The 55758-nt window shown below is 70.6% G+C and carries 48 protein-coding genes, 4 tRNA genes and 2 pseudogenes (1 of these 54 running past the window's edge); 20 read left to right on the top strand and 34 right to left on the bottom strand.

The window, feature by feature from the left end:
• The 4 genes and pseudogenes from ABIA35_RS29120 to ABIA35_RS29105 form a co-directional block, all read right to left on the bottom strand.
• On the bottom strand, positions 1–415 hold the 5' end (the start) of the coding sequence (locus ABIA35_RS29120) for an Ig-like domain-containing protein (RefSeq protein ID WP_370359968.1). The gene continues 470 nt to the left of window position 1, outside the view; only the first 415 of its 885 coding nucleotides appear in the window; it begins with the start codon at positions 413–415; its stop codon lies off the left edge, out of view.
• A gap of 173 nt (positions 416–588) precedes the next feature.
• Positions 589–1683 carry a cytochrome c oxidase assembly protein gene (locus ABIA35_RS29115; protein ID WP_370342265.1) on the bottom strand — a complete coding sequence of 365 codons (1095 nt, stop codon included), beginning with the start codon at positions 1681–1683 and terminating at the stop codon, positions 589–591.
• A gap of 156 nt (positions 1684–1839) precedes the next feature.
• Positions 1840–2481: an extracellular solute-binding protein gene (locus tag ABIA35_RS29110; protein ID WP_370360001.1), complete on the bottom strand. Its 642-nt coding sequence runs from the start codon at positions 2479–2481 to the stop codon at positions 1840–1842.
• Positions 2482–2572: 91 nt separating this feature from the next.
• Positions 2573–2845: pseudogene (locus ABIA35_RS29105) on the bottom strand (carbohydrate ABC transporter permease); the annotation flags it as partial.
• A 13-nt stretch (positions 2846–2858) separates the two neighbouring features.
• On the opposite strand from ABIA35_RS29105, the gene ABIA35_RS29100 reads away from it, so the two are divergent.
• Positions 2859–3041: a hypothetical protein gene (locus tag ABIA35_RS29100; RefSeq protein ID WP_370342388.1), complete on the top strand. Its 183-nt coding sequence runs from the start codon at positions 2859–2861 to the stop codon at positions 3039–3041.
• Positions 3042–3642: 601 nt separating this feature from the next.
• A complete protein-coding gene (locus ABIA35_RS29095; protein WP_370342266.1) occupies positions 3643–4713 on the top strand; it encodes a DUF475 domain-containing protein in 1071 nt (356 codons plus the stop codon).
• Positions 4714–4790: 77 nt separating this feature from the next.
• Here ABIA35_RS29095 and ABIA35_RS29090 read toward each other — a convergent pair whose 3' ends face one another.
• Entirely contained in the window at positions 4791–5264 is a 474-nt protein-coding gene (locus ABIA35_RS29090) for a nuclear transport factor 2 family protein (RefSeq protein WP_370342267.1), read from the bottom strand.
• Positions 5265–5410: 146 nt separating this feature from the next.
• Here ABIA35_RS29090 and ABIA35_RS29085 point away from each other — a divergent pair, with 146 nt between their 5' ends.
• The gene (locus ABIA35_RS29085; protein WP_370342268.1) at positions 5411–5899 is read left to right on the top strand and encodes an ATP-binding protein; all 489 of its coding nucleotides are present in this window, start codon (positions 5411–5413) and stop codon (positions 5897–5899) included.
• Between the two features lie 82 nt (positions 5900–5981).
• On the opposite strand, the gene ABIA35_RS29080 is transcribed toward ABIA35_RS29085, so the two are convergent.
• The 3 genes from ABIA35_RS29080 to hrpA all read right to left on the bottom strand — a co-directional run bounded on the left by ABIA35_RS29080 (position 5982) and on the right by hrpA (position 13862).
• Positions 5982–8804: an ATP-binding cassette domain-containing protein gene (locus ABIA35_RS29080; protein ID WP_370359967.1), complete on the bottom strand. Its 2823-nt coding sequence runs from the start codon at positions 8802–8804 to the stop codon at positions 5982–5984.
• Between the two features lie 186 nt (positions 8805–8990).
• A complete protein-coding gene (locus ABIA35_RS29075) occupies positions 8991–9836 on the bottom strand; it encodes an SAM-dependent methyltransferase (RefSeq protein WP_370359966.1) in 846 nt (281 codons plus the stop codon).
• An 87-nt stretch (positions 9837–9923) separates the two neighbouring features.
• Positions 9924–13862, bottom strand: a complete 3939-nt coding sequence (hrpA, locus tag ABIA35_RS29070) for an ATP-dependent RNA helicase HrpA (protein ID WP_370342271.1) — start codon at positions 13860–13862, stop codon at positions 9924–9926.
• 83 nt (positions 13863–13945) lie between these two features.
• Here hrpA and ABIA35_RS29065 point away from each other — a divergent pair, with 83 nt between their 5' ends.
• Entirely contained in the window at positions 13946–14551 is a 606-nt protein-coding gene (locus ABIA35_RS29065; protein WP_370342272.1) for a hypothetical protein, read from the top strand.
• A gap of 61 nt (positions 14552–14612) precedes the next feature.
• On the opposite strand, the gene ABIA35_RS29060 is transcribed toward ABIA35_RS29065, so the two are convergent.
• On the bottom strand, positions 14613–16250 hold the full coding sequence (locus tag ABIA35_RS29060) for an ABC-F family ATP-binding cassette domain-containing protein (RefSeq protein WP_370359965.1): 1638 nt from the start codon (positions 16248–16250) through the stop codon (positions 14613–14615).
• Positions 16251–16341: 91 nt separating this feature from the next.
• Here ABIA35_RS29060 and ABIA35_RS29055 point away from each other — a divergent pair, with 91 nt between their 5' ends.
• Positions 16342–16980 (top strand): alpha-ketoglutarate-dependent dioxygenase AlkB, encoded by a 639-nt coding sequence (locus tag ABIA35_RS29055; RefSeq protein WP_370359964.1) that lies wholly within the window; start codon positions 16342–16344, stop codon positions 16978–16980.
• An 89-nt stretch (positions 16981–17069) separates the two neighbouring features.
• On the opposite strand, the gene ABIA35_RS29050 is transcribed toward ABIA35_RS29055, so the two are convergent.
• Positions 17070–17141, bottom strand: a tRNA-Val gene (locus tag ABIA35_RS29050).
• 420 nt (positions 17142–17561) lie between these two features.
• Here ABIA35_RS29050 and ABIA35_RS29045 point away from each other — a divergent pair.
• Positions 17562–17975: an SsgA family sporulation/cell division regulator gene (locus ABIA35_RS29045; RefSeq protein WP_012786429.1), complete on the top strand. Its 414-nt coding sequence runs from the start codon at positions 17562–17564 to the stop codon at positions 17973–17975.
• 136 nt (positions 17976–18111) lie between these two features.
• Here the strand turns inward: ABIA35_RS29045 and ABIA35_RS29040 are convergent, their stop codons facing one another.
• The 3 genes from ABIA35_RS29040 to ABIA35_RS29030 form a co-directional block, all read right to left on the bottom strand.
• Positions 18112–18945 carry an aminotransferase class IV gene (locus tag ABIA35_RS29040; RefSeq protein WP_370342276.1) on the bottom strand — a complete coding sequence of 278 codons (834 nt, stop codon included), beginning with the start codon at positions 18943–18945 and terminating at the stop codon, positions 18112–18114.
• Positions 18946–18961: 16 nt separating this feature from the next.
• The gene (locus tag ABIA35_RS29035) at positions 18962–19999 is read right to left on the bottom strand and encodes a chorismate-binding protein (protein WP_370359963.1); all 1038 of its coding nucleotides are present in this window, start codon (positions 19997–19999) and stop codon (positions 18962–18964) included.
• Positions 20000–20175: 176 nt separating this feature from the next.
• On the bottom strand, positions 20176–21099 hold the full coding sequence (locus ABIA35_RS29030) for a trypsin-like serine protease (protein WP_370342278.1): 924 nt from the start codon (positions 21097–21099) through the stop codon (positions 20176–20178).
• Positions 21100–21419: 320 nt separating this feature from the next.
• Here ABIA35_RS29030 and ABIA35_RS29025 point away from each other — a divergent pair.
• The 5 genes from ABIA35_RS29025 (at position 21420) to ABIA35_RS29005 (ending at position 24477) form a co-directional block, all read left to right on the top strand.
• Positions 21420–21492: transfer RNA gene (locus tag ABIA35_RS29025), tRNA-Gly, on the top strand.
• A gap of 55 nt (positions 21493–21547) precedes the next feature.
• Positions 21548–21618: transfer RNA gene (locus tag ABIA35_RS29020), tRNA-Cys, on the top strand.
• A 62-nt stretch (positions 21619–21680) separates the two neighbouring features.
• A tRNA-Val gene (locus ABIA35_RS29015) sits at positions 21681–21752 on the top strand.
• Between the two features lie 226 nt (positions 21753–21978).
• On the top strand, positions 21979–23304 hold the full coding sequence (locus ABIA35_RS29010; RefSeq protein WP_370359962.1) for an MDR family MFS transporter: 1326 nt from the start codon (positions 21979–21981) through the stop codon (positions 23302–23304).
• A gap of 45 nt (positions 23305–23349) precedes the next feature.
• Positions 23350–24477 (top strand): hypothetical protein, encoded by a 1128-nt coding sequence (locus ABIA35_RS29005; protein WP_370359961.1) that lies wholly within the window; start codon positions 23350–23352, stop codon positions 24475–24477.
• 81 nt (positions 24478–24558) lie between these two features.
• On the opposite strand, the gene ABIA35_RS29000 is transcribed toward ABIA35_RS29005, so the two are convergent.
• Entirely contained in the window at positions 24559–25167 is a 609-nt protein-coding gene (locus tag ABIA35_RS29000) for a hypothetical protein (RefSeq protein ID WP_370359960.1), read from the bottom strand.
• Positions 25168–25426: 259 nt separating this feature from the next.
• On the opposite strand from ABIA35_RS29000, the pseudogene ABIA35_RS28995 reads away from it, so the two are divergent.
• Positions 25427–25745, top strand: a pseudogene (locus tag ABIA35_RS28995) (hypothetical protein).
• A gap of 9 nt (positions 25746–25754) precedes the next feature.
• Here the strand turns inward: ABIA35_RS28995 and ABIA35_RS28990 are convergent.
• The 3 genes from ABIA35_RS28990 to ABIA35_RS28980 form a co-directional block, all read right to left on the bottom strand.
• A complete protein-coding gene (locus ABIA35_RS28990; protein WP_370359959.1) occupies positions 25755–26915 on the bottom strand; it encodes an acyl-CoA dehydrogenase family protein in 1161 nt (386 codons plus the stop codon).
• 110 nt (positions 26916–27025) lie between these two features.
• Positions 27026–28039, bottom strand: coding sequence for a slipin family protein (locus ABIA35_RS28985; protein WP_370342283.1), 1014 nt, complete (start codon positions 28037–28039; stop codon positions 27026–27028).
• A gap of 136 nt (positions 28040–28175) precedes the next feature.
• Positions 28176–29483 (bottom strand): hypothetical protein, encoded by a 1308-nt coding sequence (locus ABIA35_RS28980; RefSeq protein WP_370359958.1) that lies wholly within the window; start codon positions 29481–29483, stop codon positions 28176–28178.
• 189 nt (positions 29484–29672) lie between these two features.
• Between ABIA35_RS28980 and thrS the strand changes: the two genes are divergently transcribed.
• Together thrS and ABIA35_RS28970 are read left to right on the top strand one after the other, a co-directional pair.
• The gene (gene thrS, locus ABIA35_RS28975; protein WP_370342285.1) at positions 29673–31673 is read left to right on the top strand and encodes a threonine--tRNA ligase; all 2001 of its coding nucleotides are present in this window, start codon (positions 29673–29675) and stop codon (positions 31671–31673) included.
• A gap of 102 nt (positions 31674–31775) precedes the next feature.
• Positions 31776–32447: an endonuclease V gene (locus ABIA35_RS28970; protein WP_370359957.1), complete on the top strand. Its 672-nt coding sequence runs from the start codon at positions 31776–31778 to the stop codon at positions 32445–32447.
• Between the two features lie 3 nt (positions 32448–32450).
• Here the strand turns inward: ABIA35_RS28970 and ABIA35_RS28965 are convergent, their stop codons facing one another.
• The gene (locus ABIA35_RS28965; RefSeq protein ID WP_370342287.1) at positions 32451–32906 is read right to left on the bottom strand and encodes a MarR family winged helix-turn-helix transcriptional regulator; all 456 of its coding nucleotides are present in this window, start codon (positions 32904–32906) and stop codon (positions 32451–32453) included.
• A gap of 61 nt (positions 32907–32967) precedes the next feature.
• Here ABIA35_RS28965 and ABIA35_RS28960 point away from each other — a divergent pair, with 61 nt between their 5' ends.
• A complete protein-coding gene (locus ABIA35_RS28960) occupies positions 32968–33879 on the top strand; it encodes an LLM class flavin-dependent oxidoreductase (RefSeq protein WP_370359956.1) in 912 nt (303 codons plus the stop codon).
• Between the two features lie 438 nt (positions 33880–34317).
• Positions 34318–35421, top strand: a complete 1104-nt coding sequence (locus tag ABIA35_RS28955) for a MalY/PatB family protein (protein ID WP_370359955.1) — start codon at positions 34318–34320, stop codon at positions 35419–35421.
• Here the strand turns inward: ABIA35_RS28955 and ABIA35_RS28950 are convergent.
• The 5 genes from ABIA35_RS28950 to ABIA35_RS28930 all read right to left on the bottom strand — a co-directional run bounded on the left by ABIA35_RS28950 (position 35396) and on the right by ABIA35_RS28930 (position 39509).
• Positions 35396–35929: an O-acetyl-ADP-ribose deacetylase gene (locus tag ABIA35_RS28950; RefSeq protein ID WP_370359954.1), complete on the bottom strand. Its 534-nt coding sequence runs from the start codon at positions 35927–35929 to the stop codon at positions 35396–35398. The two genes, ABIA35_RS28955 and ABIA35_RS28950, sit on opposite strands and share 26 nt — an antisense overlap.
• A 5-nt stretch (positions 35930–35934) precedes the next feature.
• Positions 35935–36492 carry a DUF4262 domain-containing protein gene (locus ABIA35_RS28945; RefSeq protein WP_370359953.1) on the bottom strand — a complete coding sequence of 186 codons (558 nt, stop codon included), beginning with the start codon at positions 36490–36492 and terminating at the stop codon, positions 35935–35937.
• 20 nt (positions 36493–36512) lie between these two features.
• The gene (locus tag ABIA35_RS28940; protein WP_370342293.1) at positions 36513–37187 is read right to left on the bottom strand and encodes a TetR family transcriptional regulator; all 675 of its coding nucleotides are present in this window, start codon (positions 37185–37187) and stop codon (positions 36513–36515) included.
• Positions 37162–38736 (bottom strand): MFS transporter, encoded by a 1575-nt coding sequence (locus ABIA35_RS28935; protein ID WP_370342294.1) that lies wholly within the window; start codon positions 38734–38736, stop codon positions 37162–37164. Before ABIA35_RS28935 ends, ABIA35_RS28940 begins: the two co-directional genes overlap by 26 nt.
• Before the next feature lie 80 nt (positions 38737–38816).
• Positions 38817–39509, bottom strand: a complete 693-nt coding sequence (locus tag ABIA35_RS28930) for a nitroreductase family protein (RefSeq protein WP_370342295.1) — start codon at positions 39507–39509, stop codon at positions 38817–38819.
• Between the two features lie 95 nt (positions 39510–39604).
• Here ABIA35_RS28930 and ABIA35_RS28925 point away from each other — a divergent pair, with 95 nt between their 5' ends.
• The gene (locus ABIA35_RS28925) at positions 39605–40030 is read left to right on the top strand and encodes an acyl-CoA thioesterase (RefSeq protein WP_370359952.1); all 426 of its coding nucleotides are present in this window, start codon (positions 39605–39607) and stop codon (positions 40028–40030) included.
• Here ABIA35_RS28925 and ABIA35_RS28920 read toward each other — a convergent pair.
• The 6 genes from ABIA35_RS28920 to tkt form a co-directional block, all read right to left on the bottom strand.
• Positions 40009–41073: an ABC transporter substrate-binding protein gene (locus tag ABIA35_RS28920; RefSeq protein WP_370359951.1), complete on the bottom strand. Its 1065-nt coding sequence runs from the start codon at positions 41071–41073 to the stop codon at positions 40009–40011. The two genes, ABIA35_RS28925 and ABIA35_RS28920, sit on opposite strands and share 22 nt — an antisense overlap.
• A gap of 136 nt (positions 41074–41209) precedes the next feature.
• On the bottom strand, positions 41210–41998 hold the full coding sequence (pgl, locus tag ABIA35_RS28915; protein ID WP_370342299.1) for a 6-phosphogluconolactonase: 789 nt from the start codon (positions 41996–41998) through the stop codon (positions 41210–41212).
• A complete protein-coding gene (locus ABIA35_RS28910; RefSeq protein WP_370342300.1) occupies positions 41995–43062 on the bottom strand; it encodes a glucose-6-phosphate dehydrogenase assembly protein OpcA in 1068 nt (355 codons plus the stop codon). The genes pgl and ABIA35_RS28910 overlap by 4 nt, the downstream gene beginning before the upstream one ends.
• Positions 43059–44603: a glucose-6-phosphate dehydrogenase gene (gene zwf / locus ABIA35_RS28905; RefSeq protein WP_370342384.1), complete on the bottom strand. Its 1545-nt coding sequence runs from the start codon at positions 44601–44603 to the stop codon at positions 43059–43061. The genes ABIA35_RS28910 and zwf overlap by 4 nt, the downstream gene beginning before the upstream one ends.
• 74 nt (positions 44604–44677) lie before the next feature.
• A complete protein-coding gene (gene tal, locus ABIA35_RS28900; protein WP_370342301.1) occupies positions 44678–45778 on the bottom strand; it encodes a transaldolase in 1101 nt (366 codons plus the stop codon).
• A 27-nt stretch (positions 45779–45805) separates the two neighbouring features.
• A complete protein-coding gene (gene tkt / locus ABIA35_RS28895) occupies positions 45806–47932 on the bottom strand; it encodes a transketolase (protein ID WP_370359950.1) in 2127 nt (708 codons plus the stop codon).
• A 352-nt stretch (positions 47933–48284) separates the two neighbouring features.
• Here tkt and ABIA35_RS28890 point away from each other — a divergent pair, with 352 nt between their 5' ends.
• The 3 genes from ABIA35_RS28890 (at position 48285) to ABIA35_RS28880 (ending at position 50827) form a co-directional block, all read left to right on the top strand.
• Positions 48285–49271 (top strand): heme o synthase, encoded by a 987-nt coding sequence (locus ABIA35_RS28890; RefSeq protein WP_370359949.1) that lies wholly within the window; start codon positions 48285–48287, stop codon positions 49269–49271.
• Positions 49272–49400: 129 nt separating this feature from the next.
• The gene (gene manA / locus ABIA35_RS28885) at positions 49401–50603 is read left to right on the top strand and encodes a mannose-6-phosphate isomerase, class I (RefSeq protein WP_370359948.1); all 1203 of its coding nucleotides are present in this window, start codon (positions 49401–49403) and stop codon (positions 50601–50603) included.
• Positions 50604–50659: 56 nt separating this feature from the next.
• Positions 50660–50827 carry a hypothetical protein gene (locus tag ABIA35_RS28880; RefSeq protein ID WP_370359947.1) on the top strand — a complete coding sequence of 56 codons (168 nt, stop codon included), beginning with the start codon at positions 50660–50662 and terminating at the stop codon, positions 50825–50827.
• A gap of 76 nt (positions 50828–50903) precedes the next feature.
• On the opposite strand, the gene ABIA35_RS28875 is transcribed toward ABIA35_RS28880, so the two are convergent.
• The 5 genes from ABIA35_RS28875 to ABIA35_RS28855 form a co-directional block, all read right to left on the bottom strand.
• The gene (locus tag ABIA35_RS28875; protein WP_370359946.1) at positions 50904–51995 is read right to left on the bottom strand and encodes a heme A synthase; all 1092 of its coding nucleotides are present in this window, start codon (positions 51993–51995) and stop codon (positions 50904–50906) included.
• 7 nt (positions 51996–52002) lie between these two features.
• A complete protein-coding gene (locus ABIA35_RS28870) occupies positions 52003–52827 on the bottom strand; it encodes an ABC transporter permease (RefSeq protein ID WP_370342307.1) in 825 nt (274 codons plus the stop codon).
• Positions 52824–53750, bottom strand: coding sequence for an ABC transporter ATP-binding protein (locus ABIA35_RS28865; protein ID WP_370359945.1), 927 nt, complete (start codon positions 53748–53750; stop codon positions 52824–52826). Before ABIA35_RS28865 ends, ABIA35_RS28870 begins: the two co-directional genes overlap by 4 nt.
• Before the next feature lie 127 nt (positions 53751–53877).
• Positions 53878–54516 carry a hypothetical protein gene (locus ABIA35_RS28860; protein WP_370359944.1) on the bottom strand — a complete coding sequence of 213 codons (639 nt, stop codon included), beginning with the start codon at positions 54514–54516 and terminating at the stop codon, positions 53878–53880.
• Positions 54517–54646: 130 nt separating this feature from the next.
• Complete coding sequence (locus ABIA35_RS28855) at positions 54647–55678, bottom strand: LacI family DNA-binding transcriptional regulator (protein ID WP_370359943.1); 1032 nt, start codon at positions 55676–55678, stop codon at positions 54647–54649.
• Positions 55679–55758: the final 80 nt, after the last annotated feature.

The raw sequence follows: 55758 nt of genomic DNA, 5'->3' as shown, positions 1-55758 counted from the left end.
CGGTGCCGCCGCGGCCCGTGCTGCCATGGCTCATGCCGCCGTGACCTGTGCCGCCGTGGCCCGTGCCGCCGTGACCTGTGCTGCCATGACCTGTGCCGCCGTGGTTCGTGCCGGTGCGCCCGGTGTGTCCGGCGGTGTGCGTGCCGTCCTTGCCCGCTCCGCCGCGGCCTGCTCCGCCATGGCCCGCTCCGGCACGGCTGGTCCGGTGCGACGTCGAACGGCCCGCACCACCGCGCCCGCTCGTGGATCCCGAGTGTCCGTCCCGATGGCTGACGGAGTGCCCGCCGCCCGGACCCGCCGGCTGTCCGGCCGCGAACGCCGCCGCCGGCGTCAAGACCAGTGCGGCCGTCGCGGCCGCGACCACCGCCCCCGAGCAGCGGCGGGTACGGGGCGTGGTCGAAGTCGTGCGAAACATGGTTGTCCTCCGGTGTGATCGGTGACCGTCCGGTCCGGCGACGGGGTGTCGGCGCGGTTCCCGGCGGCGAGAACAACTCTCCCGGATATCCAGAAAACGGACATCCCTCATCATGCTGAGATGAGTCTGCTGTTATCGTACGAGGCCGAACGAGTGACAGCGGGTCCGCCTGATCACTCTTCGTCGAGGAAACCCATCCGTCGCCCGAGCACCGGATCGCTCTCCCACCAGGGGCGGGTCCGCTTCGCCTCCTCGCCGGTGGCGGCCGCGCCGACGGTCGCGGGAGAAGTATGAGAAATAGACGCCGGCGGGGACGCGTCTACGTCATCACCTACGTCGCCCGTCTCGTCACGGACCGCCGGGATGGCGGACGAGGCCGTCCCGTAGACGATCGCCCCCTCGGCCTCCAGCGCGTCCAACTCCGCGTCCACCTCGGCGGCCTTGTCCCGGTCCTCGTCGAACATCCGCCGCCACAGCGCCCCGAGGAACGGCACCCCGGCCAGGTCCCCGATGAGCCACAACGCCCCGCCGCCCCACACCTGGTCCTGCTTGGGCGACAGCCCCCCCGGCCGGTTCAGGGCCGTGTACCAGTCCCCGGCGACCAGGTGGTGCCCGAGCATCAGCGTCAGGCCCAGCGCCCCGTCGGCGATCGCCTCCGCGAACGTGATCCACACCGACACCAGGTGCGGGTACTCCTTCGGCACCGGGTCCAGCCGCAGCCGCGTCCAGTAGTAGAAGAACCCCAGCGCGGCCAGCGCGAAGCTCAGCACCCACGCCGAGCCGCGCGAACGCAGCGTGGCCTCGTAGATCGGCGAGAAGTAGACGGTGAACGGCGTCACCAGGAACACGATCGACACCACGGCCGGGAACGTCGCCAGCGCCGCGATCCGCGTCGCCAGCACCCGCCGGACCAGCGCCGCCAGCCATCGCGGGCCGCCCTCGACGGCCAGGGTCACCGGCATCCCGAGCGCCAGGAACAGCGGCACCACCATGAGCAGGGTGATGATCTGCACGGCGCGCGGCCAGAACATCACCTGCTGGTACACCGCCAGGAACGACATCGTCGTCCAGCCGAACAGCGCCAGGCCCAGCAGGTAGAGCACCGTCCGGTGCAGCGGCCAGCGCCCGCCGCGGCGCCGGGCCGCCAGCGTGCCGACGATGTACAGCGCCGCGAGGGCCAGCAGCAGCGCCCCGACGTAAGGATTCAGCCGCCACGCCGAGCCCACCTGCGACCCGGTCAGCGGACCGGGCATCGGAACGGCCGTCAAAGCTGGCGTCACCATGGGTCCTGGCCCCTGCTCATTTCGTCGTGCGTGGTGGTTCCGCCCTGAAAAGGACGGGAAGCGCAGCCATTTTATGACTGCGCTTCCCGATCACCGCGGGCAGGTCCGCCCGCACGGTCGGCCGCTCACCGCGGCCCGGTCTCAGCCGCCGACCGCCGAGTTGTAATCGCTGATCAGCTTGGAGATCTTCGTCGAGGCGTCGGACAGGGCGGAGTCCGCCGAGGTGCCCGTGGTCGCCACGGTCAGCATCGCCTGCTCCAGGTCGGCGCGCGCCTGCGGCATCACGCCGAGCAGGCAGCCCGCGGTCGCGGGGGCCGGCTGGGTGGCCTTCAGCTCGTCGATCGCGGTCTGGAACTGCGGGTGCGCCTGGCGGTACGCGACATCCGACGGGTCCTGCAGCGCCGAGACGCTGACCGGGAAGTAGCCGGTCGCCTGGTGCCAGGCGGCCTGCTGCTGCGCCGAGGAGGCGAACTTGGCGAACTCCCACGCCGCGCGGACCTCGGCGTCGGAGTGCCCGACCCGGTCGATCCACAGCGAGGCGCCGCCGATCACCGGGCCGCCGGTGTCGGAGGCCGAGACCTTCGGGAACGGCGCGGTGGCCACGGTGAACGGCGAGGAGGCCTTCGAGCCGGCGTCCACGTAGCCGCCGAGCACGCCGGTGGACTCCAGGTTCATCGCCACCTTGCCGGCCTTGAACGCCGCCTGGGCGTCCGCGGTCGGGCGGCCGGTGTTCAGCGCGTCGCCGCTCTTGACCAGCCCGGCCCACCAGTTGGTGTAGGTCAGCGGGGCGCCGGAGGTGATGTTCAGCTTGGTCGCCGGGGCCGCCCTCCGGCGCGAGGATCCGTATAGCGGTGAACGCCTGTAGGGAGTTGATGGTCGAGACCACAGTGAGGAAGAACAGTTGGGGCGACAGGAGCGGCACCAGCACGGAGCGGCGCAGTCTCCAGCCGGTCGCCCCGTCCAGCCGCGCGGCCTCGACGATGTCGCCGGGGATCGCCGCCACGCCGGCGGACAGGACGAGCACGTTGTAGCCCAGCGTCATCCACACCTGCACGACCACGACGGACAGCAGCACCCACTTCGGATCGGTCAGCCAGCCCACCGGCTTGGTGCCGACGTGTGCCAGCATCCCGTTCGCGATACCCACCGCCGGGTTGTAGATGACGGCGAAGATGACCGAGGCGCTGGCCGCTGAGAACGCGAAGGGCAGAGCGAACGCACTGCGGAAGACGCGTATACCGCGGATCCGCGACTCCATGAGGAGCACCAGTGCCAGCGCGCCGAGCACGCCGGGGACCACGGTCATCACGGTGAACAAGCCGGTGGTCCCGAGCACCTTGTAGAACCCGGAGTCGGAGTGAACATCGCGAACACGCCGAGCGACGGCAGCAGGAACAACCAGGCCAATCCATGGTCCCGCGACAGCAGGGCGGACCGTTTGCGGGTTCTCCGCGCAGTCCCACCCCCCGCGGCCACGAGTGTCGCGTCAGCGTCCTGCGACGCCCCGTCCAACGCAGTCAAAACCCCACCCCTTTGAACAATCCCTTGAACCGCGAACCCGTTGACAGACCACGGAGTCCCGTTCCGCTGATCAGCGTGGCGGCGTCGGTCGAACGACCGGTGGCGCCGAGGGGTACCCCAGGCGACAAGTTCCCCGGAGAACGCCCGCGAACCCCAACCCCGACGAGGATTCCGGTGTGGGGTCTTGTGGAAAGGCGATGTTTAGGGATCTCCGAAACCTGACCCGGGCTCGGTGCGCCGCGGCTGGTGGTGTCCGGCGCGGGCGAGCGCCCTTTGAGGTAACCCCTGCCGTGTATCCGGAGTCTGAGTAGGGCATCCTAAGTACAGGCGGTGGGTGCGCGTCATGCGGGCCCGATCACGACGGCGCGGTCGGCTTCCGGTGTCCCGGGGACGGCTGCGTGCTTGGCAGAAAGGGCCGTTGACATGCACGGACGGGACTTCGGCGTCGCCTACGGCGCCACCCTTCTGGGTTTAGTGCTCGCCCTGTGGCTCGGGGGCGTGGAGTCGGCGACCGTCGTGGCGATGCTGGCCGTGCTGGAAGTGGCGCTGTCCTTCGACAACGCCGTCGTGAACGCGACGGTGCTGCGCCGGTTCGACGTGCGCTGGCAGCGCATCTTCCTGACGGTCGGCGTCCTCATCGCGGTCTTCGGGATGCGGCTGGTCATCCCGATGGTGGTGCTGATGGCGGCCACCCGCCAGAACCCGGTGCACGTGTTGAGCAGTTCCATCCATGATCCGAACGGCTACGCGCACGAGATCCTCGGGGTGCAGCCGCTGATCGCCGCGTTCGGCGGGGTCTTCCTGCTGATGATCTTCATGGACTTCTTCCTCAGCGGCAACGACCAGGTCTGGCTGCCGTTCTTCGAGCGGCGGCTGGCCGCGCTCGGCGAGCGGTTCAAGCCGCTGGCGCTGGAGGCGTTCCAGGTCGTCGGCGTCGTGCTCTTCCTGCTGATCGCCGCCCGGACCTTCGCGACGGACCATCCGTTGGGCGTCCCGGTCGCCGGGGTCATCGGGCTGGTCACCTACTTCACCATCAAGCGGCTCTCCGAGGCCGCGGCGGGCCGCAGCGAGGCGCTGGCCGAGGAGGCCGACGAGCGGCCACCGCAGGGACGCCAGGCCCTGATGCTCTTCATCTACCTGGAAGTCCTGGACGCCAGCTTCTCCTTCGACAGCGTGATGGGCGGCTTCTCCGTCACCGTCGACATCGCGCTGTTCACCATCGGCCTGGGGATCGGCGCGGCCTACGTCCGCAGCCTGACGGTGTTCCTGGTCCGCAAGAAGACCCTGGACCGCTACGTCTACCTCGAACACGGCGCCTACTACTCGATCGGCGTGCTGGCCGTGCTGCTGCTGGTGGAGATCGGCCCGGACGTGCCGGACTGGCTGGCCTCGCTGGCCGGCACCTCGATGATCGTGGCCGCCTTCGTCCATTCGGCGGTGAAGGCGAAGGGGGAAGACCGGGCGGGCGCCGACCGCCGCGCGCTGAAGTCCTGACGGACCGGGCGCCCGGCGCGCCGGCCGACGCCGTCACCGACGGCGACCGGCCGGCCGCGGAACCGGACCCGGATCCGTCAGGAGGCGCGGTGCCCTCCGCCCGCCTTTCCCACCGTGTGCACCGCGACGGCGACCCGCCACGTCTGGAGCATGACGAGCTCTGAGATGCGCCAGCCCTTGTCCATCCGCCGGAAGTTGACGGAGTAGTAGCCCCCGCCGGGGTTCCACATGTCGCCCTTCTGTCCGGGTACGCGCACGGACATCGGGTTGAAGAAGTGCGCCTCGGCGCAGGCGGTGTCGCCGTGGATCTCGAAGCGCCGGTTCACGATGAGGTGCGCCCGGACCGGGACCAGCGTGAGGGACTTCTCCAACCACTGCTGTGCGTCCTCCACGGATCCGCGCGGACCGCCGCTGGACTGGTAGTCGAAAACCGCGTCCGGTGTCGACAGCCGTGTGAGTTCCGTCACCTGGTCGGTGTCGATCGCCACCGCGTAGGCCGTGAGCAGGTCGTCGAGGGCGAACCGGTCGGCTATGGCGTGCTCACTGTTCAAAGGAGCCTCCAAATGAACGTGCATTCGCAGGAGTGAATCTGCCGTGCAGGGGGCATGACTGCCAACGCACGGGCAGCATGGCAACTGTACCGACGGCGGGGGAGCCGTTCCGAGACGGAACGTAGCGCGCCACTACGTGTGAGGTGATGGAAGTGCTCGGGGTCGGGCGGGAGCCGAGATGCGGCTACCGGATCACCTTCGCGGTGCCCACGAAGTCCGAGGGCGCCGCGGCTGCGCGCCGGGTGGCGCGCGAGGTCTTCGTCGACTGGGGCCTGGACCTGGACGAGACGATGGTCGACTCGGCCATCGTGATCATCAGCGAGCTGGTCACCAACACGGCCAAGCACGCGGCGCTGTTGTGCCGCCAGGCCGAGGTGACGTTGGCGCTGGAGTACGGCTGCCTGACCGTGGCCGTCCACGACCGCCATCCGCACCGCCCCAAGGCTCTGCTGAGTCCGCACCCCGACGACAGCGGAGGGTGGGGCCTGCAACTGGTGCGCGACCTGACCGCGGAGGTCGGCGGGCGCACCGAGGTCCCGGCCGATCCGGACGGCGGCGGGAAGACGGTGCGGGTGGAGTTGCCCTTGCGGGCGAACAGGTACTGGGAGTTCGAGGACGCTGTCGGGGCGGCCTGAGCCGCTCGAAGAAACGTATGGTGCGCATCCCGGACGAGCGGGACGCGCACCATTGCCGTTTCGGCACCACATCGCCGCAGCGCTACTTCCGCTTGGGCTGCCCCACCGGACGGATCGCCAGCCACGCCCCCGCGACGCACACCATGGTGAGCGCGCCGAGCGCCGCGATGTCGCCGGACCAGGTGCCGGACTTGTGGGCCTGTGTCGCGTCGCACTTGGCGCCGGGCAGCGGACCGCGCTGCGAGGTGTCGTTGCAGCCGGTCCCGAGCAGTACGTCCGCGTCCGCCGTGGAGGCGGCGGCCGAGTAGCCCCACTTCGCCGACGCCAGATAGCTCGCCTGCTCCAGACCCGGGGTCTTGTTGACCGGGAACGCCGAACCCGTGAACAGGAACTCGGCGAACAGGATGACCGGCAGGATGGTCAGCGCCTTGTCGCCGTTCGACACGAACGCGGAGATCAGCAGGCCCAGGGCCATCGCCGCCAGGCCGGCCAGGGCCACGTCGACGAAGAGTTCGAACTGGCCGGAGGACATCACCGAGCCGTGGCCCGGGCCGCCTTGGCGCACGATGCCCAGGAACACCAGGACCGCCGCCTGCGCGATCGTCAGCATGCCCAGCAGGATCACCTTCGACAGCACATATGCCGATGGTGAAAGCCCGATCGCTCTCTCCCGGGCGAGGATCGGTCTCTCCTTCACGATCTCGCGGATCGAGTTGGAGGCGCCGAGGTACGTCGCGCCGAGCACCAGCGCCAGCAGCACCGAGCCGGCCTTGCGGGCGGCGACCGGGTCCTGCGCGGACAAGTCGTTGGAGCCCAGTACCGCGAGCATCAGCAGGCCGAGGATCGGCGCCTGCATGAACAGCATCGCGGTGTTGCGCTTGTCGGCCCACACCACGGAGCTGAACCGCTTGAACAGGGTGGCGAGCTGGTGGCCCCAGTGCGGGTTCGCCGCCGGGGTCGCGGCCTGCTGTGCGGTGGCCGCACCGTTGACCTTGTTCAGCTGCGCGCCCAGCGGGCCCTGCACGTATTGCTGGTCCGCTGGGGAGCCGGCGAAGGCGTGCTGGGCGAAGCCGGGTGCGGCGCGGTCCAGGTCCTGGAAGACCTCCGCGTAGGTGCTCCTGCTGAAGAACTGCAGTGTCTCCGGCGGCGGTCCGAAGAACGCGGTCTGCCCGCCCGGCGCCAGGAACAGGATGCGGTCGCAGCGGTCCAGACTCTGGATGCTGTGCGTCACGGTGATGACCGTGCGGCCGCCGTCGGCGAGCTTGCGCAGCAGGTCCATCACCGACTTCTCATACCCCGGGTCCAGGCCGGAGGTCGGCTCGTCCAGGATCAGCAGGCTGGGCCGGGTCAGCAGCTCGATGGCGACCGAGGTGCGCTTGCGCTGGCCGCCGGAGAGCTTCTCCACCGCCAGGTCCGCGCGCTCGCTCAGGCCGAGCTCGGCCATGACCTCGTCGACGCGGGCGTTGCGCTCGTGGGCCGCGACGTCCGGCGGGAAGCGCAGTTGCGCGGCGTAGCGCAGAGCGTCGCGGACCTTCAGCTGCGGGTGCAGGATGTCGTCCTGCGGGACGTAGCCGACGCGGTTGCGGAGCTCTGCGTAGTTCGCATAGAGGTCGCGTCCGTTATAGAAGACTGCGCCGCGGTCCGCGGGACGGTTCCCTGTCAGGGCCTTCATCAGTGTGGACTTGCCGGCGCCGGTCGGACCGAGCACCGCGAGGAAGTCGCCGCCCTCCAGGGCGAAGCTCACGTTGTCCAGCAGGACCTTCGGTCCGGCCAGCACGCCGAGGTTCGCGGCGGAGAAGGTGATCCCGCCGGTGTCGACGAACTCCTGGAGCACACCGTTGTGGAAGCGCAGCAGGTGCCGGGCGATCGCGATGATCGCGCCCTCGCGCACCTCGGCCCGGTTGACGCGCATGCCGTTCAGGTAGGTGCCGTTGTGGCTGCCCTTGTCGACGATCTCGAAGCGGCCGCCGCGGAACTGCAGCTCGGCGTGGAAGCGCGAGGCCTGCAGGTCGTGCAGGACGATGTCGTTGGCGGCGTCGCGGCCTATTCGCAGGGTGTTGGACGTCTGGTAGACGCCGGTGTACTCACCGAGGCGCGGCTGCTGCGGCTGCTGTCCCGGGCTCTGCTGGGGCACATACGGCGCGGCCTGCGCGACGGCGCCCGGCTGCTGGGCCCACGGCTGGTGCGGGACGTGGGGGTTGATGATGGTGGCGCCGCGCATGGGCGGGCCGCCGTTGGGGGCGGTGCCCACGGGGGCGGGGGCGCCCATCGGAGAGCCAGAGCCCTGAGGCGCCTGCTGTCCGGAGTGTCCCTGGTGCGAGGGCGGTGCCTGCTGGCCCTGCTGAACCTGCTGGCCCCGCGGACCGGGGAACGGCTGCCCCGGGAAACCCTGCTGCGGCGGGGGACCGGCGTGCTGGTATCCATGCTGTCCGGCCGGACCGGGCTGACCCGGCTGTCCTGCCTGCTGGGGCTGCACTGGCTGCACGGGCTGCACGGGCTGTCCTGCCTGTCCCGGCGGTCCTGCCGGCCCGGGCTGCCCTGCCTGCCCCGCCTGTCCGGGCGGCGGCAGATTGGGCCGCAGCGCCCCGGGCACCAGGCGCACCTCCTGCCCGTCCACGGGGTGTCCGAGCCGCACCACCACCGGGCCCGGCAGCGCCATCGGCTGGGTCAGGCGGGTGTTCTGCACGAACGTGCCCTGGCTCGAGGCGTCCTCCAGGACCCACGCACCGCCCTGGAGGTACAGCGTCGCGTGGACCCGGGACGCCCGCGGCTCGGCGACGATCACGTCGGCCTGGTTGGGGTCGCGGCCGATGACGACCCGGCGGGTTCCGTCGAAGACCCGCTCGTTCCCGTCGGGAAGGATCTGCAGGGTCAGCGGTGCGGCCTGTTCCGGTTGCTGGGACACGCAGCCATCATTTCGGCTCGGCACCCCGGGCTGCAACGCGGATCCGGAACCGTGGAAGGGCCGTGACATGCGCGATGTCGCGGGTCTCCACCCCGTACCCGGTTTGTCCCGGGGTCCCAGGGCGGGGCGTTCCGGGACAGTCGGGACAGCAAGTTCACGTAAAGCCCCGAACCCTGTTAGGGGTTATCACCGCTTCCGGCCGACACCGCCGTACATCCAGTACTCGTCGACATCGGCGGGCAGCTCCTCGGTCGGCTGCCACAACGGCACCCGCACCAGGCCGGGGTCGATCAGGTCGAAGCCCTCGAAGAAGGTGGTGATCCGCGCGTGGTCGCGGGCCGCACCCTCGGCGGCCCTCTGGTAGATCTGCAGTTTGTCCTGGTCCCTGGGCAGCAGGTCGGAGCCCGCGTGCGAGATGACCAGGTGGCTGCCCGGTACCAGGTTCTCGGTCAGGGCGGCGATCACGCCGGCCGGGTCGTCGGCGTCCGGGAAGAAGTGCAGCACCGCGACCAGCAGCAGCGCGACCGGCTTCTCGAAGTCGATGAGCGCGGTGACGTCGGGATGCGTCAGGATCGCCTTCGGGTCCCGCAGGTCGCCTTCGAAGACGCGGGTCCGGTCCTCGTCCGCCAGCAGGGCCCGGCCGTGCACGGTGACCAGCGGGTCGTTGTCGACGTAGACCACCGAGGCGTCCGGATGCACGGACTGCGCCACCTCGTGGGTGTTCCCGGCGGCCGGCAGCCCGGCGCCGATGTCCAGGAACTGCTTCACCCCCTGCTGCGCCGCGTACCGCACGGCACGTCCCAGGAACGCCCGGTTCGCCCGCGCGATCATCGGCACCGCCGGCATCGCCTCGGCCACCTTCTCCGCGACCTCGCGATCGGCCGGGAAGTTCTGCTTGCCGCCGATCCAGTAGTCGTAGATCCGCGCCGTGTGCGGCTTGGAGGTGTCTATCCGGCTTGCGGGGTCGGCCCCGCCGTCGCTGGACGGGGCGGCGACGGGGTCGGACCATGGGGTCCCGGCGGCAGGGCTCATAGGGCTGGATCCTACCGTCGCCGCACGAGTCCTGATACGCCGAATGGATGATGCCGTTGAGCCCCGCCGGTGCAGGCCGGCCCCTTGTCAGCCCTCGATCGCGTCGATCGTCCGATAGATCCGTTTGGCCGACACCGTCTCCGGGGTCCCGAGCTGTTGGGCGAACAGGCTGACCCGCAGCTCCTCGATCATCCAGCGGACGCGCCGCACGTCCGCGTCCGCGCGCCGGCCGGCCGGCAGCCGGTCCAGCAGCAGCTGGTACTCGTCGCGGACGTCGTGGATCTGGAACATCAGCAGCTGGTCCTGGTTCGGGTTGTCCGGGAGCTTGTCCAGCCGCCGGTCCACGGCCCGCAGGTAGCGGACCAGCTGCGGCAGCTGGTCGAAGCCGGTCTCGGCGACGAAGCCCTTGTGGATCAGCCCGCTGAGCTGGTCGCGGATGTCGGCCAGGGCGGTCAGCAGGGAGCGGCTGGTGGTGGCCTTGAGCTTGCGCTCCACCTCGTGCCAGACCGACAGGACCCGCTCGACGGTCTGCACCACCTGCATCGAGGTGTCGGCCAGGTCGGCGCGCACCGCGTCGAACAGCTTCTGGTAGCCCGCCTCGTCCCAGGCCGGACCGCCGTTCCGGGCGATCAGGTGGTCCGCCGCGCACGCGACACAGTCCTCCAGCAGCGCCAGGGCGTTGCCGTAGGGGTTGTGGCTCAGCGCCAGCTTCGCCGGATTGCTCAGCCGGCCGTTGATGTACTTGATCGGCGAGTTGACGTTCAGCAGCAGCATCCGGCGGGTGCCGGCGGCCATGGCCCGGCGCTGGTCCTCCGCCGTGTCGTAGAGCCGTACCGCCACGCTGTCGCCGGCGTCGGCCAGCGCCGGGTAGGCCTTCATGGTCAGCCCGCGCCGCTTCTGCTCGAAGGTCCGGGTCAGCGTGCCGACGCTCCAGGTCTTCAGGCCCTCGCGGGCCAGGCCGTCGGCGGCGTCGTTGATGACGTCGCGGGTCTTGACCTTCAGCTTGAGCTTCAGCGCCTCCAGGTCCTTGCCCTCGGCGAGCTTGCGGCCCTTGTCGTCGACGACGCGGAAGGTCATCTTCAGATGGTCCGGGACCCGGTCCAGGTCGAAGTCCGCGGGCTCGACCCGGTGCCCGGAGACCGCGCGCAGCTCGCGGGCGATGGCGTCCACCAGCGGGTCGGAGTTCGGCACCAGGCTCTGGCGCAGCGCCCTGGCGAAGTTCGGCGCCGGCACGAAGTTCACCCGCAGCGCCTTGGGCATCGACTTGATCAGCGCGGTGAGCAGTTCCTCGCGCAGACCCGGGATCAGCCAGTCGAAGCCGTCGGGGGAGACCTGGTTGAGGACCGCCAGTGGGAGGTGCACCGTGACGCCGTCGGCGTCCGCGCCCGGCTCGAACTGGTAGGTCAGCCGGAACTTCATCCGGTTCTGCCGCCAGGAGTCCGGGTAGTCCAGCTCCACCACGGCGCCGGCGCCGTCGTTGATGAGCATCGACTTCTCGAAGCTCAGCAGGTCCGGCTGCTCCCGGCTGGTCTTCTTCCACCAGGAGTCGAAGTGCCGCGCGGACACCACGTCGGCCGGTACCCGGTCGTCGTAGAAGTCGAACAGCGTCTCGTCGTCGACCAGGATGTCGCGGCGGCGCGCGCGGTTCTCCAGTTCCTCGACCTCGGCGAGCAGCTTGCGGTTCTCGGAGAAGAACTTGTGATGGGTCTGCCAGTCGCCCTCGACGAGTGCGTGGCGGATGAACAGCTCGCGCGACACCTCGGGGTCGACGCGGCCGTAGTTCACCTTGCGCGAGGCGACAATCGGGATTCCGTAAAGCGTTACCTTCTCGAACGCCATGACGGCGCCCGCGGACTTCTCCCAGTGGGGTTCGCTATACGTGTGCTTCACCAAGTGCTGCGCCAGAGGCTCAGCCCATTCCGGCTTGATGGTGGCGACCACGCGCCCCCACAAGCGGGTCGTCTCCACGAGCTCGGCCGCCATGACCCACTGCGGCGACTTCTTGAAGAGGACCGACCCGGGGGAGATGGCGAACTTCGCATTGCGTGCGCCGATGTACTCGAAGGACTCCGTGTCCTTCAGGCCGATGTGCGACAGCAGTCCGCTGAGCAGACTGATGTGGATCTGGTCGGGACCGGCCTCGGTGCTGTTCGGGGTGAGCTCCAGCTGTTTGGCGATCTGCTTGAGCTGGCTGTGCACGTCCTGCCACTCGCGGATGCGCAGGTAATGCAGGAACTCCGCTTTACAGAGCTTGCGGAACTGGTTCGAGGAGAGCTCCTTCTGTTTCTCCTTGATGTAGTCCCACAGCTTCAGCCACGCCAGGAAGTCCGAGCCCTGCTCCTTGAAGCGGGCGTGCTTCTCCGCGGCCGCCTGCTGCTTGTCCGCGGGGCGCTCGCGCGGGTCCTGGATGGACAGCGCGGCGGCGATGATCATGATCTCCTTCAGCGCGCCGTTGCGGTCCGCCTCCAGGACCATGCGGCCGAGCTTCGGGTCCACCGGGAGCTGCGCGAGCTTGCGGCCGACCGGCGTCAGGCGCTTGCGAAGGTCCTGCTCCTCGGGGTCCAGGGCGCCGAGTTCGTGGAGCAGGTTCACGCCGTCGCGGATGTTGCGGGCGTCCGGCGGGTCCAGGAAGGGGAACGCCGCGACGTCGCCCAGGCCCAGCGCGCTCATCTGCAGGATGACGGACGCCAGGGAGGTGCGCAGGATCTCCGGCTCGGTGAACTCCGGGCGGGACAGGAAGTCGTCCTCGGAGTACAGCCGGATGCAGATGCCGTCGCTGGTCCGGCCGCAGCGGCCCTTGCGCTGGTTCGCCGAGGCCTGCGACACCGGCTCGATCGGCAGGCGCTGCACCTTGGTGCGGTTGCTGTAGCGGGAGATGCGCGCGGTACCCGGGTCGATCACATAGCGGATGCCCGGGACGGTGAGACTGGTCTCGGCGACGTTGGTGGCCAGGACCACGCGGCGGCCGGCGTGGGGCTCGAAGACCTTGTGCTGCTCGGCGGTGGTCAGGCGCGCGTAGAGGGGGACGATCTCCGTGGTGCGGAGGTTGCGCTTCTTAAGAGCGTCCGCCGTATCGCGGATCTCGCGCTCCCCGGAGAGGAACACGAGTATGTCGCCGTGGCCCTCCCGGCCGAGTTCGTCGACGGCGTCGCTGATGGCCTGGATCTGGTCGCGGTCCGCGGCCTCCGCATCGCCGTCGGCGCCGGGTTCGTCCAGGAGGAGCGGCCTATAACGGACCTCTACCGGATAGGTACGCCCGGAGACCTCGACGATCGGCGCGTCCTTGCCGTCCTTGTCGGCGAAGTGCCGCGCGAACCGCTCCGGGTCGATGGTCGCCGAGGTGATGATCAGCTTCAGGTCGGGGCGGCGCGGCAGCAGGTTCTTGAGATAGCCGAGCAGGAAGTCGATGTTCAGCGACCGCTCGTGCGCCTCGTCGATGATGATCGTGTCGTAGCGGCTCAGCGTGCGGTCCTGCTGGATCTCGGCCAGCAGGATGCCGTCGGTCATCAGCTTGACCAGCGTGTTGTCGCTGGAGTGGTCGGTGAAGCGGACCTTGTAGCCGACGGACTCGCCCAGCGACTGCCCCAGCTCCTCGGCGATGCGCTCGGCCACGGTGCGGGCGGCCAGCCGGCGCGGCTGCGTGTGCCCGATCAGCCCGGCGACGCCCCGGCCCAGCTCCAGGCAGATCTTCGGGATCTGGGTGGTCTTGCCCGAGCCGGTCTCGCCGGCGATCACCACGACCTGGTGGTCCCGGATCGCCGCGGCGATGTCGTCCTTGCGCGCGCTGACCGGCAGGTTCTCCGGATAGGTGATCTCCGGGATGCTGGCCCGCCGGGCCTGCGCCCGGCCCGAGGCGGCCTGGATCTCGGCTTCGATCTCCGCCGCGACGGCCTGCAGCGCCTGCGGATTGCGGATACGGCGGGCACCGTCGATGCGGCGTGACAGGCGACGCCGGTCATGCGGCGTAAGCTCCGCGAGGCGAGCGGTGAGCTCGGCGAGCGGAGCCGTCTTGAGCTGAGAGTCCATGGCAGTTCAAGGATAGGGTGGCGGCAGGCTTTACTTCTTCTGGTTATCGCCGGGGCCACGCCGCCGGCGGATGGGAGCACATGATGGGTTCCGACCAGACGACCAGGGCCTCCCTGCACGGCATAGCCGAGCTGCTGCTCGCCGGGCCCCAGTACCGTCAGCACGGCACGATCAGGCTCCGGGTCCTGCCTGGTGCGATCGCCACGATAACGGCACCTGATCTGCGCATGGACCACCAGAAGGTGCGGACCCACGACACCTCGGTGGAGCTGCGCGGCGCCACCTACGCCGAAATCGGCTCCCGTCTGGGTGTGGTCGCCGGCGCCCCGGAGGGGCTGTACGCCGAAGGCTCCGGCGAGCGGCCTTCGGACCGCCCGGTCCTGGACCCCGACACCGCCCGGATCCTCCTCGACGCGCTCGACCGTGGCGACCAGGCCCTGCGCCGTTTCGCGCCGGACCAGACCCCGGTGCTGTGGCCGGAGCACTTCGACGTCGCCATCACCATGGATGAGGTCAACTACGGCGTTTCTCTCGGCGACACATTCCTCGACGAGCCCTACATGTACGTCGGGCCGTCCAAGCCGCGCACCGGACCGTTCTGGAACGCACCCTTCGGGGCGGCACGGCCGCTGGCGGCGACGATCGAGGAAGTAGCGGCGTTCTTCGCCGAGGGACAGCGATCGCTGTAGCCCCGTGGAGGGCTCCTTAGGGAGCCCCCAGATCTTGGAGAGCCTCAGATCTTAGAAAGCCTCAGATCTCGGTGACCTTCCCGCCGTCCACACTCAGCCGCCGCGTCGTCTGCACCGCCTCCAGCATCCGCCGGTCGTGCGTGACCAGCAGCAGCGTCCCCGGGTAGTTCGCCAGCGCCGACTCCAGCTGCTCGATCGCGGCCAGGTCCAGGTGGTTCGTCGGCTCGTCCAGGACGAGCAGGTTCACGCCCCTGGCCTGCAGCAGCGCGAGCGCCGCCCGGGTCCGCTCGCCGGGGGACAGGGTCGCCGCCGAGCGCAGCACGTGTTCGGCCTTCAGGCCGAACTTCGCCAGCAGCGTGCGGACGTCGGCCGGCTCCATCTCGGGCACCTGCGCCTCGAAGGCCCGCAGCAGTGCCTGCTCGCCCAGGAACAGCCCGCGCGCCTGGTCGACCTCGCCGACCACCACGCCCGAGCCCAGGGAGGCGGTGCCCTCGTCCAGCGGGAGCCGGCCGAGCAGCGCCGCCAGCAGCGTCGTCTTGCCCGAGCCGTTGGCCCCGGTGATCGCCACCTTCTCGGCCCAGTCGATCTGCAGGCTCACCGGGCCCAGCGTGAACTCGCCGCGGCTGACCACGGCCTCCCGCAGCGTCGCCACCACCGAACCGGAGCGGGGCGCGGCGGCGATCGTCATCCGCAGCTCCCACTCCTTGCGCGGCTCCTCCACGACCTCCAGGCGCTCGATGCGCCGCTCGGTCTGGCGGGCCTTCGCCGCCTGCTTCTCGGTTCCCTCCGCCCGCGCCTTGGCGAGCATCTTGTCGTTGTCCGGCCGCTTGTTCAGAGCGTTCTTGACGCCCTTCTCCAGCCAGTTGCGCTGCATGTGTGCGCGCGCTTCCAGACCCGCCTTCGTGTCGGCGTAGTCCTCGTACTCGTCGCGCGCGTGCTGGCGCTCGACCTCCCGCTCGCGCAGGAAGTCCTCGTAGCCGCCGCCGATCTGCCGGGTCAGCTGCTGCGCGAGATCGAGCTCGACGACGCGGTTCACGGTGCGCGCCAGGAACTCGCGGTCGTGGCTGATCAGGACCACCGGCGCGCGCAGCTCGGAGACGAAGCGCTCCAGCCGCTCCAGACCGTCCAGGTCCAGGTCGTTGGTCGGCTCGTCGAGCAGGAAGACGTCGTAGCGGCTCAGCAGCAGCGAGGCCAGCCCCGCGCGCGCGGCCTGCCCGCCGGACAGCGAGGTCATGGTCTGGTCCAGGTCCACGGCCAGCCCGAGGTCCGCGGCCACCGCCTCGGCGCGCTCGTCGAGGTCCGCGCCGCCCAGGTTCAGCCAGCGCTCCAGGCCCTCGGAGTACGCGTCGTCGGCGCCGGGGGTGCCGTCGACGAGGCCGGCCGTCGCGGCGTCCAGGGCCTCCTGCGCGGCGCTCACGCCGGTGCGGCGGCCCAGGAACTGCCGGACCGTCTCCTGCGGCCGGCGCTCGGGCTCCTGCGGCAGGTGGCCGATCGTGGCGCCGGGAGGACTGATCCGGACGCTGCCGTCCTCGGGCTTGTCCAGCCCGGCGAGCAGGCGCAGCAGCGTGGACTTGCCGGCGCCGTTCACCCCGACCAGGCCGACCACGTCCCCGGGGGAGACCACGAGGTCCAGGCCGGAGAACAGGGCGCGGTCGCCGTGGCCGGCGGTGAGTTCCTTGGCGACGAGCGTGGCGCTCATACGGCGTGACTCCTGTGGTGCTCTTGACGTTGAGGTGGTGTGGGTCTCGACGATAGCGGCCCGGTCAGCGGCTTCGCTTAGAATTGCACACATGTTCGACGACGCCTGGTTCCAAGGCTCCCTCCTCGACGTCGACACGCCCCAGACCGTGGGCGCGCTCGGCCCGACGGTGGAGCGCGCGACACTGACCGACGGCGCCTGGGTGGATCTGCGCCGCGGCTGGGTCTCCGGCGCCGACGAACTGTTCGGGCGCCTCATGGACGTCGTCCCCTGGCGTGCCGAACGCAGGATGATGTACGAGCGTGTGGTCGACGTCCCCCGCCTGCTGTGCTTCTACGGCGACGGCGAACCCCTGCCGGACCCGCTGCTCACCGAGGCGCGCGAGACCCTCGACGGCCACTACGGCCCCGAGCTCGGCGAACCCTTCACCTCCGCCGGCCTGTGCCTGTACCGCGACGGCCGCGACAGCGTGGCCTGGCACGGCGACACCATCGGCCGCGGCTCGTCGGAGGACACGATGGTCGCGATCCTGTCCCTCGGGACGCCCCGCACGCTGGCCCTGCGACCCCGCGCCGGCGGCGCCCCGACCCTGCGCTACGAAATCGGCCACGGCGACCTGCTCGTGATGGGCGGCAGCTGCCAGCGGACCTGGGAGCACGCGGTGCCGAAATCGGCGCGGCCGTTGGGCCCGCGGATCAGTGTTCAGTTCCGCCCGCGCGGAGTCCGGTGACACGGGGCGCGATGACGCGCAGGGCCCGATGATCCTGCGGAAAGACGAGAAAACCGCCATCTCCGTTGAGATGGCGGTCCACTTTCGAGTGGGCGATACTGGGATCGAACCAGTGACCCCTGCCGTGTGAAGGCAGTGCTCTCCCGCTGAGCTAATCGCCCTTGCCTGGCCGTCGCGCGCCCCTCTGGGCCCGTTCCGACGTCCGTAACCTTACCGCATCCGAACGGTGCCGCGCGCACCCCTTTCCTCGCCGGGTGTGGCATTCCGGGTAAGGGTCGGCGACCCGCCGGAAAGCGTGGAATTCGTCACACTGTGTCACTGGTGGTATACGGTGTGTTCTGTCCCGATTCGGGGGATTGCGCCTCACGTCGCCGGGGCGCCTGTCGTGCACGTCAAGGTCTTGTCCTCGACCTGATGGCCTACGCACATCGCCGTATACCGGGCACACGGGTTTACCGACCACCGGACCGTGGCATTCCTCCTTCGCGCCCCTCGACGCGGACCACTTGGAACGCGGGGGTGTGAACCGCTGAGTTCGGGACCGCCCGCCTCGGCGCACTCCTAGCGAAAGGCCGACCGCCATGAGCTCATCGGTCACCTGTGAGCTGCAGCTGCGTCTCGTCATCTCCGGCGACTCCTCGCTGCCGGTCCCCGCGGGCCTGCGCTACGACACCGCCGACCCTTACGCCGTGCACGCCACGTTCCACACCGGCGGGCAGGACACCGTGGACTGGGTCTTCGCCCGGGAGTTGCTGGCCGAGGGGCTCCGCCGCCCCACCGGCACCGGCGACGTGCGGGTGTGGCCCTCGCGCAGCCGCGGGCAAGCGATCGTGTGTCTCGCGCTCAGCTCGCCCGAAGGAGAGGCGCTCCTGGAGGCCCCCGCGCGGGCCCTGGAGTCCTTCCTCAAGCGCACCAACACCGCCGTCCCGCCCGGGCTGGAGCACCGCTTCTACGACCTGGACGCCGAGCTCGTGCACCTGTTCGCCGACAACTGAGGCGCACGCCCCCCAAGCAAGAACCGACCCGCCCCCGTCGATGCGATCACCATCGGCGGGGGCGTTGCGTTTCCTTCGGCCGGGTCTCGTGGGGTTCCTGGGGAACCGGGAAGCGGGGACAGGAAAGCAGGAATTGCTACAGCGGGTCGTGGTCCTCGGCGGCGTTCTCGGCGAACACGGCCATGGCGGCCTTGGTGAGCGGGCCCGGCGCGGGCACCTCGCGGCCGTCCACGCGGTGCACGCCCTGCACGTCGCGCAGGGTCGAGGTCAGGAAGATCTCGTCGGCGTCCAGCAGCGCCTCGATCGGCAGGTCGGTCTCCTCGGCGGGCACCCAGCTCAGCACCAGGGCGCGGGTGATGCCGGCCAGGCAGCCGGTGTCCAGGGTCGGGGTCATGATGCGGCCGTCGCGGACCACGAAGATGTTGCTTCCGGTGCCCTCGCACAGCCGGCCGGTCGTGTCGGCGAAGATCGCCTCGGTGGCGCCGGCGCGCTGTGCGTGGGCCAGCGCTTTGGCGTTCTCGGCGTAGGAGGTCGTCTTGATGCCCGCCAGGGCTCCGCGCTCGTTGCGGGGCCAGGGCACGGTCGCGATCGCCGTGGTGTCGGCGCGCGCCCGGCTCGCGCCGATGGCGACCACCAGGGTGGGCCCCTGGTCGCCGCGTTCGGAGCCGAGCGGCGCCAGCCCCGCCGAGTAGGTGATCCGGATCCGGGCCAGCGGCGGCACGTCGTTGGCGAGCAGCGTCTCGGTCACCGCGTGCCGGACCGCGTCGACGTCCACCGGGGGCAGCCCGAGACCGTCCGCCGAACGGGCCAGCCGTGCCAGGTGTCTGGTCAGTGCGAACGGCCGGCCGCCGACCGCCTTGACCGCCTCGAACACCCCGTCGCCGACGGTGAAGCCGTGGTCGAAGACCGAGATGTGCGGGGTGGTGGCGTCGACCAGGCCGGAGCCGACCCAGACTTTGTCAGTGCTCATGGCTCCCAAGTCTCCTTCACTGCCCGGACGGCTGCGGACCTGACGCGACCGCCAGCAGCCGCGCGGCCTTGAGCTCGGTCTCGTCCCATTCTCCCTGCGGGTCCGACCCCCACGTGATGCCGGCCCCGGTCCCGAAGCACAGCCGGTCGCCGTGCCACCAGAACGTCCGGATGCCCACGGCCAGCTCCCCTATGCCACGGTCGGCGTCCACCCAACCGACGGCACCGCAGTACGGGCCGCGCGGGGCGTTCTCCAACTCGTCGATGATGCGCAGGGCACTGCTCTTGGGGGCCCCGGTGATGGACCCGGCCGGGAAGGTCGCCGCCATCAGCTCCGGCCAGCCGGCGTCGGCGGCGAGCTCGGCGGTCACGGTCGAGACCAGGTGCACGAGCCCGGGGTGCGACTCGACGCGCAGCAGCGCGGGCACCTCCACGGAGCCGATCTCGGCGACCCGGGCCAGGTCGTTGCGGACCAGGTCGACGATCATGATGTTCTCGGCGGTGTCCTTCGGCAGGAACTCCGCGGCGGTCCGGGCGGTTCCCTTGATGGGCTCCGAGGTGACGGTGCGGCCCTCACGACGGAGGAAGAGCTCGGGGGAGGCGGTCACCACGCGGGTCCCGGGGACGTCCACCAAGCCGGCGTACGGAGCGGGATTCCCGCTGCGCAGCCGCGCCGCCAGGGCGAGGGGTTCGGCCCGCGGATCGATCGGCGCGGACAGGACCCGGCACAGGTTCACCTGGTAGACCTCGCCGGCGGCGATCTCGTCGCGGATGGCCTTGACGGCGCCGACATAGGCGCCCTGGTCCATGGAGGAGACCCACGCGCCGCGGTCGGGGCCGGTCCAGGGCACCGCCGGCGGCGGGAGCGGAGCCTCCCGGACGTCGTCGAAGCGCGCCAGCGTCCAGTCGCCCTCGTAGGTGCCCACGACGGCCCAGAAGCCGCCGGAGTCCAGGGCGGTCAGGTCCGAGGTGACGTCGCGCAGCCCGGTCGCGAGCCGGCCGGCGAAGTGGGCCACAGGCTCGGGGCCGGATATGGGGGTCGGGCGGGAGGGCACATCTCATTGTCTCCCCGATGGTCTTCCGGCCGGTGACCGGGCCGCTTCCGGCCTGGTCGTCCTGCCGATCCTCCTGGCTGAACTCCCGCCCGATCTTCCCGCCCGATCTTCCCGCCCGATCTTCCTGCCTGATCGTCCTGCCCGATCTTCCCGCTCGTCCCGGCCTCGGCCGACCGTCACGGGCCGAAGTCGCCCGCCCCGCCCGCGCTCGCCACGAAGGAGTGGATGTCCGGCGCCGACAAACGCGTGAACACGCCGGGCGTGCCCGGCACCGCGCAGCCGTTGCCCCAACTGGTGACGCCGATCAGCTCCCAGGTGCCGCCGGGCAGCGGGCTCAGCAGCGGACCGCCGCTGTCGCCGGTGCAGGCGTCGTGCCGGCCGTCGCCGCCGGCGCAGAGCATCTCCTGCGGGTAGAGCGCGGGATTGCGGACGCCGTCGAACACGCTCTGGCAGGGACTGTCGCCGACCAGCGGGAGGTCCACCTGGCGCAGCTCGTCCGGGTAGACGCCGCCGCCGACGTCGGCCGGTCCCTGCGGCTGGGTGCTGCCCCAGCCGATGGCCCGCGCCGGGATCCCGGGCTGCTCGTAGGCCTGGTTGCCGGAGGTCGGCATGGTCGGCGGGACGACGCCGGCGATCGGCGAGTCCAGCTGCACCATCGCGGCGTCGTCGACCTCGGTGGCCGAATCCCAGGACGCGTCGACGCGGATGGCCTGCGGCACCCGGATCGCGCCGTCACTGCCGCTGAGCACAGTCCGCCCCACGATGATGCGTTCCTTGGCCTCCCCGTCTCCGGCCGTCTGCCCGACCGACCACTGATCCACGCAGTGCGCCGCGGTCAGCACCTCGTCCGGCGCGATGAGCGTCCCGCCGCAGATGGTGAGGTAACCGTTGCCGACCCACTGCTGCAAAGCCGCCATGAACGGATACGCACCTTCCGGTGCCGCCGCGCCCCCGACGATCCGAGGAATCGGCCGCAGCGTGGCCGCCACGGGCGACGCCGGCGCTCCCAGAGCCGTGGCCGCAGCCACCCCGGCCACCGTCAGCACCCCGCCGGCGCCCCACGCCGCCATCCGTGCGACCCGCCGCCTCAGCCGAGCCATCCCCGTACCTCTTCCCGTCCACACCCGAAACCCGAACCGACCGCCGACCCGCCGACCGGCCCGCACCATCGTCGCCGCGCCGACCAGCACCACGGTGGTCCACCACCGCCGAACCACCCGAACGAATGGCGACTCAGTGTATCGGCATGATCGCGCAGTGAGACCATGGACACCGTTCTGCCCCGCTTCACAGTGATTTCAACCCCACCCTGTGACCCCTGAGGGGAATGGTTTTTGGATCCCCGCCCCTATCCGCTACAGTTCTTGGTGTCGCCAGGGGGCGCAGCAAGGGAAACCGAGCTAACGCCCCGGAAGCACATGCGGATGTGGCTCAGTTGGTAGAGCATCACCTTGCCAAGGTGAGGGTCGCGAGTTCGAGTCTCGTCATCCGCTCGGTTGGAAGGCTGGTCGGGTACCGTGTTCCACGCCTGATCGAGCCCACTCCCACGGTGGTGTGGCCGAGAGGCGAGGCAACGGCCTGCAAAGCCGTCTACACGGGTTCAAATCCCGTCACCACCTCGCACGACGGCAGGTAGCAGGACCGCAAGGCCAGCAGTGAGCAGGACAATGTAATACAGCACGGGCGATTAGCTCAGCGGGAGAGCGCTTCCCTGACACGGAAGAGGTCACTGGTTCAATCCCAGTATCGCCCACTTGTGCAAAGGGCTCGGATCTACGGATCCGGGCCCTTTGTCGTTGGCTGGCTGGATTCTGTTGGCTGGCCGGATTCTGGGGAGTCGTCCTCCGCCGAAAAGTCGGTGCGCTTGTCAGACCGCGTCGGTAACGTCTCGCGGGGCGTGGCGGTGATTACCGGGCGCATGGCGGGTTGCGGGTCGGCGGTGTGGACTGGGGTGGGCTGTGCGGGCGAGGGTGCTGCGTGTGCTGGATGTCGGGGGGCTGCCGCGCGTTTTCTGGTGGGTGTGGGTCAGTACCTTGGTGGCGCGGACGGGGGCGTTTGTCGCGCCGTTTCTGTCGTACTACCTGACGCGGTCGTTGGGGCACTCGGCGGCGTTCGCGGGGTTTGTCGCGGCGTTGAACGCGGTGGGGGCCGCGGTTTCGGCGGTGGTGGGGGGTGTGCTGGCTGACCGGGTGGGGCGGCGGGGCACGTTGCTGGGGGCGCTGGTGGCGTCGGCGGTGACGTTGGTGGCGCTCGGGTCGGTGCATGCGGTGTGGCTGATCGCGGTGCTGGCGTTCCTGGCCGGGTTGGCCAACAACGCGACGCGGCCGGCTACCGGGGCGATCATCGCGGACATCGTGCCGTCGGCGGATCGGGGGCGGGCCTACGCGCTCAACTACTGGGCGATCAACCTGGGGTTCGCCGTGGCGATGCTGTCGGCCGGTGCTGTGGCCTCGCACGGATATTCGCTGCTGTTCATGGGCGATGCGCTGGCGAACGTGGGGTGCGCGGTCGTCGTCTTCTTCACGGTGCCGGAGACGCGGCCGGTCGTCGGGCCCGGTGCTGGGGACCATTCGGGGAGTACCGGAGATGTGGCGTCCGAGCGGGTCGGCAGGCTGGCCGATGTGCTGCGGGACCGGGTCTTCCTGGGGTTCCTGGGAGCGGTGCTGGTCGGGGCTGTCATCTACTCGCAGGCGCAGACGGTGCAGCCGATCATGATGGGCCAGGACGGCCTGGGACCCGGTGCCTATGGTGCCGTCGCGGCGCTCAACGGCATCCTCATCGGGGTCCTGCAGCTTCCGATGACGTCCTGGATGCGCCGCTACACGCACGGCTCGGTGCTGGCCGCCTCGTCGTTCCTGATGGGAGCCGGGTTCGCGGTGCCGCTGCTGATCTCGGCGGTGGGGCATCCCATGGGGGTCTACGCGGCCTCGGTGGTGGTGTGGACGATCGCGGAGATCGGGAACACGCCGCCGCAGATGGCGCTGGGTGCCGACCTGGCGCCGGCGCACATGCGCGGGCGGTATCAGGGCATGTCGACGCTGGCCTGGAGCGTCGCCGGGATTGTCGGGCCGCTGGTGGGCGGGTGGGCGTTGAGCGCGGTCGGGGCCTCGGCGGTGCTGTGGGCGAGCCTGCTGCTCGGTGCGGTCGGCGTGCCGGCGTGGCTGCTGCTCGATCGGCGCTCGACGGTGCGGGTGGCCGCGCTGCGTGCGGCCGAGGCGCGCTGGGAACCGGTGTCGGTGGTTGTCGCGTCGTCTGGGTTGTCGGCTGAATTGACCGGACTGGGGTCGGAGCCGGTGTGCACATAGGCGGGGCGGCGACGGCGCCGGAAGCCCGCCGGAAAGGGCGCCCCTTTGGTTGAGTCGGCGGTTGAGCGCGCGGTCGAGCCCGATCCGATACCGGAGCCCCGGCGGCGCGATCCGCTGAAGCGGCCCGTGGCCTGGTACCGGCGCCTGCCGCGCTGGTCGCGCAGGACGCTGGCAGCGCTGGTGGCGCTGTGCACCCTGCTGGGGACACTGGTCGGGGTCACCGGCGCGGCGCTGTTCGTGGAAGGCGCCGGCACGCCCCCGGCCGCCGCGCACAGCACCGGCGACGACGCCCTGTGGCTGGGCCACGCCTGGGTCGGGTGGCAGCCCGGCAGCGCCGGGGCGCCCAAGACCGACGCCGACCTGCAGGCCCTGGTGGACCAGGTTCGCTCTTCAGGTATCAAGGATCTGTTCGTGCACGACGGCCCCTTCGAGATGGACGGCTCGCTGAACCCGGCGCGCAGCCCGAAGGCCGAGTGGTTCATCGACGCCGTCCACCGGGAGCTCCCCGGGGTGCGGGTCCAGGCCTGGCTCGGGCAGGTCGTCGGCGGGACGAGCCTGCACTTGGACGACGCCGCCACCAGAGGCCGGATAGTGGCGGGCGTGGGCGCCGCGCTGGACCGCGGCTTCGACGGCGTCCACTTCGACTTCGAGCCGGTGGCCGACGGCGACTCCGGCTTCCTCGACGTGGTGGGCGCGGCGCACGCCGTCACCGCGTCCCACCACGCGCTGCTCTCGGTGTCGGTGCCCCAGGTGGAACCGATGACCGGCTTCCGGCTCCCCGGCGACCTCCTGGCCGGGCATCCGAAGTGGTGGTCCCAGGACTACCTCCGCCGGGTCGCGGTGGACTGCGACCAGGTGGCGGTCATGGCCTACGACACCTCACTGCCCACGGCGTGGGCCTACCGGGGCTACGTCGCCCGGCAGACACAGGTGGCTCTGAGCGCGGTGCCCTCGAACGTCCAGTTGCTGATGGGGGTCCCGGCCTTCCACACCCACGATCCGGGCCACTGGGTCGACGCCGAGACCATGCCCGCGGCACTGGACGGCATCCGCCTGGGGCTCGGTGCGCATCCGCCGGCGCGGCCGTTCGGCGTCGCGCTGTACGTCGACTTCGCCGCGACCCCGGCCGACTGGTCGGCCTACCGTTCCGACTGGCTCACCACGGCTCACTGAGTCGGCGGACGCGGTGCTCTCATGCGCCCGCCGCGGCCGAGGGGAACAAGCTCCTGACGCGCCGGACGAGGTGAGCGGCTCTCAGCCCGGCCCCGGTGGCGTGACCAGCGCCTGGGCGTCGACGTAGCGGGTGCTGGGGTCCAGGGGCAGCGGCTCGCCGCTGCTGGCCTCGGAACAACAGAACGCGAACATCCCGGCGGCGTCGATCGGCGTGGTCGTGCCGCCGGCCATGCGCCAGCCCCGCACCACGTATCCGGGGGCTCCGGAGCCGGCGTCCGGCTCCAGGAGCGGACGCGAGCGCAGGATCAGCGTCGCATCGGCGCCGCTGACGTGCGCCAGCGCGAACAGCTCGCACAGCTCGCGCTCGGCGCCGGAGGCCGGCAGGCCGACCGCCGGGATCTCCGTGGCGATGTCCAGCCGCAGATCCTCGCCCGCGGTGACGGGGCCGGACGGCGTCGGCACCGAGCAGTTGAGCCGGTGCGCCCCGGAGCCGATGGTCAGGACGAGCCCTATGAAGACGGACTCGGCGACCTCCCGGGCCCGGACGACGGCCAGCTGCGGGTCGTCGGTGGCCCGGGCCGCGGCCCAGATCAGGGCGTCGAGGTCGTCGACGCGTTCGGTGAGGTCAGGTACCGCGGCCGGGCCCGGGAACGTGGTGCGGGGGTGCGGCAGGTTGCTGATGGCGGACATGAGATCCCTCCCGGTGGATTCGAACTTTCGTGCTCGAATCCACTGTAATCGGACATTGCCGACTGTGGGAGGTTTCTGTCATTCTGTTACGAGAAAGGGCGCTGGTATTCGGGTCCTGCGGCCTAGCACGAGGGGACTTGAGTGATGCGCAGTGGGCGGTGTTGGAGCCGTTGTTGCCGGTGGCGGTGACGGGCTGTGATCTCCGGTCGCGACCTGGAATGCTGGTCGCGACCGGATTGCCAGAACCTCGGGGGAGTCGATGCCCGCTTCGTACTACCGCGCGGATGCCGAGAACGGCGACGGCATCGACGACCCGTCTGAAGACGCGCTGTTCATGATGGTCGGCGACCTGAACCACGCCGACAACACATTCGTCGTCATCCAGCCCGATGCCGACGGCCCGGCCTGGTACGTATCGGTATCGCTGCTGGACGAGGGCGGCTATGAGGTCGAACTGCGCGACGTTCGCCACCGCGAGCACGAGCTGACCATCCAGAACGACATCGGCCGCATCGCCAAAGGACGTCACCATCTGGATGGCCGCTCGCAACGGCGCCAAGCCGTCAGCTGACTTCTGAAACGCGCCCTTAGTACGACTTCGGCAGTCCCAGCGTGTGCTGCGCGACGAAGTTCAGGATCATCTCCCGGCTGACCGGTGCGATCCGTGTCACCCGGGTCGCCACGAGCAGGGGCGCGAGGCCGTACTCGGTGGCCAGGCCGTTGCCGCCGTGGGTCTGGATGGCCTGGTCGACGGCCTCCACCGCGGCGTCGGCCGCGGCGAACTTCGCCATGTTCGCGGCCTCGCCGGCGCTCAAGTCGTCGCCGCTGTCGTAGAGCCAGGCGGCCTTCTGCGTCATCACCTTGGCCAGTTCGACGTGGATCGCGGCCTGGGCCAGCGGGTGCGCCACGCCCTGGTGGGTGCCGATGGGGCGATCGCGCCAGACTGTGCGGGTCTTCGCGTAGTCGGCGGCCTTGTCCAGGGCGTACTTGGCGGTGCCGATCGCGAAGGCCGCGGCCATGATGCGCTCCGGGTTCAGGCCCGCGAACAGCTGGAGCAGGCCTGCGTCCTCGTCGCCGATCAGGGCGTCGGCGGGCAGGCGGACGTCGTCGAAGAAGAGCTGGAACTGCTTCTCCGGGCCGGCGATCTCCATCTCGATCATGGTCTTGGTGAAGCCGGGGGCGTCGGTGGGGACCACCATGAGGGCCGGCTTCAGGTCGCCGGTGGCGGCGTCCTTGGTGCGGGACACCACCAGGACCGCGTCGGATTCGTCGACGCCGGAGATGAAGACCTTCTGTCCTGACAGGATCCACTCGTCGCCGTCGCGGCGTACCGTGGTGGTGATCTTGTGCGAGTTGGAGCCGGCGTCCGGCTCGGTGATGCCGAAGGCCATCTTGAACGAGCCGTCGGAGATCCCGGGCAGCCACTTGCGCTTCTGCTCCTCGGTCCCGAAGCGGCTGATGATGGTGCCGCAGATGGCCGGGGACACCACGATCAGCAGCAGCGGGCAGCCGGCCCGGGCCAGTTCCTCGCCGACCGCCGCCAGGTCGGCCATGCCGCCGCCTCCGCCGCCGTACTCGGCCGGCAGGTTCACCCCGAGATAGCCGGCCCGGCCCACCTCGTCCCACAGCTCGGTCGACTTCAAGCCGGCCTTGGCCTGCTTGCGCACGTAGTCCGGTCCGTACCGCTTGGCCAGGTCGCGCACCGCCTGGCGGAGCGCCACGCGCTCCTCGGGCTCCACGAAGCTCATGTCCGCCAGCCTGCCAGGCCGGGAAACCAAAAACAATCCTGCATGTTTGTTTTTTGGCGACGACCGGGCCCGGGCTTGGAGAGAGCTCCGGGCTCAGCGCTGCCGGGCTCTTAAGAGTCCGGCACATCCTTCCAGTGCGGTGCCTCGACCAGCGGCTCGGTCAACGGCCTGGCGATGGCGTCGGCCGGGGGCTCCATGTCGGTAGCCGGATCCGCGGTGGGAGTCTGCTCAGCGGGGGCGGCGTCTTCGGACTCTCCGCCCTCGATCGCGATCGACTCCGACCCGGTCTCCACCGGCTCGGGCTGGTCCGAGGTCAGCGCGTCGACCGCCTTCTGGGCGGCCTTCACCGCCTGGGCGGGAGCCGCGCCGCCGGCGCTTTCCAGGAAGCGCAGCAGCTCGACCGGGAACGGCAGGACCAGCGTCGAGTTCTTCTCCGCGGCGACCTCGACGATCGTCTGCAGCAGCCGCAGTTGCAGGGCCGCCGGGGTCTCGGCCATGATCCGGGCGGCGTCGGAGAGCTTGCTGGAGGCCTGGTACTCACCGTCGGCGGTGATGATGCGGGCCCGGCGTTCGCGGTCGGCCTCGGCCTGGCGGGCCATCGAGCGCTTCATCGACTCCGGCAGCGCCACGTCCTTGATCTCGACCCGGTCGATCTCCACGCCCCAGCCGGTCGCCGGGGTCTCGAGCATCAGCTCCATGCCCTGGTTCAGCGGCTCGCGGTTGGACAGCAGGTCGTCGAGCAGGCTCTTGCCGATGATCGAGCGCAGCGAGGTCTGGGCGACCAGCGACACGGCGTACTTGTAGTCCTGCACGTAGATGAGCGCGCGGGCCGGGTCGACGACCCGGAAGTAGACGACCGCGTCCACCCGCACCGTGACGTTGTCCCGGGTGATGCCCTCCTGGGCCGGCACCGGCATGGTCACGACCTGCATGTTGACCGTGCGCAGCCGGTCCACGCCGGGGATGATCCGGGTCAGGCCCGGCTGCCGGACGTTGTCCAGGACCCGGCCGAAGCGGAAGACGATGCCCCGCTCGTACTGTTTCACGGTGCGCAGCGAGGCACCGAAGGCTGCCGCTCCCGCCGCCGCGGCGGCGATGAGGGCACTCACGAGCGCAGTGATCATGGCGGTCCTTCCACGAAAGGACGCGGTGTCGGTGCCCGCCGACCGGCGTTCGCACCCTCCTCGATCTGTATACGAATTCTTATGGTAACCGGGATCTTCCCGGCGCGGCAGATTGTCGGTGTCGCAGATCGGCGTGTCAGCGGTATTCGGCGAGCCGCCGCCAGACTCCCGCCAGGGTCAGCGCCATCACCGCGCCGAACAGCACCGCCGGCACCGCGCCCCAGCCCGAGGCACCCGACTGCGCGTCGCTCATGGTGGCCTGGAAGGCTCGCAGTTGCGTGTCCGCGGCCTGGCCGAGGTGGGTGTCCAGGGCGTAGAAGTCCTGACCCAGCTGACCTCCGGCGATGCCGGTCGCCTCGGTGAGCGCGGAGTCCACGTCGCCGCCGTCGGCCTCGCTCTTGATTTTACCCGCGTCGCGTTGGACCGATGCCCAATCGGTGCCGGCGCGTCGGGAAAGCGCCTGGTCGGTGTCGGTGAGGCCGCTGCTGAGCAGTCCCGGGGCGCCGGCGGTGCCGTTCAGCGCGGCCACGTCTGCGGTGTAGCCGCGGTCGTAGCCGAAGTTCGGCGCGACGGTGTAGCGGACCATGGCGCCGACCGCGTCGAAGGAGACCGCGCGGGCGTGCTGGATGCCGAGGTAGGGGTCCATGTGCTGGTCGACGGCGCTCTTCAGGCGGTCGCTCTGCTGCGCGGTCATGCTCAGGCCGGACACCAGGAAGACCGCCGTGGCGACGGTGGCCAGGGCCAGGAACGGGTTCAGCGTCCGGTGGAACATGCGGGACAGCCTCACCTGGAAGACGATCAAGGCCGCGAGCAGCAGTAGCGTGGTCACGACCACCAGGATCGTGTCCAGGGACCACGAGTCGTTCTCGCTCTTGGCCGAGTCGGTCAGCTGGTGCGCGTAGGAGTCGCGGATCTGGGCCGCGACCGGCAGCAGGTCGAAGTGCATGACGTCGGTGGCGCGGCTGTAGTAGGCCAGCGCGACGGGGTCCGGGTGCCCCTTGGCGGCGTTTGTCGAGAGCTGGTCCAGCGACAGCGCGGTGGCGGACAGGTCGTGGTAGAGCGTGACCTTGTCCAGCATGGTCTGGAACTGGCCCTGGACCGCCGGGTCGGACGTGCCCCCGATGGCCTGGCGCAGGTCCGCGTCGATCTCGGCGACCCGGCTGTTCACGGTGGCCTGGGCGTCGCCCTGCTCGGTGTCCAGATCACTGTCCCCGATGGTCAGGATCTGGCGCGCGGTCTGCGAGTCCAGGTCGCTGAGCGCGAAGTACAGGTCGGAGGCGGACTGCGCCAGCGGCGCGGTCTCCCGCCCGACGCGGTTCACGCCGTGCTGCGTGTCCGCTACTGCCACCGTCCCCGTGATCAGCGCCGCAGCCGCGAGGACCATGATGGATCCGGTCCACAGCTGGAGCCTGCTCGGTGTCTTACGTTCAGTTGTCCTCCCCACATCGCCACCGTAGGCACCGTTCGTGAATGGATGGCGACAGCACGTAGAACATTGATTCAACAGGGCGTTCCAACGGGGCCCGGGACCGCTCCGGTACTACTGTCGCGCGAAGTACCCACGGCGGTCGGTAAAGTTTTCTCCTGTTCGGCTTGTTGGCCAAGCCAGTTGACCCCTTTGAAGGAGCGCCCAGTGTCCGACTTCGCAGTGACGATCGCCGACGGCCCCAGCCGGGACGAGCGGACGGTCACGGTCGGCACGACGCTGGCGGACCTGTTCGGGGGAGACCGCTCGGTTGTCGCCGCCCGCCTGACCGACGCGGCCGGGACCCGCCTGGTCGACCTCGCCACCCTGGCCAAGGCCGATGACCTGGTCGAGCCGGTCCCCGCCGACTCCGAGGACGGCCGGGCGATCATCCGCCACTCCACCGCGCACGTGCTGGCGCAGGCCGTGCAGCAGGCGTTCCCGGAGGCCAAGCTCGGCATCGGCCCGCCGATCCGCAACGGCTTCTACTACGACTTCGACGTGGAGCGCCCGTTCACGCCCGAGGACCTGAAGGCCCTCGAGAGCCGGATGCAGGCGATCATCAAGCAGGGGCAGCTGTTCTCCCGGCGCCCGGTCGCCGATGAGGACGCCCGCAAGGAACTCGCCGACGAGCCCTACAAGCTGGAGCTGATCGGGCTCAAGGGCAAGGCCTCCTCCGACGACGCCGGCGAGGGCGTGGACGTCGAGGTCGGCGCCGGCGAGCTGACCATCTACGACAACCTGGACGCCAAGACCGGCGACCTGTGCTGGAAGGACCTGTGCCGGGGCCCGCACGTGCCCACGACCCGGTTCATCCCGGCCTTCAAGCTGATGCGCTCGGCGGCCGCCTACTGGCGCGGCAGCGAGAAGAACCCGCAGCTGCAGCGCATCTACGGAACCGCCTGGGAGTCCCGGGACGCGCTCAAGGCGCACCTGGAGTTCCTGGCCGAGGCCGAGAAGCGCGACCACCGCAAGATCGGTGCGGAGCTGGACCTGTTCTCCTTCCCGGACGAGCTCGGTAGCGGTCTGCCGGTCTTCCACCCCAAGGGCGGCACCATCCGTCGGGTCATGGAGGACTACTCCCGTAAGCGGCACGAAGAAGCCGGGTACGAGTTCGTCAACACGCCGCACATCACTAAGGGAAACCTGTACGAGATCTCGGGCCACCTCGACTGGTACAAGGACGGGATGTTCCCGCCCATGGTGCTGGACGAGGGACACGGCAAGCAGGAGTACTACCTGAAGCCGATGAACTGCCCGATGCACAACCTGATCTACCGGGCGCGCGGGAAGTCCTACCGCGACCTGCCGCTGCGGCTGTTCGAATTCGGCACCGTGTACCGCTATGAGAAGTCCGGTGTGGTGCACGGACTGACCCGGGTCCGCGGACTCACGCAGGACGACGCGCACATCTACTGCACCCGCGAGCAGATGCGCGACGAGCTCGTCAGCCTGCTGCGGTTCGTCCTGGACCTGCTGCGCGACTACGGTCTGAACGACTTCTACCTGGAGCTGTCCACCAAGGACCCGGTGAAGTACGTCGGTAGCGACGAGGAGTGGGAACTCGCCACGGACACGCTGCGCGAGGTCGCCGAGGGCGAGGACTTGGAACTGGTCATGGACCCGGGCGGCGCGGCGTTCTACGGCCCCAAGATCTCGGTGCAGGCGCGCGACGCCATCGGCCGGACCTGGCAGATGTCGACCATCCAGCTGGACTTCCAGCTGCCGCAGCGGTTCGACCTGGAGTACCAGGCCGCCGACGGGTCGCGGCAGCGGCCGATCATGATCCACCGCGCGCTGTTCGGCTCCATCGAGCGCTTCTTCGGGGTGCTCACCGAGCACTACGCCGGCGCGTTCCCGGCCTGGCTGGCGCCGGTGCAGGTGGTCGGGATCCCGATCACCGACACGCACGTGCCGTACCTGGAGCTGGTGGCGGCCAAGCTGCGCGCCGAGGGGATCCGGGTCGAGATCGACGCCTCGGACGACCGCATGCAGAAGAAGATCCGCAACGCGCAGAAGCAGAAGATCCCCTACATGCTGCTGGCCGGCGACGACGATGTGGCCAAGGCCGCAGTTTCGTTCCGGTACCGGAGTGGGGAGCAGAACAACGGGGTGCCGGTCGACGAGGCCGTCGCCGAGATCGTGAAGGCGGTGCGGGAGCGGGTCTGACCACGGAGCCGTGGCGCCGCCGTCGGCGCGTCCGGCCGACCGGGACCAACGGGGGCCCCGGTCAGCCGGCCGGACGCGGACGGGGAAACAGGGGGATGGGCTGTGCTGATCACGCATGAGAAGTGGCCGCGGACGGCGGAGGACGCCGAGGCGGAGCAGGAACGGCTGGCCGGGCGCGTGGACGTGTCCGCGCCGCTGGCGCCGTTCCGGTACGTCGCGGGGCTGGACGTGGCCTATGCGATCGACTCCTCGCGGGTCGCGGGGGCGGTCGTGGTGCTCGACGCCGACACCCTCGCGGTCGAGGACATGGCCACGGCCGTGATGGACGTCGAGTTCCCGTACGTGTCCGGGCTCCTGGCGTTCCGGGAGATGCCGGCGCTGATCACCGCGTTGGGGCGGCTGTCGGTCGAACCGGATGTGCTGGTCTGCGACGGGTACGGGATCGCGCACCCGCGGCGCTTCGGGCTCGCGTGCCACCTCGGGGTGCTGGCCGGGAAGCCGGCGCTGGGGGTGGCGAAGACGGCGTTCGTCGGGCGGGCCGCCGAGCCGGGGATCCAGCGCGGCGAGGCCGCGGACCTGGTGCACGGCGGGGAGGTGGTCGGGGCGGTGCTGCGCACGCAGCTCTCGACGAAGCCGGTGTACGTCTCGCCCGGGCACCTGATCACGGTGGGCGACGCCACGCGGCTGGCGCTGCGGCTGGCGACCAAATTCCGGCTGCCGGAGACGACACGGCTGGCTGACCAGCTGTCGCGGCGGGCCCTGGTCGGGGCCTAGCCTCTACTTTCCTTCTTCGGGCCGGCCGTCCGGCGCTTCGGCGTCGGCGGCCAGCTGCTTCAGGATGCGCACGAACAGCTCGGCCTCGATCGGCGTGAGGCCGGCCAGGAACGCCTTCTCCGTCTCCTGATGGCGGCGCTCGCCCTCGGCGAGCGTGGACTTGCCGTGCGCGGTGAGCTCGACGATGTTCTTGCGGCGGTCATCGGGGCTGCGGCGGCGCTCCACCAGACCCTTGTCCTCGAGCTCGTCGACCAGCGCGACCATCGTGGTGCGGTCGACGCCGAGCTCCTTGGCCGCGTCGAGCTGCGACAGCGGCTCCGCGGCGTCGAGGACGACCAGCACGGCGAGCTGGCGGCCGGTGATGTTCAGCGGCTCCAGGGCGCGGGCCCCGGACTGCGAGAAGTTCAGCTGCGCGTGCTTCAGCAGGTAGCCGAGTCGGGAGGTGAGCAGTTCGGCCATACGGAGTACTGTACCCGCTCGCTGATCGTCATTGCGGCTGATGATTTGGTACGGTGACGATATGGAGTTGAGGATGGGCATCAAGACCACGCCGATGCATGTCTCGTACGAGGACATACGCCGCGTGTGGCAGGAGGCCGACGAGATACCGGAGATAGCCGACGCCTGGCTGTGGGACCACATGATGCCGCTGGCCGGCGACCGGGGCGGACCGGCGCTGGAGGGGTGGACGACCCTCGCGGCGCTGGCCGGGCAGACATCGCGCCTGCGGATGGGGCTGCTGGTGACGAGCAACCGCTTCCGCCCGCCGGCGGTGCTGGGGAAGATGGCGACGACGGTGGACGTGATCTCCGGCGGCCGCCTGATCATGGGCCTGGGCGTCGGCGGGACGGTGCAGCCCGCGGACACCGGCGGCATCCCGGGCGAGAACCCGGGGGTGATGGAGTACGCCGCGTATGGCATACCGCTGATCAGCCCGCGCGAGGGGATAGCGCGCCTGGTCGAGACGGTGACCATCCTGCGGAGGATGTGGACCCAGGACGCGTTCGACTTCGAGGGGCCGTTCACCACCCTGGCCGGGACCCGGAACGCGCCGAAGCCGGTCCAGCCGGCGGGCCCGCCGCTGCTGATCGGCGGATGGGGAGACCGGACCCTGCGGGTGGTGGCCGAGCACGCCGACATCTGGAACATACCCGGGCCGCCGCACAACTCGGTGGAGTCGCTGGCCGAGCGCTCGCGGGCGCTGGACCGGCACTGTGCGGCGGTCGGGCGGGATCCGAGCGAGGTGGTGCGCTCGGTACAGGTGATCGTGGCGGAGGACGGGGCCGCCGAGGCTCGGGAGACGATCGCGGAGCTGGTGCGGGTCGGGTTCCGGCATGTGGTGGTCGGGTCGCGGCGGATGTATCAGGACGGTGGGATGAAGTGGTTGGTGGAGGAGGTGATACGGGCTGGGTGTGAGGTGGGAGTGGGGTGAGGGAGATATCAGGCCTGGTAGAGGATGAGGCTATGGGCCTGCAGGGCGGCAGGGTGGCGGACTGGATCGCGCAGACCTGAGAGCAAGAGCGCAGCGATGCCGAAGGTCGATGGCGGGGATGAGGCGCGATGACGGCGGGCGACGGGCGGCTGGACTTGTCCGGGTGCTGGTGGCGGACGCGGGCGCTGGAGTCCTGAGGGCCGGTTGGCGAAGATGAGAAGCGGACTTCAGCGCGGGCTTGAGAAGCCAGGTGCCGACGGCGAGATCGGGCGCGGACAGGGTGAGGGCGGGAGCGTGCCGGGCCTTCGTGGCCGTGGGAAATGCGGCATTGAGGCCTCGGCTGCGCGCGGTACCGCGCTTACTGTGTGACTTATGCAGCCTCGCGTTGAGAATCCCTTGACTCGTCTCGGTCTGGCCGAGCTTCGGACTCGGACCAGTATGAAGTGGCGGCAGTATCCGGAGGATGTGCTGCCGGTGTGGGTGGCGGAGATGGATGTGGCGACGCCGGAGCCTGTTGCCGCGGCGCTGGTCGATGCTGTGCGGCGGGGTGATACGGGGTATCCGCTGGGTGATTCGTATGCGGAGGCTTTGGGTGGGTTCGCTGTGCGGCGGTGGGGGTGGGACGGTGTTGTCGCGGAGCGGGCGGCGATTGTGCCGGATGTGATGTTGGGCGTCGTGGAGATGCTGAAGCTGGTCACCGGGCCGGGGGATCCGGTGGTGGTGAACCCTCCGGTGTATCCGCCGTTCTTCGACTTTGTGGCGCATATGGATCGGGAGGTGGTCGAGGCGCCGTTGGGTGGCGATGGCCGGATCGACTTCGGGGTGATGGAGGCGGTGTTCGGGCGGCTCGCGGGTGAGGGGCGGCGGGGTGCCTTCCTGCTGTGCAATCCGCAGAATCCGACCGGCGCGGTGTATACGCGGGAGGAGTTGGAGCGGGTTGCCGAGTTGACCGCGGCGTTCGGGGTGCGGGTGGTCTCCGATGAGATTCATGCGCCGTTGGTGGCGGCGGGGGAGAAGTTCACGCCGTACCTGAGTGTGGCCGGGGCCGAGGATGGGCTGACGCTCATGTCGGCGTCGAAGGGGTGGAATCTCGCCGGGTTGAAGGCGGCCGTGGCGATCGCGGGTCCGGCGTCGGCGGTGGATCTTGCGCGGATGCCGGAGGAGGTGGGGCACGGGCCGAGTCATCTGGGCGTGATCGCGCATGTCGCGGCGTTGCGGGAGGGTGGCGCGTGGCTGGATGCGCTGCTTGCCGGGCTTGATGAGAACCGGGTGCTGCTCGGGCGGCTGCTGGCCGAGTACCTGCCGGGCGTGGTGTGGCGTCCGGGGCCGGGGACGTACTTGCAGTGGCTGGATTGCCGGAGTCTGGGGCTGGGTGATGATCCGGCGCAGGTGTTCCTGGAACGCGGCCGGGTGGCGGTGAACTCGGGGATTCCGTTCGGGAGCGGGGGTGCCGGCCACGTGCGGATCAACATCGCGACGTCGCCGGCCATCCTCACCGAGGCGGTCGAGCGGATGGCTACGGCGGTGGCGTCGGTGAGGTGAGTGCCTGGGCGAAGACCTGGTAGGCGCTCTCGTCGAACAGCACGAAGCGCACCTCCTCGACCTCGGTCGCGGCGGCCCTGACGGTGGCGACGGCGATGCGCGCGGCGTCGGCCATCGGCCAGCCGAAGATGCCGGTGGAGATGGCCGGGAAGGCGACGGTCTTGGCGCCGAGGGTGTCCGCGACTTTCAGGGAGTTGGTGTGGCAGGCGGCCAGCAGGGCTGAGCGGTCCTCGTTGCGGGAGTACACCGGGCCGACCGTGTGGATGACCCAGCGGGCCGGGAGGCGGCCGGCGGTGGTGGCGACGGCTTGGCCGGTGGGCAGGCCGCGGCCGTAGTGCGAGGCGCGGAGGGCGCGGCAGGCTTCGAGGATCTCCGGGCCGCCCGCGCGGTGGATGGCTCCGTCGACTCCGCCGCCGCCGAGCAGGGAGGAATTGGCCGCGTTCACGATCGCGTCCGTGTCCTGCTTGGTGATGTCGCCGCGGACCACGGTGATGCGGGGCTTGGGCATGGCGGCTACAGCGTCAGCGAGGACGACACCCACACGCTGTCCGGGTGCTCGTTGCGGTCCAGCCACAGGAAGGGCTGCTGGTCCCGGCGCTCGGGGTCCGCGCCCTCCTCCCAGGGGAAGCGGCCCTGGCGGTCCGGCCAGACGGCCTGGAGGATCGGCCACGGCGGGGTCTGGAAGAAGTCCAGGCCGGCGCCGAACATGGCCGGGTACCAGCTCTTGTGGACCGGGCGGGTGGCGACTTCGTAGCCTTCGATCACGTTCAGGCGGCGCTTCTCCGCGCCGAGGGCGCGGCCCTCGCGGACCTGGACCGCGATCTTGGCGACCAGCGCCATGGCGTTCTCGACGGGCAGGCCCGTCATGCAGACGTCGTAGCCCCCGTGGGTGTGCCACATGCCGATCGAGTAGGCCCAGTCGGGGGTGTCGTCGCCGGTCACGCCCATGATGTGCCAGCCGTGTTCGCGCACGTTGTGGGCTATCGCGCGGTCGCGGGGGTCCCACCGGGCCTCGTCGGGGTTGGCGGGGGCGCACAACAGGCAGCGGCAGGGAGCCGGTTCTATGTCCACGTCCTGAAGGTTACCCCGTGTCAGGCTCCTTGTGACGGACCGGGGACGAGGTGGCCCGGGCCGTCGATCAGGATCTGCAGGGCGTTGTCGAGGATGGCGAACATGTCCGCTTCGGGGTCCGTGAGCCACAGTTGCTGGGTGGCCAGCAGGGCGCCTATGACGGTGCCGGCCAGGACGCGGACCTCCAGGTCGTGGGGGGAGCGGTTCAGGCGTTCGGCGAACAGGTCGGCGAGCATGTCCGTGGTGGTGAACATGTGGTCCATCGCGCGGGCCCGGACTTCGGGGATGGTGTAGCTCAGGCGGGCGCGTTCCAGGGCCTCGGCCTGGTCGGCGGGCGGGACCTGGAGCATGGCGGCGTCGACGGCGGCGCGGAAGGCCTGCAGGATCGGGACTTCGGGGGGCTGGGCGCGGAAGGCCGCCGCGAGCAGCGGGTCGTAGTCGTCGGTGAGGATCAGGTCTTCCTTGGTCGGGAAGTAGCGGTACAGCGTGCTCGGGGACACGTCGGCCGCGGCGGCGATCTGCTCCATGGTAGTGGCGCTGTAGCCCCCGTCGCGGAAGAGGCGGAGCGCGTGCCGCTGGATCGCGGCACGCGTCTGCGCCTTCTTGCGTTCCCGCAGGCCCAGGGGCGCCGGTGCCTGCGCCGGGGCCGGGGCCGAGGCCGAGGTCTGGTCAGTCGGCGGCATTGAGGAGATCACGACTCGATTCTGCTGCCTCGGACGCCCCGGCGTTCACTCGGGCCCGGCGCGGGAGCTGCGTGGCGGCCAGGACGCCGATCACCGCGAAGCCCGTGCTGACCCACATCGTCATGCTCGTGGCGTGCACCAGGGCCGAGCGCACCGACTCCAGGAGCGAGGGCGAGTGCAGCTGCGCCGCGACCGCGACGCCGGAGCCGGCGCTGCGGGTGGCCGCCGCGGCCGCCTCGGCCGGCAGGTGGGCCACGGCCGGTGTCAGGTGGCTGCGGTACTGGCTGTTCAGGACCGTGCCCAGGATCGCCACCGCGCAGGTGCCGCCGATCTGGCGGATGGTCATCAGCAGGCCGGAGCCGACCCCGGCGCGCTCGGCGCTGAGCTCGTCCAGGGCCACGGTCATGGTGATCGGCATGGCCAGGCCCACGCCGACGCCGCCGACGGTGAGCCAGGCCGCCACGAAGCCGTAGCCGTCGTGCACGCCGGTGGTGCTACCGACCATCAGCGAGACGGCCAGCAGCAGGAAGCCGGCGGCGATCAGCGGGGCCGGTCCCAGCTTCTTCAGGAACGGCTGCCCGATCCGGACCCCGGCCATCAGGCCGGCGATCATCGGCAGCAGGCGCAGGCCCGTGCCGAGCGCGTCGGCGCCCTCGACCGCCTGGTAGAACTGCGGCAGCGTGAACATCAGGCCGAACAGCGCGAAGCTGACGATGGTGGCCAGGATGGTGCCCCAGGTGAAGCCGCGGGCCCGGAACAGCTCCAGGTCGATGAGCGTCTGCTTGGGGCTGCGCTGAAGCTGGACGAACCAGGCCAGCACCGCCAGCCCGCCGATCAGCGGGACCAGCGCCTGGGCCGAGCCCCAGCCGGTGTCCCCGGCCTTGATCAGGCCGTAGGTGATCGCGGCCAAGCCGACCGCCGAGGTGGCCAGGCCCGGCAGGTCGATGCGCGGCTTGCGCTCGGCGCGCGACTCCGGGACCAGCCAGACCACCGCGATCAGGGCGATCACCACGACCGGCAGGTTGATCAGGAACACCGAGCCCCACCAGTAGTGGTCCAGCAGCCAGCCGCCCAGGATCGGGCCGAGCGGGATGCCCAGCATGTTGGCGGTGGCCCAGATGCCCATGGCGCGCGGCCGCTCCTCCGGCGTGAACAGCACGGTCAGCACGCTCATGCTCAGCGGGATCAGCAGCGCCGCGCCCACACCGAGCACCGCGCGCCAGGCGATGAGCTCGCCGGCGTTGGAGGCGAAGGCGCAGAAGCCGCTGGCCACGCCGAACGCCGCCAGCGCGATCACCAGCAGCTTCTTGCGGCCGAACCGGTCGCCGAGCAGGCCGCCGGGCAGCAGCGCGATGGCCAGCGCCAGGTTGTAGGAGTTCGCGAACCACTGCAGCTGGCTGGTCGAGGCCTTCAGCGACGTGGCCAGTGTCGGCAGCGCGACGTTCAGCACCGTCAGGTCCAGCCCGACCACCAGCAGGCTCAGCGCCAGGCCGCCGAGCGCCCACCACTTGCGGCCGTCCGTCCCCGGCGGGACCACTGCTTTCTCTTCCGTCTCCGACATGAGAGCCCCCTTCGTTTGGCAGTAGCTTCAAAATGAAAGCTACTCTCAGAATTTGAAGGGGGCAAGAGCAGCGCCTGCGGCTAGCCGCCGTAGAACTCCAACGCCGAGGTCAGAGGCTTGCGGGTGAGCGCGGGGACCTCGCAGTCGGCGGCCGGGTAGCCGACCGGGAACAGGATGTAGGGGCGTTCGGAGGAGGGACGCTGGAGGATCTCGGTGAGGAAGGCCATCGGGTTCGGGGTGTGGGTCAGCGTGGCCAGGCCCATCGTGTGCAGGGCGGCGATGAACAGGCCGCAGGCGATGCCGACGCTCTCGTTGACGTAGTAGTTCTTGCGCAGGTGGCCGTCGGGCTGCGGTGTGCTCTTCTCCGCGAAGGCCACGACGATCCACGGGACCGTGTCCAGGTAGGACTTGTCGGAGTCGGTCTCCAGCGGCCCGAGGGCTTCCCGCCAGGCCGCCGGCAACCGGCCGCCCTCGTAGTTGACGCGCTCTTCCTGCTCGGCGGCCTCGCGGATCCGGTGCCGCAGCACCGGATCGCCGACGGCGACGAACTTCCACGGCTGCTGGTGGGCGCCGGACGGGGCGGTGTTCGCGGCGGCCACGGCCAGTTCGATCATCTCGGCCGGGACCGGATCGGGGGAGAAGAAGCGGACGCTGCGGCGGGCATCGAGGTGGGCGTGGAACTGCTCGCCGCGCCGGATCGCCTCAGCCTGGTCGAGGCGTTCGGGCGTGTACGGCAGGAACGGATGCGTGTGGCTCCGTGTGCTGGCTGTCATGACGCTCAGCGTAGGGTCGCCGTGTGGCTGGAATCACGTGCTCGCAGCGCCTTCGAGGCCGGAACGCGGGCTGCGATTGAGGTACAGCTGAGGCTATGAACGATCTCGAGGCCGGCGGTAACGAGCCGCCGCTGCACGTCTTCCGCACCCGGGTCTGGTTCGACGAGCTCGACAAGGTCGGCGTCCTGCACAACGCCCGCTACGCGATCCACGCCGAGCGCGCCCTGAGCACCTGGTACGAGAGCCGTCCGGAGCTGATCGAGGGGCCGGACATGCGGCACCTGGTGAAGGCGTACGAGGTCGAGTTCCGGGTCCCGGTCGCCGAGGTCGGCGAGCTGGACGTGGAACTGCGCGTGGTGAAGATCGGGACGACCAGCTGCGTGTACGAGTTCCGCTTCGTCGGCGACGGCGGCGTGGTGCACGCGGTCGGGCGGCGGACGATCGTGCGGACCGGCGCCGACCGGCGGCCGACGCCGTGGTCAGAGGAGTTCCGCCGGATTCACGAGCGCGGCGCGGAGTAGAGAACCCGGATGCGCGAAGGGTCGGCGGGATCGCGGTCGACGACCTGCACCGGCGGCCATGCCCATTGCCAGACACTGCCGCTGATGCCCGGGACGCGCGAGAACCGGATCGGGCCGCGGGTGCCCTCGAGCGCGACGTGGGGCCAGGCCTCGGCGATGGTCTTCCGGTCGGTGCCGTGGGCACGCAGGATCTCGCCCAGGACGGCGATGGTGTCGTAGCCCTCGAAGGCGACGAACGACGGCGCTCCGGCCAGGCGCTCGCGGAGCGCGGCGTCCACGCGCGCGCCGAGCGGGCTGAGGCGGTCGGGCAGGTAGCTCAGGAACGGGATGCCGGTGCCCTCGGCACCGAGCAAATCGGCCCATTCGGCGAACTCCGGCTGGCCGGCCGGGGCGCCGATGAGCAGGTCGGCCAGGCGGGGGTCGGCACGGACCGCTTTGACGATCGGCACGGCCGGCTCGGGGGTGCCGACGAGAAGCAGCAGGGCGGTCGCGCCGCTGGCGGCAAGACCGGCACAGGCCGCGGTGATGCCGACCTTGACGAGGGTGGCGCCGCGCGAGGCCAGGCGGGCGCGCAGGATGCGGGTGCCGGATGCCCAGTAGACGGTCGGCTGGGCGGCGACGGCGATGCGCGTGTGGCCCGCGGCGAGCAGGAAGTCGGCGTAGACCTGCCAGCAGTGGGACTGTGCGGGGGCGATACGGGCGACCCAGTCGGTCGGCTGCTCGGTGAGGGTGTCCAGGACCGCCGACGAGCAGAGGAACGGGACGCCGAGCGCGTCGGCGCGGGCCGCGGCGGAGCGGGCCACGACGCTGTGATACTCGCCGACGATCGCCGCCACGCCGAGGTCGGCGAGCTCGTCGACGGCGGCCGCGGCCTTGTCGGGGTCGGCGGCGGTGTCGCGGACCAGGAGCTCGATGGGGATGTCGCTGTCGCTGACAGCTAGTTCGAGGCCTGCCAGGAGATGCCGGCCGGCTTCGTCCCAGCCCGGTTTGCTCAGGGGAGCCAGGGCGCCGATGCGGATGGGCGACTGCGGCGGCGTGTTCATGGGCTGATCGTAGGGGTGATCAGGAAGTCGCTTCCAAGGCCACTCGCCGGGTGATGGCCTGGTCGGATAAAGAAAAAGTGCCGCCGGGATCCGAAGACCCCGGCGGCACTCAGCGTTCTGACCAGCTCGACTCAGCTCAGCTCAGCGAGTACGGCGCCAGCTCCTTGGGCAGCTCCGAGGCCGAGGCCCGGTCCAGCAGGAACAGGCTCCGCCCGCGCCCGAGCGCCCCGGCGGCCGGGATCTGCACCGTTCCGGCGCCGGACAGCGCCAGGTGCGTGACCTTCGCCTTCTCCGCGCCCGCGGCGACCACCCAGACTTCGGCGGCCGCCTGGATCGAGGGCAGGGTCAGCGAGACCCGCAGCGGCGGGGGCTTCGGCGAGTTGCGGACGCCGACCACGCTGCGCTTGTCCTCGTACAGCTCCGGGTGGCCCGGGAACAGCGAGGCGATGTGGCCGTCCGGGCCCATGCCCAGCAGGAGCACGTCGAAGGCCGGGACGTCCGCGCCCTCGCGGGCGAAGTCGGCCAGCGTCGCCGCGTACTGCTCCGCCGACTCCTCGGGCGTGAAGCCCGCCTTGTCGGCGGCCGGCACCGCGTGGATGTTCTCCGGCGGCAGCAGTCCCTCGGCGACCAGGCCGTCCAGCAGTGCCTCGCGGGCCTGGGTCTCGTTGCGCTCCGGGTCCCCGGAGGGCAGGAACCGCTCGTCGCCCCACCACAGCTGGACCCGGGACCAGTCCACGGCGCCGCGCGCCGGGGAGGCCGCGACCGCCGCCAGCGTCTTGATGCCGACGGTGCCGCCGGTCAGGACGACGTGCGCGGCGCCGCGGAGCGCCTGTACGTCAAGCACCCGGGTGATCAGCCGCGCCGCCACAGCCTGCGCCAGGACCTCCGCGTCGCGGTGGACGATGACGACCGGAGTGGCGCTCATGGAGCGTCGCCCAGCGGCTTGTCGATGTCCAGGTTCTGCTTTTCCTTCTCCTCCTCGACCGACTCCTTGGGCAGCTCGCCCAGGGGGCCGGCGTCCGGCTCGGCGACCATCGTGATGGTGGCCTGCTGGGCCGGCTTGGGCGCGACCTCCTCGATCTGCGCCACGTCGCGCTCGGTGACGTGCCGCAGCACCTCCTCGTACGTCTCGTCGACGTCCAGGCGGCGGAGCTCCTCGGTGAGCAGGTCGGCCAGCTCGCGGCGCTTGAGCGCGACGTGCCGGTCGGGCTGCTCGGGCATGGAGAGCACCGCGAGCATCCCGTCCGGGCGGGTCAGGCTGATCTCGCCCCGGTCGGTGCCCAGGTGCACGCCGGTGATGCCGGGGCCGGTGTCCGTGGACAGTGTGACCGGCACCCCCAGGCGCCAGCCCAGCCAGACCGCCAGCAGGTTCGAGGAGGCGTTGTCCATCTCGGCGGTGACCTTGACGCTCTGCACCATGCAGGGCATCTGGTCCAGGGCCGCGGCCAGCATGGAGCGCCACGGGGTGCAGCGGGTCCAGGCCAGGTCGGTGTCGCCGGGGGAGTACCCGCGCAGCCGGTCGGCGATCGGCTGCGGCTGGTGCGTGCCGGAGGCGTCGGTGATGCGGCGCATCGCCAGCTTGCCCAGCGCCGACTCGGCCGGGTCCGTCGGGGAGTCCGAGGGCCACCAGGTGACCACCGGGGTGTCCGGCAGCAGCAGCGGCAGCACGACCGCGTCGGCGTGCGCGGCCAGCTCGCCGTTCAGGCGCATCACGACCGCCTCGCCCGGGCCCATCTCGTCGCCCACCCGCACTTCGGCGTCCAGCCCCGAGAAGGGCTGCTCCGGGTGCGGTATCACGACCAGGATGCGCGAGGGGTGCGCGCGCGAGGCCTCACGCGCGGCCCGCAGGGCGTAGTAGTGGTGCCGTTCGTCGGTCTCGATCACCAGGGTCAGGACCGCGCCGGTGGTGGCCGCCCCGGCCTCCTTGCGGATGTCGATCAGGGCGCCGGCGATCTTCGCCGAGGTGGTGGAATCCAGGTGCTTGATCATGGCCGCCGCCAGCTCCGTCCGTCCTTCGCGAGCATCTCGTCCGCCTTGGCCGGACCCCAGGTGCCCGAGGTGTACTGCTCCGGCTTGCCGTGCTGGCCCCAGTACTCCTCGATCGGGTCCAGGACCTCCCAGCCCAGCTCGACCTCGGCCACGCGCGGGAACAGCGGCGCGTCGCCCAGCAGCACGTCCAGGATCAGCCGCTCGTAGGCCTCCGGGGAGGACTCGGTGAACGCCTCGCCGTAGGCGAAGTCCATGTTCACGTCGCGCACCTCCATCGAGGTGCCCGGGACCTTGGAGCCGAAGCGGACCGTCACGCCCTCGTCCGGCTGCACCCGGATCACCAGGGCGTTCTGCCCCAGCTCCTCGGTCTGCGTCGGGGTGAAGGGCAGGAACGGCGAGCGCTTGAACACCACCGCGATCTCGGTGACGCGGCGGCCCAGGCGCTTGCCGGTGCGCAGGTAGAACGGCACGCCGGCCCAGCGGCGGGTGTTCACCTCCAGCTTCACCGCGGCGTAGGTGTCGGTCACCGAGTCCGGCGAGATGCCGTCCTCCTGCAGGTACCCGACCACCTTCTCGCCGCCCTGCCAGCCGGCCGCGTACTGCCCGCGGACCGTGTAGGTGTCCAGGTCGTCCGGGAGCCGGATGGCCGAGAGCACCTTGGTCTTCTCCGCGGCGATGGCGTCGGCGTCGAAGGACACCGGCTCCTCCATCGCGGTCAGCGCCAGCAGCTGCAGCAGGTGGTTCTGGATGACGTCGCGCGCCGCGCCGATGCCGTCGTAGTAGCCGGCCCGGCCGCCGATGCCGATGTCCTCGGCCATCGTGATCTGGACGTGGTCCACGTGGTCCCGGGTCCAGATCGGCTCGAACATCTCGTTGGCGAAGCGCAGCGCCAGGATGTTCTGGACGGTCTCCTTGCCCAGGTAGTGGTCGATGCGGAAGACCGCCTTGGCCGGGAACACCGAGTCCACGATCGCGTTGAGCTCCTGGGCCGAGGCCAGGTCGTGCCCGAACGGCTTCTCGATGATGACGCGGCGCCAGGAGCCCTCGGGCCCCTGGTCCAGGCCGACCTCGTGCAGCTGCTCGACCACGCCGGGGAAGAACTTCGGCGGGACCGACAGGTAGAACGCGTGGTTGCCGTTGGTGCCGCGCTCGGCGTCGAGCTTGTCGATGGTCTCCTTCAGCTCCATGAAGGCCTGCTTGTCGCCGAACTCGCCGGAGACGAAGCGGAAGCCCTCGGAGAGCTGGCGCCAGACCTCTTCGCGGTACGGGGTCCGCGCGTGCTCCTTGACCGCCTGGTGCACTTCCTCGGCGAAGTCCTGGTCGGCCCAGTCCCGCCGGGCGAACCCGACCAGGGCGAAGCCCGGGGGCAGCAGCCCCCGGTTGGCCAGGTCGTAGATCGCCGGCATCAGCTTCTTGCGGGACAGGTCGCCGGTGACGCCGAACATCACCAGGCCGCAGGGCCCGGCGATGCGCGGCAGACGGCGGTCCGCGGCGTCGCGCAGCGGGTTGGCCGAGCCCTCGGGGGAGGACTCGTGCGACAGCAGAATCTTCTCTGCCTGGGAGAGCTGGTAGCCCTGGTGCCCTACCCCTTGTTTCGGGTGATGCGGCAGAGTGCTCACCGGAGCTTGTCCAGTTCGCCCTGGACCGCCTCGAGGAGCTCCTTCCAAGACACCTCGAACTTGTCCACGCCCTCGTCCTCGAGCACCTGGACCACGTCGTCGTAGGAGACTCCGGCCTCGGCCAGGCCGTCGATCACCTTGTGGGCGTCGGCGTAGTGCGCGCGGATCGAGTCCTCGGTCGGCTTGCCGTGGTCGGCCTCGGCGTCCAGGGTCGCCTCCGGCATGGTGTTCACCACGCCGCGGGTGATCAGGTCGTCTACGTACATGGTGTCCACGTACGCCGGGTCCTTCACACCGGTGGAGGCCCACAGCGGACGCTGGGCCTTGGCGCCGGCGGCCTCCAGGGCCTTCCAGCGGTCCGAGGAGAAGACCTCCTCGTAGGCCTCGAAGGCCAGGCGGGCGTTCGCGACGCCGGCCTTGCCCTTGAGCTCGGTCTTCCCGAGCTTCTCCAGGCGCTTGTCGATCTCGGTGTCCACCCGGCTGACGAAGAAGGACGCGACCGAGGCGATCTTGCCCAGGTCGTGGCCGTTCGCCTTGGCCTGCTCGAGGCCGGCCAGGAAGGCGTCCATCACAGCGCGGTAGCGCTCCAGCGAGAAGATCAGGGTCACGTTCACGCTGATGCCGGCGGCCAGCACCTCGGTGATGGCCGGCAGGCCCTCGCGGGTGGCCGGGATCTTGATGAACACGTTCTCGCGGTCCACCAGCCACCACAGCTGCTTGGCCTCGGCCACGGTCGGCGCCGTGGAGTGCGCCAGGCGCGGGTCGACCTCGATCGAGACCCGGCCGTCCTGGCGGTCGGAGGCGTCGTAGGCCGGACGCAGCACGTCGGCGGCCTCGCGGACGTCGGCCGTGGTGATCATGCGGATCGCCTCGTCGACCGTCAGCCCGCGGACGCTGAGGTCCTTGAGCTGGTCGGTGTAGACCTCGGAGCCGACGATGGCCTTCTGGAAGATCGTCGGGTTGGTGGTCACGCCGACCACGTTCTTCTGCGCCATCAGGTCGGCCAGGTTGCCGGTCTGCAGACGCTTGCGGGACAGGTCGTCCAGCCAGATCGCCACACCGGCGCCGGACAGCTTGTCCAGGTTCTCGTTCGTCATCTCGTCATCTCCCTCTTCACCTAAAAATCAAGCGCCGGCGGCGGCCAGGGATTCCCGGGCCGCGGCCTCGACGGCCTCGGCCGTGATGCCGAACTCGCGGTACAGGATCTTGTAGTCCGCCGAGGCGCCGAAGTGCTCCAGCGAGACACTGCGGCCGGCGTCCCCGACGTACTGCTTCCAGCCCGCGCCGACCCCGGCCTCCACCGAGACGCGCGCCTTGACGGCGGCCGGGAGGACCGACTCCTTGTACTCGGCGTCCTGCTCCTCGAACCACTCGGTGGACGGCATCGAGACCACGCGGGTCGGGATGCCGTCGGCCTCCAGCGCCTCGCGGGCCTGGATGGCGAGCTGCACCTCGGAGCCGGTGCCGATGAGGATCACCTTCGGCGCGCCGCCGGTGGCCTCTGCCAGCACATAGCCGCCCTTGGCGGTGCCCTCGACCGCGTCCAGCGAGGAGTTCAGCGCCTCGTGGTCGAAGGTCGGGATGCCCTGGCGGGTCAGCGCGATGCCGACCGGGCCGTGGTCGTCGGTGCCGGTGTGCTTCTCCATCAGCGCCTTCCAGGCACCGACGGTCTCGTTCGCGTCGCCCGGGCGGACCACGGTCATGCCCGGGATCAGGCGCAGCGCGGCCACGTGCTCGACGGGCTGGTGCGTCGGGCCGTCCTCGCCCAGGCCGATCGAGTCGTGCGTCCAGACGTAGGTGACCGGCAGCTTCATCAGCGCGGCCAGGCGCACCGCCGGGCGCATGTAGTCGGAGAACACCAGGAAGGTGCCGCCGAACGGCAGGGTGTTGCCGTGCGCCGCGATGCCGTTGAGGATCGAGCCCATCGCGTGCTCGCGGATGCCGAAGTGCAGGATGCGGCCGTAGGGGCTGGAGTCGCCGAACTCGGTCTCGCCGTAGACCGCGGGCAGGAACGACTTGCCGCCCTTGATCGTGGTCAGGTTCGACTCGGCCAGGTCGGCCGAGCCGCCCCACAGCTCCGGCACCGACTCGGCGATGGCCTGGATGACGGCCTCGGAGGCCTTGCGGGTCGGCACGTCCTTGCCCGCCTCGAAGGTCGGGAGCTTGGAGGCCCAGCCGGCCGGCAGCTCGCGCTTGGCGATGCGGTCGAAGTCCCCGGCGCGCTCCGGGTTCTTGGTGCGCCAGCCCGCGAACTCGGCGTCCCAGGTGGCGTGCGCGGCCGCGCCGCGCGCGCCGACCTCGCGGGCGTGGGCCAGGACGTCCTCGGGGACCACGAAGCTCTTGTCCGGGTCCATGCCCAGGACCTTCTTGGTGGCCGCGACCTCGGCCTCGCCGAGGGCCGCGCCGTGCGCCTTGCCGGTGTTCTGCAGGTTCGGGGCCGGCCAGCCGATGATGGTGCGCAGCCGGATGATCGAGGGCTGGTCGGTCACGGCCTCGGCCGCCAGCAGCGCCTCGTGCAGGGCCTTCACGTCCTCGTGGTACTCCCCGCCGGCCAGCCAGTCCACGTGCTGCACGTGCCAGCCGTAGGCCTCGTAGCGGTGCAGGACGTCCTCGCCGAAGGCCACCTTGGTGTCGCCCTCGATGGAGATGTGGTTGTCGTCGTAGACCACCACGAGGTTGCCGAGCTTCTGGTGGCCGGCGATCGAGGAGGACTCGGAGGTGACGCCCTCCTCCAGGTCGCCGTCGGAGGCGAAGACGTAGATGTTGTGGTCGAAGGGGGACTCCCCGGCCGGCGCGTCCGGGTCGAACAGGCCGCGCTCGTAGCGGGTGGCCATCGCCATGCCGACCGCGTTCGACAGGCCCTGGCCCAGCGGGCCGGTGGTGACCTCGATGCCCTTGGTGTGGCCGTACTCCGGGTGGCCCGGGGTCAGCGAGCCCCACTGGCGGAAGTGCTTCAGGTCTTCGAGCTCAAGACCGAGGCCCGAGTAGTACAGCTGGATGTACTGGGTCAGCGAGGAGTGCCCGCAAGACAGGACGAAACGATCGCGGCCGACCCAGTGGGGGTCGGCCGGGTCGAAGCGAAGGTGCCGCTGGAAGAGAAGGTAGGCCGCCGGGGCCAGGGACATCGCGGTCCCGGGGTGGCCGTTACCGGTGTTCTGGACGGCGTCCATGGCCAGGGCTCGGACGGTGTCCACAGCGCGCTTGTCCAAGTCGGTCCACTCGAACGGGGTTGCGGTGCTTGCGGTGCTCACCGGAAGCGCTCCTTCGCAGTTCACGCGCCGGGGCCCCACGCTCGGGTACAGCTGGTGGGACCCCTGCGCAACATGATTCAGATCTCGTTTCGCCAGCCTACTCGGACCTCAGGGGCATCGCGTTCCGAGTCAGCTGGTGGGACGCGTACGCCAAAACATAGTGGCGCTTGCGCCTCCGATTTTGGGGCGGCGGTGGGAGACGGGTGGGCAACCCTTGGTGAACAGGGGTGGTGCAGTGCTCGTACACGTGCGGTGCGTATCGCCGCGGCGACTCAACGCGCGTTAAACCGACCCGCCGCATGAGCGCGGAGGCGGACGGTTTAAAGTTGCGTGTTGTCCGAATCAGGTATCCATGGAGGACGGGCTTTTGACCACGGTCGAGACACCCCCGACCACGGCTCCGTCCCGGGCCGCGGGTCCCTCTGTGGAGGCGGCGGGCGGAGCACGCGGCGGGCACGCTATGGCGGTGGTCAAGGCGTATGTCGCCCTGACCAAACCCCGCATCATCGAGCTGCTGCTCGTCACCACCATCCCGGTGATGTTCCTGGCGCTGCGCCACGTTCCGCCGCTGTGGCCGGTGATCGCGGTGACCATCGGCGGATATCTGTCCGCCGGCAGTGCCAACGCGCTGAACTGCTACGTCGACCGCGACATCGACGCCGAGATGCGCCGCACCCGGCGCCGTCCGGTGCCGGCCGCCTCGGTGCGCCCGCACAGCGCGCTGGTGTTCGGGCTCGTGCTCGGGGTCGTCTCCACGCTGTGGCTGGGCCTGGCGGTGAACTGGCTGTCCTCGGGCCTGGCGCTCGCGGCGAACGCCTTCTACGTGCTCGTCTACACGATGGTGCTCAAGCGGCGCACGCCGCAGAACATCGTCTGGGGCGGCGCGGCCGGTTGCTTCCCGGCGCTGATCGGCTGGACCGCGGCGACCGACCACCTGGCGTGGGCGCCGGTGGTGCTGTTCATGGTCGTGTTCCTGTGGACGCCGCCGCACTTCTGGGCCCTGGCGATCCGCTACCGCGAGGACTACGCGGCCGCGAACGTGCCGATGCTGCCGGTGGTGGCCCCGGCCCGCGAGGTGACCAAGCAGATCGTCTGGTACTCCTACGCGACCGTGGCCTGCTCGCTGCTGCTGTGGCCGATCGGGCACACCGGCCTGGTCTACCCGATCGCCGCCGCCGTGCTCGGCGTGGTCTTCCTGGTCGAGGCGCACCGGCTGGACCTGCGGGCGCGCTCGGGCAAGGACGGCGTGGAGCTGCAGCCGATGCGGCTGTTCCACTTCTCGAACATGTATCTGGCGCTGCTGTTCGTCGCCGCCGCGGTGAGCCCGCTCGTCCACTAGCGCTTGCTGGTTGGCGCTCGCCCACCACAACCGCCGCCCCGAACGACAAGCGATAGCCCGCCCCGCGAAACACGCACAAGACCTGAGCTCGAACAGCGCGCGGGCCCCTGGGGCACTAACCTTTCCAGCGTGTATCGGCTCACCAACACCACCCAGCATTATGCGTGGGGTTCGCCCAGCGCCATCAGCGACCTGTTAGGCCGCGAGCCCTCCGGCAAGCCGGAGGCCGAGCTGTGGATGGGCGCGCATCCGACCGCGCCGTCCCGCATCGACGGCGGTGAGGCCACGCTGCTCGACTTCGTCTCGGCCGACCCGGTGGGGATGCTCGGGCCGCAGGTCGCCGCCCGGTTCAAGAACCGGCTGCCGTTCCTGCTCAAGGTGCTGTCGGCGGCCAAGGCGCTGTCCATCCAGACGCATCCGACGCGGGCCCAGGCCGAGGCCGGGTTCGCCGCCGAGCAGGCGCGCGGACTGGCCGCCGGCGACCCGAACCGCAACTACGTGGACGACTGGCCCAAGCCGGAGATCCTGATGGCGCTCACCGACTTCGAGGCGCTGGCCGGATGCCGCAGCCCCCAGGACGCCGAGCAGGTGCTCGGGGCGCTCGGCGCGCTCGGGGTGGACGCGCTGGAGCCGGTCCGCGCCGAGCTCGCCGCCAAGCCGGAGCCGGCCACCGTGGCCGCGGCCATCGGGCGGCTGCTGGAGTGGCCGGCGGACACCCGCGGGCAGCTGGTGGCCGACGTCGTCGAGGCCTGCCGCGCCGGGGCCGACAAGGGCGGGGAGTTCGCCGAGGACTTCGCGGCCGCGCTGCGCGTCGCCGAGGACTTCCCCGGCGACGTCGGCCTGGTGGCGATGCTGCTGATGGAGCGGGTCGTGCTCAAGCCGGGCGAGGCGATCTTCCTGGAGGCCGGAGGCCTGCACGCCTATTTGCGCGGCACCGGCATCGAGCTGCTCGCCAACTCCGACAACGTGCTGCGCGCGGGCCTGACGCCCAAGCACATCGACGTCGCCGAGCTGCTGCGGATCATGGACGCCGGGGTGCCCGTCCCGGTCCGGCACGGAACGGCGGTCGGCACCGGCGTCGTGGAGTTCGACACCCCGGCCCCGGAGTTCCGGCTGTACCACGCCAGCCTCGACACCGGCACCACGCTGCGCGCCGAGGTGCCCGGCACCGGACCGCGGATCGTGCTGGCGCTGTCCGGCGAGGTCGAGCTGCGGGGGACCCGCGGCACGATGACGCTGACGCAGGGCGAGTCCTGCTTCGTGCCGGCGCGCGAGGGCCGGGTCGAGGCCACGGGGATCGCCGATCTCATGGTGGCCGCGCCGGGGGTGTAGCGAGAAAGTCCGCCGGCCCGGGCAACCCGATGCCCGGGCCGATCCCTCAAGGACCGGTGAGGAGAAAGACCATCGGGCCGTCGCGAAAGGTCTCGTTGCTGTCGCAGGACCAGTTGGAGGCGATGGTGTTGGACCCGCGGTGGGGTCTCACCGTTCCGCCCGGCTTCGCGCAGCAGGCCGAGCAGGCCATCACGCCCTACCTGGACCAGTCGCGGAAGCCCTGACCGCCCGCACGAACGTGTCCCCGGCCCGCGAGCATCGGACCGGGGACACGGGTACGGGTGTCAGGCGGGGGCCGCCTTACGCCAGGGCGGGCTCGGCGCCGGTCGCAACCTCTGCGCCGGTCTCAGACTCTGTGCCGCCCTCAGACTCTGCGCCGGCCTCGGCCTTGCGCTCCCGCATGGCCAGCAGCACCCGCCACGTCGCGGCCCACACGATCGCCGCGCCGAACATGTGGATCCCGACCAGCAGGACCGGCAGGTGCGTGAAGTACTGCACGTAGCCGATCACGCCCTGCGCCATCAGCAGCAGGAACAGGTCGCGGACCGTGTTCAGGATCCGGAGGGAGGCCCCGGTGGCCTTCAGCGCGAACCACAGCGCCACTGTTAGGCCGACGACCAGGAACACCAGGTCGGCGTGCAGCTGCGTGGCGTTCGCCGGGCTGAGCGGGAAGCGCTTGTGGCCCGGGTCGCCGGCCTTGGCGCCGGAGTGCGGGCCGCTGCCGGTGACGATGGTGCCGGCGATCAGAAGCGCGCCGACGCTGGCGGTGAGGACGTAGCCGAGCGTGCGCAGGACCGGCTGGACGGTCGGGGTCGGGGCGGCGTCGTGGGGCTCGCGGCTGCGGACCCACAGGACGTACGACAGCGCGACCATGCCCATCGACACCAGCATGTGCAGGGAGACCCAGATCGGGGCCAGGTGGGTGCGCACCGAGATGCCGCCGATGACCGCCTGGACCACGACGCCCACGAACAGCGTCCAGGACAGCTTGTTCAGCACCGCGCGGCGCGGGTGCCAGCGCATGCACGCGATGATCGCCGCGCCGACCGCGACCGAGACCGCGAAGGTCAGCATGCGGTTGGTGAACTCCACGACGCCGTACGCGCCGAGCCGGCTGGTCGGGACCAGGCTGCCGTCGGTGCAGGTGGGCCAGGTCGGGCAGCCCAGGCCGGAGTCGGTGAGGCGGACCGCGCCGCCGGTGACGATGATGCCGATGTTGGCGACGAAGGCGGCGAAGCAGGTCCAGGTGAGGATGGCCGGGGTGGTGCGCCAGGCGAGGACGCGGGAGAGGAGGTTGGTGGCGGCCGGATTGGCAGCCGGGGCGGGCTCGGCGGTCGCCGCGGCGGCCTCGGCCTGCTCGCTGGCCGGGGCGTCCCCGGCGGTCTGCGTCATCGTCCTGCTACTCCCACTTGAAGGTCCGGGCGGCCACCGCGATCGCGGCCACGGCCCAGGCGGCGAGGATACCGACGTTCGCCCACGGCAGCGTGGAGCCGTGCTGGAGCACGTCGCGCAGGCCGTTGGTGAGGGCGCTGATCGGGAGGGCGTCGAGCACGTGGCGCACTCCCGAGGGGAACTTGGACAGCGGGATGATCACTCCGCCGCCGGCCAGCAGCAGCAGGAACACGAAGTTCGCCAGGCCCAGGGTGGCCTCGGCGCGCAGCGTGCCGGCCATCAGCATGGCCAGGCCCGCGAAGGTGCCGGTGGCCAGGATGATCAGCACCGCCACCGCCAGCGGGTCGCCGTGCGGCTTCCAGCCCATCGCCAGGGCGATCGCCGACAGCAGCGCGATCTGGATCACCTCGACGCACAGCACGCACAGCGCCTTGGCCACGATCAGGCCCCAGCGCGGCAGCGGGGTGGCGCCCATGCGCTTGAGCACGCCGTAGCGGCGCTCGAAGCCGGTGGCGATGGCAAGGCCGGTGAACGCCGTGGACAGCACCGCCGCGCCGAACAGGCCCGGGGCGTAGAAGTCGATGCGCTTGCCGGGGCCGGAGGTGGCGACCAGCGACTCGCCGGAGAACAGGACCATCATCAGCGCCGGGATCACTATGGTCAGCAGCAGCTGCTCGGGGTTGCGGAGCATCAGGCGGACCTCGTGCGCGGCCTGCGCGAGGATCATGCGGGAAGCCGGGGCGGCGCCGGGCTTCGGGGTGAAGCTCAGCGCGGCCGGGCGGGCGTCGGCGTTCAAGGCACCGGTGTCGTCGGCGGAGGCGGTGGTCGTCAACGGAGTTCCCGTCCGGTCAGATCGAGGAAGGCGTCTTCGAGGGTACGGCGTCCCACGCTCAGCCCCTGCGGCATCACGTCCTTCTCCGCGCACCACGCGGTCACCTTCGCCAGCACGCCGGGGGTGATGTCGCCGCCGACGGTGTAGGTGCCGGCCGGCTGCTCCTCGGCGCTCAGGCCGGCCGGCAGCGTCGCCAGCAGCCCGGCCACGTCCAGGCCGGGCGGCGCGGTGAAGCGGATCGCGGTGTCGGCGGTGCCGTTCGCGGCGGCCAGGGCCGCCGGGGTGTCGTGCGCGATCACCCGGCCGGAGTCGACGATCGCGACCGCGTCGGCCAGCCGCTCGGCCTCGTCCAGCAGGTGGGTGGTGAGCACCACGGTGACGCCGTCGGCCCGCAGCTGCTCGATCAGCTCCCAGGTGGCGTGGCGGGCCTGCACGTCCAGTCCGGCGGTGGGCTCGTCCAGGAACACCAGTTCCGGGCGCCCGACCACGGCCAGCGCCAGCGAGAGCCGCTGCTGCTGCCCGCCGGACAGCCGCCGGAACGTGGTCCGGCCGGCCGAGCCCAGGCCCAGGCGCTCGATCAGCGCGTCGGTGTCCAGGGGGTTCGCGTAGAGCTTGGCGGTGTGCTTCAGCATCTCCACCGCGCGCACGCTGGGGTAGATGCCGCCGGACTGCAGCATCACACCGATCCGCGGCCGCAGCTGCTCACCCTGGGCGACCGGGTCGAGCCCGAGCACGCGCACGGTGCCGCCGTCGGGCCGGCGGTAGCCCTCGCAGCACTCGATGGTGGAGGTCTTGCCGGCCCCGTTCGGGCCGAGCACGGCGGTGATGGTCCCGGTCTGCACGCGCAGGTCCAGGCCGTCCACCGCGGTCTTGGCGCCGTACCTCTTGACCAGGCCGGTCACTTCTACGGCTGCTTGTCCCATAGCGGAGATTCTACGAAGACAACCTGTAGTGCTCCCTGCCGGGTCTTGCTGTTATGTGCGCCACACGCTCTCAGGTGGCGGTTCGGGAGCCGGCTCAGCACCGGCTCAGCGCCGACTCGGCACCGGCTCAGTAGCCGGGCCGCTTGATCGGGTTGGAGGTCGGCAGGTCCAGCTCCACGACCTCGAACTCCTCCAGCGCGATCAGCTGGACACCCTCCTTGATCTGCTCGAACGCCGCCTTCCGGATCGCGGCCTGCGGCCCGCGCGAGGCCGCCAGCGCGTCCATGTCCTGGAAGATCACGCTCACCCCGCCCATGCCGAGGTTCCGCTCCAGGAGCAGGCTGGCGCCCTGGAAGCCGTCGAGCTCCTGCAGCTGGGGCAGGCCGACCTCCTTGAACGCCTTGACGAGCTTGTCGGCGTGGTCCGGGGCGAAGGCCATCCGCTGCAGGCGGAAGCCGCCGCTGCTCGCCGGGGCGGGCCGGGTGAAGACGGCCGCCTCCAGATTCATGGTGGTGATCGTCGAGACGAAGCGGGACAGCATCTCGGTGCGCCGGTCGCGCAGGTTCTCGTCGCTGTCCTTCAGCGCCTGCTCGGTCTCCCACCAGGAGCCGGTGAGGATCTTGCCCAGCGTCCGGTCGGCGAAGACGCCGATGCCGTCGAACCCGGGCTGTTCGGCCATCATCCCCGGGACCGCCTTGGCGATCACGTCCAGGGCCGGGCCGACGTCCGCCGGGTCGGTGGTGATGTAGAGGCTGCGGACGAACATGATCGTCCTCCCATCCGCGTGTTCTCTCTTCAGGCCAGTGCAGGCGGGGCGACGGGGCAAGCGGGGGTGGGCTGTTCGTGGGAGGTGACGGTCGGTTACTGAACCGGTTCATGCGAATCACTGAACCGGTTCATGCCCCGCGTTCGCTGTAAGGGGCTCGGGTGCTCTCCCGGACCGTGAGCCGGGGCGTGGCGCTCTGCACGTCGCGGACCGAGCCCGGCTCGTCGATCGCGGCCAGCAGCATCGCCGCGACCTGGCCGCCGAGCGCGAAGGTGTCGCGGCTCAGTGCGGTGATCGCCGGGTGCACGATGCGGGTGAGCAGCGAGTCCTCGAAGGAGACCACCGACAGGCCGGCCGGCACCGCCACCCCCATCTCCGCGGCCACCGCCAGCCCGGCGACCGCCATCACGTCCGAGTCGAAGATCAGCGCGCTGGGCCGGTTCGGGCTGCTCAGCAGCGCGCGGGTGGCCGAGGCGCCCTGGGCGTCGCTGAAGTCGGTCGGGACCGAGACCGCGTCCACCAGGTGCAGGCGGCGGGAGGCGTCCTTCAGCGCGCGGATGCGGCGGCGGGTGTGGTGGAACGCCTCGTCGCCGGCGACGTGCGCGATCCGGCGGTGGCCCAGGGCCGCCAGGTAGTCCACCAGCGACAGCATCGCCTCCCGGTCGTCGGCCCAGACGCTGGGCAGCGCGCCGTGCCCGCCGGGCCCGCCGATCACCACGGCCGGGACGCCCAGGCCCTCCAGGACCGGCACGCGCTTGTCCCGGTGCTGCAGGTCGACCAGGACGAAGCCGTCCACGTGCCGCTCGGAGGTCCAGCGCCGGTAGACCTCGATCTCGGCCGCGGTGTCCTCGACGATCATCAGGTGCAGGGCCACCGAGCGGGCCGAGAGCCCGGCCTGCAATCCGGCCAGCAGCAGGCCGAAGAACGGCTCGGCGCCGATGGTCTGTGCCGGGCGCGCGACCACCAGGCCGACGGCGTCGGCTCGGGCGCCGCCCAGGGCCCGCGCGGCTTTGTGCGGCCGCCAGTTCATCTCCGAGGCCACACGAAGGATCCGCTCCCGGGTGGCGGGGCTTACGCCAGGGCGGTCGTTCAGCGCGAACGACACGGCGCTCTTGGACACCCCGGCACTGCGGGCGATGTCGTCGATCGTGGGCCTGGTCACGAATCGGTATCCCTTCCCCGGTGGGGGTCGTCTCGCCCCTTGACACCCCGGATGACGCAGAGCATAGTCCCCTTTCACTA

The sequence above is a fragment of the Catenulispora sp. MAP12-49 genome (genome assembly GCF_041262705.1).
Taxonomy (GTDB): domain Bacteria; phylum Actinomycetota; class Actinomycetes; order Streptomycetales; family Catenulisporaceae; genus Catenulispora.
The sequence above is the reverse complement of the archived record's forward strand: the minus strand, read 5'-3'. Positions and strand labels throughout refer to the sequence as shown.

What these genes read in the sequence shown, in the direction of transcription:
- ABIA35_RS28930 (WP_370342295.1), bottom strand. Translation starts at nt 39,509, where the DNA reads ATGACAGCCAGCACACGGAGCCACACGCATCCGTTCCTGCCGTACACG.
- ABIA35_RS28890 (WP_370359949.1), top strand. Translation starts at nt 48,285, where the DNA reads ATGGAGGACGGGCTTTTGACCACGGTCGAGACACCCCCGACCACGGCT.
- ABIA35_RS28955 (WP_370359955.1), top strand. Translation starts at nt 34,318, where the DNA reads ATGAAGTGGCGGCAGTATCCGGAGGATGTGCTGCCGGTGTGGGTGGCG.
- ABIA35_RS28910 (WP_370342300.1), bottom strand. Translation starts at nt 43,062, where the DNA reads ATGATCAAGCACCTGGATTCCACCACCTCGGCGAAGATCGCCGGCGCC.
- ABIA35_RS28985 (WP_370342283.1), bottom strand. Translation starts at nt 28,039, where the DNA reads ATGATCACTGCGCTCGTGAGTGCCCTCATCGCCGCCGCGGCGGCGGGA.
- hrpA (WP_370342271.1), bottom strand. Translation starts at nt 13,862, where the DNA reads ATGGACTCTCAGCTCAAGACGGCTCCGCTCGCCGAGCTCACCGCTCGC.
- ABIA35_RS28950 (WP_370359954.1), bottom strand. Translation starts at nt 35,929, where the DNA reads ATGCCCAAGCCCCGCATCACCGTGGTCCGCGGCGACATCACCAAGCAG.
- ABIA35_RS28925 (WP_370359952.1), top strand. Translation starts at nt 39,605, where the DNA reads ATGAACGATCTCGAGGCCGGCGGTAACGAGCCGCCGCTGCACGTCTTC.
- ABIA35_RS29085 (WP_370342268.1), top strand. Translation starts at nt 5,411, where the DNA reads ATGGAAGTGCTCGGGGTCGGGCGGGAGCCGAGATGCGGCTACCGGATC.
- ABIA35_RS29075 (WP_370359966.1), bottom strand. Translation starts at nt 9,836, where the DNA reads ATGAGCCCTGCCGCCGGGACCCCATGGTCCGACCCCGTCGCCGCCCCG.
- ABIA35_RS29100 (WP_370342388.1), top strand. Translation starts at nt 2,859, where the DNA reads ATGACGGCGAAGATGACCGAGGCGCTGGCCGCTGAGAACGCGAAGGGC.
- ABIA35_RS28990 (WP_370359959.1), bottom strand. Translation starts at nt 26,915, where the DNA reads ATGAGCTTCGTGGAGCCCGAGGAGCGCGTGGCGCTCCGCCAGGCGGTG.
- tal (WP_370342301.1), bottom strand. Translation starts at nt 45,778, where the DNA reads ATGACGAACGAGAACCTGGACAAGCTGTCCGGCGCCGGTGTGGCGATC.
- ABIA35_RS29045 (WP_012786429.1), top strand. Translation starts at nt 17,562, where the DNA reads ATGAGCTCATCGGTCACCTGTGAGCTGCAGCTGCGTCTCGTCATCTCC.
- ABIA35_RS29065 (WP_370342272.1), top strand. Translation starts at nt 13,946, where the DNA reads ATGGGTTCCGACCAGACGACCAGGGCCTCCCTGCACGGCATAGCCGAG.
- ABIA35_RS29040 (WP_370342276.1), bottom strand. Translation starts at nt 18,945, where the DNA reads ATGAGCACTGACAAAGTCTGGGTCGGCTCCGGCCTGGTCGACGCCACC.
- ABIA35_RS29060 (WP_370359965.1), bottom strand. Translation starts at nt 16,250, where the DNA reads ATGAGCGCCACGCTCGTCGCCAAGGAACTCACCGCCGGCCACGGCGAC.
- ABIA35_RS28920 (WP_370359951.1), bottom strand. Translation starts at nt 41,073, where the DNA reads ATGAACACGCCGCCGCAGTCGCCCATCCGCATCGGCGCCCTGGCTCCC.
- ABIA35_RS29095 (WP_370342266.1), top strand. Translation starts at nt 3,643, where the DNA reads ATGCACGGACGGGACTTCGGCGTCGCCTACGGCGCCACCCTTCTGGGT.
- ABIA35_RS28965 (WP_370342287.1), bottom strand. Translation starts at nt 32,906, where the DNA reads ATGGCCGAACTGCTCACCTCCCGACTCGGCTACCTGCTGAAGCACGCG.
- ABIA35_RS29030 (WP_370342278.1), bottom strand. Translation starts at nt 21,099, where the DNA reads ATGGCTCGGCTGAGGCGGCGGGTCGCACGGATGGCGGCGTGGGGCGCC.
- ABIA35_RS29055 (WP_370359964.1), top strand. Translation starts at nt 16,342, where the DNA reads ATGTTCGACGACGCCTGGTTCCAAGGCTCCCTCCTCGACGTCGACACG.
- pgl (WP_370342299.1), bottom strand. Translation starts at nt 41,998, where the DNA reads ATGAGCGCCACTCCGGTCGTCATCGTCCACCGCGACGCGGAGGTCCTG.
- ABIA35_RS28860 (WP_370359944.1), bottom strand. Translation starts at nt 54,516, where the DNA reads ATGTTCGTCCGCAGCCTCTACATCACCACCGACCCGGCGGACGTCGGC.
- ABIA35_RS28960 (WP_370359956.1), top strand. Translation starts at nt 32,968, where the DNA reads ATGGAGTTGAGGATGGGCATCAAGACCACGCCGATGCATGTCTCGTAC.
- ABIA35_RS28865 (WP_370359945.1), bottom strand. Translation starts at nt 53,750, where the DNA reads ATGGGACAAGCAGCCGTAGAAGTGACCGGCCTGGTCAAGAGGTACGGC.
- ABIA35_RS28935 (WP_370342294.1), bottom strand. Translation starts at nt 38,736, where the DNA reads ATGTCGGAGACGGAAGAGAAAGCAGTGGTCCCGCCGGGGACGGACGGC.
- ABIA35_RS28875 (WP_370359946.1), bottom strand. Translation starts at nt 51,995, where the DNA reads ATGACGCAGACCGCCGGGGACGCCCCGGCCAGCGAGCAGGCCGAGGCC.
- ABIA35_RS29000 (WP_370359960.1), bottom strand. Translation starts at nt 25,167, where the DNA reads ATGTCCGCCATCAGCAACCTGCCGCACCCCCGCACCACGTTCCCGGGC.